The organism is Mycobacterium sp. E183, from assembly GCF_001667735.1.
In the GTDB taxonomy this organism is placed as follows: domain Bacteria; phylum Actinomycetota; class Actinomycetes; order Mycobacteriales; family Mycobacteriaceae; genus Mycobacterium.
In genome coordinates, this window is sequence record NZ_LZJN01000072.1 from 1 (window position 1) to 55,609 (window position 55,609).

Annotated in this window: 58 protein-coding genes (1 of these 58 cut by a window edge); 25 read left to right on the top strand and 33 right to left on the bottom strand. The window is 69.9% G+C overall.

What is annotated here, in order from left to right:
- On the top strand, positions 1-1,090 hold a 1,090-nt coding region (locus A5691_RS06640), incomplete at its 5' end, for a DUF1800 domain-containing protein (protein WP_068266495.1).
- 10 nt (positions 1,091-1,100) lie between these two features.
- Positions 1,101-2,282 (top strand): DUF1501 domain-containing protein, encoded by a 1,182-nt coding sequence (locus A5691_RS06645; protein ID WP_068016126.1) that lies wholly within the window; start codon positions 1,101-1,103, stop codon positions 2,280-2,282.
- On the opposite strand, the gene A5691_RS06650 is transcribed toward A5691_RS06645, so the two are convergent.
- From A5691_RS06650 to fgd, 3 genes are read right to left on the bottom strand one after another with little or no spacing between them, the layout of a single operon-like run.
- Positions 2,271-3,407 (bottom strand): acetate kinase, encoded by a 1,137-nt coding sequence (locus tag A5691_RS06650; RefSeq protein WP_067749957.1) that lies wholly within the window; start codon positions 3,405-3,407, stop codon positions 2,271-2,273. The two genes, A5691_RS06645 and A5691_RS06650, sit on opposite strands and share 12 nt — an antisense overlap.
- Before the next feature lie 13 nt (positions 3,408-3,420).
- Positions 3,421-5,499: a phosphate acetyltransferase gene (gene pta / locus A5691_RS06655; protein ID WP_068016132.1), complete on the bottom strand. Its 2,079-nt coding sequence runs from the start codon at positions 5,497-5,499 to the stop codon at positions 3,421-3,423.
- Positions 5,492-6,502: a glucose-6-phosphate dehydrogenase (coenzyme-F420) gene (gene fgd / locus A5691_RS06660; RefSeq protein WP_068016135.1), complete on the bottom strand. Its 1,011-nt coding sequence runs from the start codon at positions 6,500-6,502 to the stop codon at positions 5,492-5,494. Before fgd ends, pta begins: the two co-directional genes overlap by 8 nt.
- A 35-nt stretch (positions 6,503-6,537) precedes the next feature.
- Here fgd and A5691_RS06665 point away from each other — a divergent pair, with 35 nt between their 5' ends.
- Entirely contained in the window at positions 6,538-7,278 is a 741-nt protein-coding gene (locus tag A5691_RS06665; RefSeq protein WP_068016138.1) for an MBL fold metallo-hydrolase, read from the top strand.
- A gap of 78 nt (positions 7,279-7,356) precedes the next feature.
- Here A5691_RS06665 and A5691_RS06670 read toward each other — a convergent pair whose 3' ends face one another.
- Genes A5691_RS06670 through A5691_RS06680 form a run of 3 tightly spaced genes read right to left on the bottom strand, consistent with a single transcriptional unit; the run spans position 7,357 to position 9,098 of the window.
- Positions 7,357-7,863 (bottom strand): GNAT family N-acetyltransferase, encoded by a 507-nt coding sequence (locus A5691_RS06670; protein ID WP_067749944.1) that lies wholly within the window; start codon positions 7,861-7,863, stop codon positions 7,357-7,359.
- A gap of 6 nt (positions 7,864-7,869) precedes the next feature.
- Positions 7,870-8,733, bottom strand: coding sequence for a class I SAM-dependent methyltransferase (locus tag A5691_RS06675; RefSeq protein WP_068266499.1), 864 nt, complete (start codon positions 8,731-8,733; stop codon positions 7,870-7,872).
- A 2-nt stretch (positions 8,734-8,735) separates the two neighbouring features.
- The gene (locus A5691_RS06680; RefSeq protein WP_067749939.1) at positions 8,736-9,098 is read right to left on the bottom strand and encodes a DUF3054 domain-containing protein; all 363 of its coding nucleotides are present in this window, start codon (positions 9,096-9,098) and stop codon (positions 8,736-8,738) included.
- A gap of 56 nt (positions 9,099-9,154) precedes the next feature.
- Here A5691_RS06680 and A5691_RS06685 point away from each other — a divergent pair, with 56 nt between their 5' ends.
- Genes A5691_RS06685 through A5691_RS06695 form a run of 3 tightly spaced genes read left to right on the top strand, consistent with a single transcriptional unit; the run spans position 9,155 to position 12,401 of the window.
- Positions 9,155-10,339 carry an acyl-CoA dehydrogenase family protein gene (locus A5691_RS06685; protein WP_068019455.1) on the top strand — a complete coding sequence of 395 codons (1,185 nt, stop codon included), beginning with the start codon at positions 9,155-9,157 and terminating at the stop codon, positions 10,337-10,339.
- 33 nt (positions 10,340-10,372) lie between these two features.
- Complete coding sequence (locus A5691_RS06690) at positions 10,373-10,984, top strand: hypothetical protein (protein ID WP_068019462.1); 612 nt, start codon at positions 10,373-10,375, stop codon at positions 10,982-10,984.
- A 37-nt stretch (positions 10,985-11,021) separates the two neighbouring features.
- Positions 11,022-12,401 (top strand): NAD(P)/FAD-dependent oxidoreductase, encoded by a 1,380-nt coding sequence (locus A5691_RS06695; protein ID WP_067759422.1) that lies wholly within the window; start codon positions 11,022-11,024, stop codon positions 12,399-12,401.
- Positions 12,402-12,409: 8 nt separating this feature from the next.
- Here A5691_RS06695 and A5691_RS06700 read toward each other — a convergent pair whose 3' ends face one another.
- The 6 genes from A5691_RS06700 to A5691_RS06725 all read right to left on the bottom strand — a co-directional run bounded on the left by A5691_RS06700 (position 12,410) and on the right by A5691_RS06725 (position 18,410).
- Positions 12,410-13,636, bottom strand: a complete 1,227-nt coding sequence (locus A5691_RS06700) for an O-succinylhomoserine sulfhydrylase (RefSeq protein WP_067759420.1) — start codon at positions 13,634-13,636, stop codon at positions 12,410-12,412.
- Positions 13,633-14,067, bottom strand: coding sequence for a rhodanese-like domain-containing protein (locus tag A5691_RS06705; RefSeq protein ID WP_067759418.1), 435 nt, complete (start codon positions 14,065-14,067; stop codon positions 13,633-13,635). The genes A5691_RS06700 and A5691_RS06705 overlap by 4 nt, the downstream gene beginning before the upstream one ends.
- Before the next feature lie 20 nt (positions 14,068-14,087).
- Positions 14,088-15,314, bottom strand: a complete 1,227-nt coding sequence (gene purT, locus A5691_RS06710; protein WP_068019468.1) for a formate-dependent phosphoribosylglycinamide formyltransferase — start codon at positions 15,312-15,314, stop codon at positions 14,088-14,090.
- 29 nt (positions 15,315-15,343) lie between these two features.
- Positions 15,344-15,982, bottom strand: a complete 639-nt coding sequence (locus A5691_RS06715; RefSeq protein WP_067759412.1) for a PaaI family thioesterase — start codon at positions 15,980-15,982, stop codon at positions 15,344-15,346.
- Entirely contained in the window at positions 15,979-17,277 is a 1,299-nt protein-coding gene (locus tag A5691_RS06720) for an adenylosuccinate synthase (RefSeq protein WP_067785860.1), read from the bottom strand. The genes A5691_RS06715 and A5691_RS06720 overlap by 4 nt, the downstream gene beginning before the upstream one ends.
- A 254-nt stretch (positions 17,278-17,531) precedes the next feature.
- Complete coding sequence (locus A5691_RS06725) at positions 17,532-18,410, bottom strand: histidine phosphatase family protein (RefSeq protein WP_067785857.1); 879 nt, start codon at positions 18,408-18,410, stop codon at positions 17,532-17,534.
- Positions 18,411-18,716: 306 nt separating this feature from the next.
- Here A5691_RS06725 and A5691_RS06730 point away from each other — a divergent pair, with 306 nt between their 5' ends.
- Entirely contained in the window at positions 18,717-19,343 is a 627-nt protein-coding gene (locus tag A5691_RS06730; protein ID WP_067759395.1) for a peptidase M50, read from the top strand.
- A gap of 479 nt (positions 19,344-19,822) precedes the next feature.
- On the opposite strand, the gene A5691_RS28550 is transcribed toward A5691_RS06730, so the two are convergent.
- A complete protein-coding gene (locus tag A5691_RS28550) occupies positions 19,823-20,266 on the bottom strand; it encodes a hypothetical protein (RefSeq protein ID WP_231968956.1) in 444 nt (147 codons plus the stop codon).
- Between the two features lie 247 nt (positions 20,267-20,513).
- Between A5691_RS28550 and A5691_RS06735 the strand changes: the two genes are divergently transcribed.
- Genes A5691_RS06735 through A5691_RS06745 form a run of 3 tightly spaced genes read left to right on the top strand, consistent with a single transcriptional unit; the run spans position 20,514 to position 22,683 of the window.
- Positions 20,514-20,930, top strand: a complete 417-nt coding sequence (locus A5691_RS06735) for a DUF1772 domain-containing protein (protein ID WP_197498952.1) — start codon at positions 20,514-20,516, stop codon at positions 20,928-20,930.
- Positions 20,931-20,972: 42 nt separating this feature from the next.
- Entirely contained in the window at positions 20,973-21,746 is a 774-nt protein-coding gene (locus A5691_RS06740) for a site-2 protease family protein (protein WP_067780092.1), read from the top strand.
- Between the two features lie 40 nt (positions 21,747-21,786).
- Positions 21,787-22,683, top strand: coding sequence for a cation diffusion facilitator family transporter (locus tag A5691_RS06745; RefSeq protein ID WP_067759389.1), 897 nt, complete (start codon positions 21,787-21,789; stop codon positions 22,681-22,683).
- Here A5691_RS06745 and A5691_RS06750 read toward each other — a convergent pair.
- Entirely contained in the window at positions 22,680-23,093 is a 414-nt protein-coding gene (locus tag A5691_RS06750) for a DUF3151 domain-containing protein (protein ID WP_067759425.1), read from the bottom strand. The two genes, A5691_RS06745 and A5691_RS06750, sit on opposite strands and share 4 nt — an antisense overlap.
- 123 nt (positions 23,094-23,216) lie before the next feature.
- On the opposite strand from A5691_RS06750, the gene A5691_RS06755 reads away from it, so the two are divergent.
- Positions 23,217-24,047, top strand: coding sequence for a hypothetical protein (locus A5691_RS06755; RefSeq protein WP_067759386.1), 831 nt, complete (start codon positions 23,217-23,219; stop codon positions 24,045-24,047).
- Between the two features lie 47 nt (positions 24,048-24,094).
- Here A5691_RS06755 and fbaA read toward each other — a convergent pair whose 3' ends face one another.
- The gene (fbaA, locus tag A5691_RS06760) at positions 24,095-25,126 is read right to left on the bottom strand and encodes a class II fructose-bisphosphate aldolase (RefSeq protein ID WP_067780090.1); all 1,032 of its coding nucleotides are present in this window, start codon (positions 25,124-25,126) and stop codon (positions 24,095-24,097) included.
- Positions 25,127-25,184: 58 nt separating this feature from the next.
- Between fbaA and A5691_RS06765 the strand changes: the two genes are divergently transcribed.
- Positions 25,185-25,892 (top strand): DedA family protein, encoded by a 708-nt coding sequence (locus tag A5691_RS06765; RefSeq protein WP_067780088.1) that lies wholly within the window; start codon positions 25,185-25,187, stop codon positions 25,890-25,892.
- Here the strand turns inward: A5691_RS06765 and A5691_RS06770 are convergent.
- Positions 25,851-27,800, bottom strand: coding sequence for an acetoacetate--CoA ligase (locus A5691_RS06770; RefSeq protein WP_067780085.1), 1,950 nt, complete (start codon positions 27,798-27,800; stop codon positions 25,851-25,853). The two genes, A5691_RS06765 and A5691_RS06770, sit on opposite strands and share 42 nt — an antisense overlap.
- Entirely contained in the window at positions 27,797-28,918 is a 1,122-nt protein-coding gene (locus tag A5691_RS06775) for a glycoside hydrolase family 76 protein (protein ID WP_067780083.1), read from the bottom strand. Before A5691_RS06775 ends, A5691_RS06770 begins: the two co-directional genes overlap by 4 nt.
- Positions 28,919-28,946: 28 nt before the next feature.
- Here A5691_RS06775 and A5691_RS06780 point away from each other — a divergent pair, with 28 nt between their 5' ends.
- Both A5691_RS06780 and eutC read left to right on the top strand, forming a co-directional pair.
- Positions 28,947-30,353: an ethanolamine ammonia-lyase subunit EutB gene (locus A5691_RS06780; protein WP_067780080.1), complete on the top strand. Its 1,407-nt coding sequence runs from the start codon at positions 28,947-28,949 to the stop codon at positions 30,351-30,353.
- Entirely contained in the window at positions 30,353-31,171 is an 819-nt protein-coding gene (eutC, locus tag A5691_RS06785) for an ethanolamine ammonia-lyase subunit EutC (protein WP_068019471.1), read from the top strand. The genes A5691_RS06780 and eutC overlap by 1 nt, the downstream gene beginning before the upstream one ends.
- On the opposite strand, the gene A5691_RS06790 is transcribed toward eutC, so the two are convergent.
- The 8 genes from A5691_RS06790 to clpB all read right to left on the bottom strand — a co-directional run bounded on the left by A5691_RS06790 (position 31,095) and on the right by clpB (position 39,618).
- Complete coding sequence (locus A5691_RS06790) at positions 31,095-31,733, bottom strand: SRPBCC family protein (protein ID WP_068019473.1); 639 nt, start codon at positions 31,731-31,733, stop codon at positions 31,095-31,097. The two genes, eutC and A5691_RS06790, sit on opposite strands and share 77 nt — an antisense overlap.
- Positions 31,734-31,789: 56 nt before the next feature.
- On the bottom strand, positions 31,790-32,932 hold the full coding sequence (locus A5691_RS06795; RefSeq protein ID WP_197694476.1) for an XdhC family protein: 1,143 nt from the start codon (positions 32,930-32,932) through the stop codon (positions 31,790-31,792).
- Positions 32,933-33,121: 189 nt separating this feature from the next.
- Entirely contained in the window at positions 33,122-33,772 is a 651-nt protein-coding gene (locus A5691_RS06800; protein WP_067760084.1) for an RNA methyltransferase, read from the bottom strand.
- Complete coding sequence (locus A5691_RS06805; protein ID WP_067781299.1) at positions 33,769-34,650, bottom strand: hypothetical protein; 882 nt, start codon at positions 34,648-34,650, stop codon at positions 33,769-33,771. The genes A5691_RS06800 and A5691_RS06805 overlap by 4 nt, the downstream gene beginning before the upstream one ends.
- Positions 34,651-34,680: 30 nt before the next feature.
- A complete protein-coding gene (pyrE, locus tag A5691_RS06810; protein ID WP_067760078.1) occupies positions 34,681-35,235 on the bottom strand; it encodes an orotate phosphoribosyltransferase in 555 nt (184 codons plus the stop codon).
- Positions 35,222-35,995 (bottom strand): SDR family oxidoreductase, encoded by a 774-nt coding sequence (locus tag A5691_RS06815; RefSeq protein WP_067760076.1) that lies wholly within the window; start codon positions 35,993-35,995, stop codon positions 35,222-35,224. Before A5691_RS06815 ends, pyrE begins: the two co-directional genes overlap by 14 nt.
- Before the next feature lie 54 nt (positions 35,996-36,049).
- Positions 36,050-36,919, bottom strand: coding sequence for a trehalose monomycolate transport factor TtfA (gene ttfA / locus A5691_RS06820; RefSeq protein ID WP_067760058.1), 870 nt, complete (start codon positions 36,917-36,919; stop codon positions 36,050-36,052).
- Positions 36,920-37,071: 152 nt separating this feature from the next.
- Positions 37,072-39,618, bottom strand: coding sequence for an ATP-dependent chaperone ClpB (gene clpB, locus A5691_RS06825; RefSeq protein ID WP_067760055.1), 2,547 nt, complete (start codon positions 39,616-39,618; stop codon positions 37,072-37,074).
- 124 nt (positions 39,619-39,742) lie between these two features.
- Here clpB and A5691_RS06830 point away from each other — a divergent pair, with 124 nt between their 5' ends.
- Entirely contained in the window at positions 39,743-40,159 is a 417-nt protein-coding gene (locus tag A5691_RS06830; RefSeq protein ID WP_082950173.1) for a DUF3060 domain-containing protein, read from the top strand.
- 7 nt (positions 40,160-40,166) lie between these two features.
- Here the strand turns inward: A5691_RS06830 and A5691_RS06835 are convergent, their stop codons facing one another.
- Positions 40,167-40,847 carry a TetR family transcriptional regulator gene (locus tag A5691_RS06835; RefSeq protein ID WP_082950174.1) on the bottom strand — a complete coding sequence of 227 codons (681 nt, stop codon included), beginning with the start codon at positions 40,845-40,847 and terminating at the stop codon, positions 40,167-40,169.
- Positions 40,848-40,945: 98 nt separating this feature from the next.
- On the opposite strand from A5691_RS06835, the gene A5691_RS06840 reads away from it, so the two are divergent.
- The 4 genes from A5691_RS06840 to A5691_RS06855 are packed head-to-tail and all read left to right on the top strand — an operon-like array spanning position 40,946 to position 44,384.
- Positions 40,946-41,938, top strand: coding sequence for a hypothetical protein (locus tag A5691_RS06840; RefSeq protein WP_068019479.1), 993 nt, complete (start codon positions 40,946-40,948; stop codon positions 41,936-41,938).
- Positions 41,939-41,949: 11 nt separating this feature from the next.
- Positions 41,950-43,122, top strand: coding sequence for an FAD-binding oxidoreductase (locus A5691_RS06845; RefSeq protein WP_068019482.1), 1,173 nt, complete (start codon positions 41,950-41,952; stop codon positions 43,120-43,122).
- Positions 43,123-43,124: 2 nt separating this feature from the next.
- Positions 43,125-44,027 (top strand): aldose 1-epimerase, encoded by a 903-nt coding sequence (locus tag A5691_RS06850; RefSeq protein WP_068019485.1) that lies wholly within the window; start codon positions 43,125-43,127, stop codon positions 44,025-44,027.
- Between the two features lie 9 nt (positions 44,028-44,036).
- Positions 44,037-44,384, top strand: coding sequence for a YbaB/EbfC family nucleoid-associated protein (locus A5691_RS06855; RefSeq protein WP_065495090.1), 348 nt, complete (start codon positions 44,037-44,039; stop codon positions 44,382-44,384).
- Between the two features lie 3 nt (positions 44,385-44,387).
- Here A5691_RS06855 and A5691_RS06860 read toward each other — a convergent pair whose 3' ends face one another.
- On the bottom strand, positions 44,388-44,822 hold the full coding sequence (locus tag A5691_RS06860; RefSeq protein ID WP_067888643.1) for a hypothetical protein: 435 nt from the start codon (positions 44,820-44,822) through the stop codon (positions 44,388-44,390).
- Positions 44,823-44,845: 23 nt separating this feature from the next.
- Between A5691_RS06860 and A5691_RS06865 the strand changes: the two genes are divergently transcribed.
- Positions 44,846-45,160: a WXG100 family type VII secretion target gene (locus A5691_RS06865; protein ID WP_067888645.1), complete on the top strand. Its 315-nt coding sequence runs from the start codon at positions 44,846-44,848 to the stop codon at positions 45,158-45,160.
- Between the two features lie 2 nt (positions 45,161-45,162).
- Positions 45,163-45,453 (top strand): WXG100 family type VII secretion target, encoded by a 291-nt coding sequence (locus A5691_RS06870; protein WP_068019487.1) that lies wholly within the window; start codon positions 45,163-45,165, stop codon positions 45,451-45,453.
- On the opposite strand, the gene A5691_RS06875 is transcribed toward A5691_RS06870, so the two are convergent.
- A complete protein-coding gene (locus A5691_RS06875; RefSeq protein WP_068019496.1) occupies positions 45,428-46,549 on the bottom strand; it encodes a hypothetical protein in 1,122 nt (373 codons plus the stop codon). The genes A5691_RS06870 and A5691_RS06875 overlap by 26 nt on opposite strands.
- An 81-nt stretch (positions 46,550-46,630) precedes the next feature.
- On the opposite strand from A5691_RS06875, the gene A5691_RS06880 reads away from it, so the two are divergent.
- Together A5691_RS06880 and A5691_RS06885 are read left to right on the top strand one after the other, a co-directional pair.
- Positions 46,631-47,944 (top strand): putative toxin, encoded by a 1,314-nt coding sequence (locus A5691_RS06880; protein WP_068019498.1) that lies wholly within the window; start codon positions 46,631-46,633, stop codon positions 47,942-47,944.
- Between the two features lie 44 nt (positions 47,945-47,988).
- On the top strand, positions 47,989-48,576 hold the full coding sequence (locus tag A5691_RS06885) for a hypothetical protein (protein WP_067760014.1): 588 nt from the start codon (positions 47,989-47,991) through the stop codon (positions 48,574-48,576).
- Positions 48,577-48,579: 3 nt separating this feature from the next.
- On the opposite strand, the gene A5691_RS06890 is transcribed toward A5691_RS06885, so the two are convergent.
- Genes A5691_RS06890 through dnaK form a run of 4 tightly spaced genes read right to left on the bottom strand, consistent with a single transcriptional unit; the run spans position 48,580 to position 52,686 of the window.
- On the bottom strand, positions 48,580-48,963 hold the full coding sequence (locus tag A5691_RS06890) for a heat shock protein transcriptional repressor HspR (RefSeq protein WP_067268708.1): 384 nt from the start codon (positions 48,961-48,963) through the stop codon (positions 48,580-48,582).
- Positions 48,963-50,141: a molecular chaperone DnaJ gene (gene dnaJ / locus A5691_RS06895; RefSeq protein ID WP_067760011.1), complete on the bottom strand. Its 1,179-nt coding sequence runs from the start codon at positions 50,139-50,141 to the stop codon at positions 48,963-48,965. The genes A5691_RS06890 and dnaJ overlap by 1 nt, the downstream gene beginning before the upstream one ends.
- A 53-nt stretch (positions 50,142-50,194) precedes the next feature.
- Positions 50,195-50,827 carry a nucleotide exchange factor GrpE gene (grpE, locus tag A5691_RS06900; RefSeq protein ID WP_068019500.1) on the bottom strand — a complete coding sequence of 211 codons (633 nt, stop codon included), beginning with the start codon at positions 50,825-50,827 and terminating at the stop codon, positions 50,195-50,197.
- Positions 50,824-52,686: a molecular chaperone DnaK gene (dnaK, locus tag A5691_RS06905; RefSeq protein ID WP_068019502.1), complete on the bottom strand. Its 1,863-nt coding sequence runs from the start codon at positions 52,684-52,686 to the stop codon at positions 50,824-50,826. Before dnaK ends, grpE begins: the two co-directional genes overlap by 4 nt.
- Before the next feature lie 298 nt (positions 52,687-52,984).
- On the opposite strand from dnaK, the gene A5691_RS06910 reads away from it, so the two are divergent.
- Positions 52,985-54,433 carry an amino acid permease gene (locus A5691_RS06910; protein WP_067780477.1) on the top strand — a complete coding sequence of 483 codons (1,449 nt, stop codon included), beginning with the start codon at positions 52,985-52,987 and terminating at the stop codon, positions 54,431-54,433.
- On the opposite strand, the gene A5691_RS06915 is transcribed toward A5691_RS06910, so the two are convergent.
- Entirely contained in the window at positions 54,430-54,993 is a 564-nt protein-coding gene (locus A5691_RS06915) for an NTP transferase domain-containing protein (RefSeq protein WP_067760001.1), read from the bottom strand. The two genes, A5691_RS06910 and A5691_RS06915, sit on opposite strands and share 4 nt — an antisense overlap.
- Positions 54,994-55,044: 51 nt before the next feature.
- Here A5691_RS06915 and A5691_RS06920 point away from each other — a divergent pair, with 51 nt between their 5' ends.
- Positions 55,045-55,609, top strand: the beginning of a protein-coding gene (locus A5691_RS06920; RefSeq protein WP_068019516.1) for a xanthine dehydrogenase family protein molybdopterin-binding subunit. Its footprint extends 1,772 nt past the window's final position; only the first 565 of its 2,337 coding nucleotides appear in the window; it begins with the start codon at positions 55,045-55,047; the stop codon falls past the right edge of the window.

Here is a 55,609-nt window from a genome sequence, read left to right on the forward strand (position 1 = left end):
CCGCAAGCAGTACAACCAGCAGCTCTCCGAGCAGCAGCGCGCGTTGTCCGACTGGTGGCTGCACCGCATGGTCAGCGTGCGGCAGCCGCTTGGTGAGAAGCTGACCCTGTTGTGGCACAACCACTTCGCCACCTCCGCGCAGAAGGTCCGGGTCGCGGCGTACATGGCCGCACAGAACCAGAAGCTGCGCACCCTGTCGCTGGGCGACTTCCGCACCCTGGCCTACGCGATGCTGACCGACGCCGCGATGCTGCGCTGGCTGGACGGGCAGAGCAGCACCGCCAAGGCACCGAACGAGAACCTCGCTCGCGAGTTCATGGAGCTGTTCACGCTGGGACACGGCAACGGCTACACCGAGGACGACGTGCGCAACGGCGCCCGCGCGCTGACGGGCTGGCTGATCGGCGCCGACGGCAACACGACGCTGGCCCCGAAACGCCATGACGGCGCGGCCAAGACTCTGTTCGGGCAGACCCGTGACTTCGACGCCGCCGGGTTCTGCGACGCCGTGCTGGCCCGGCCGAAGTCGGCGGAGTACGTCGCGGGACGGTTGTGGCGACAGCTGGCCTCCGATGATCCGCCGTCGCGCCCCACGCTCGACAGGCTGGTCGCCGCGTACGGCCCGGGCCGGGACCTGCGTGCGCTGACCCGGGCGATCCTCACCGACGACGAGTTCGTCCACGGCCGGGCCACTGTCGTCAACCCGCCCGTCGAATGGCTCGTCGGCGTCATGCGCGCCCTGCGGGTGCCCCTCGACTCATCCACTCGAAAAGTCACCGACGCGACGTTGCACGCCCTCGGGCAGCGGCCGTTCTATCCGCCGAGCGTCGGCGGCTGGCCGCAGGGCCAGGTGTGGCTGTCCACCGCAAGCGCCGAGGCGCGGCTGCGGGCCGCCAACCGGCTCGCGCACGCCGGCGACCTGTCCGGCGTCGAAAGCGCCGCGCCCGGTGACCGCATCGACGCGGTCGGCTACCTGATCGGCGTCGGCGACTGGTCGGACCGGACCGCCGACGCGCTGCAACCCCTGGTGCGCAACCCGCCACAACTGGTCGCCGCCGCGGTCAACACCCCCGAATACCTGACGTCCTAGCGAGAACACGATGCCCGAGATGAACCGCCGCAGATTCCTGGCCGCCAGCGCCGGTGTGGGCGCGGCCGGCCTGTTGTCGACGGCGGTGGCGGTCCGCTGGCAAGACCTGATGCGCGCCGCCGGGGACCGGCCGCTGGCCGACGGCGCGGGCGTGCTGGTGCTGGTCACGCTCTACGGCGGCAACGACGGGATCAACACCCTGATCCCCTACGCGGACAACGCGTATCACGACGCCCGGCCGGAACTGGCCTACGCCCCGGGCGACGTCCTGCACCTCGACGAGGCGCTTGGTCTCAACCCCGCCCTGAAGGGTCTGGCGCAGTTGTGGGGCCGGCGGCAGCTCGCCATCGTGCGGGGAGTGGGTTATCCGCGGCCCGACCACAGCCACTTCCGGTCCATGGATATCTGGCAGACGGCGTCTCCCGCCGAGCCCGTGTCGACGGGCTGGATCGGCCGCTGGCTCGACGCCACCGGCGACGACCCGCTGCGGGCGGTCAACATCGGTCCCGTGCTTCCGCCACTCGCGGTGGGCGAAAAGCACACCGCCGCAGCGCTTTCCACGGCCCCGGAGCAGACCGGACAGGGCCTCGACACGCTGATGGGTGCGCTCGGCGCCGAGGACCGCGACGACACCCCGGCGATGGCCGCGGTGTGCAAGGCCTACCGGGCCGCCCGCACCACCGCCAACGCCTTCGAATCGGTGAAAGCCGCAGGAAACCAAGGTAACTCCCTGTCCGCACAACTGAGCCTGGTGGCCGAGGCGGTCCAGGCCCGCGTGCCGACACGGGTCTACACGGTGCAATTGGGCGGCTTCGACACGCACGCCGGGGAACGGGCCACGCAGCAGCGGCTGCTCGCGACGTTCGACGAGGCGGTGACCTCGTTCCTGCAGCGGGTCGCCGGCCGCAACGTCGTCGTGGTGGCGTATTCGGAGTTCGGCCGCCGGGTGCGCGCCAACGCGTCCCAGGGCACCGATCACGGCACCGCCGGTCCCGTCTTCGTCGCGGGCGCGCCCGTTCGGGGCGGCTTCTACGGCGACGAACCCAGCCTCACCGACCTCGATAACGGGGACCTGAAGTACACCACCGACTTTCGCGACGTGTACCACGAGCTGCTCGCGCGGACCGTGGGGACGGATCCCGCGCCGTCGGTGGGCGCCGGGCGGAAGAGCCTCGGCTTCCTAACCGCTTAGCGCGCTCACGCAGTCGCGGGCGATGGCCAGTTCCTCGTTGGTCGGGATCACCAGCACGGCGATCGGAGATTCGTCGGCGGAGATCTGCCGGGCACCCTTGCCGCCGCCGAGGTTGCGGCGCTCGTCGAGCACGATGCCCAGCTCCTCCAGGCCCGCCACCGCGTCGCGGCGGACCGCCGCGTCGTTCTCCCCGATGCCGGCGGTGAAGCTGATGACGTCGGTGTGTCCCAGCACCGCCAGGTAGGCGCCGATGTATTTGCGCAGCCGATGGGTGAACACGCCGTAGGCCAATTGCGCTGCGGCGTCGCCGGATTCGATCATGGTGCGCAGCCGCCGGAAGTCGCGCTCGCCCGACAGCCCGACCACCCCGGACCGCTGGTTGAGCATGGATTCCACCTCGTCGACGCCCATTTTGGCGACGTGGCAGAGGTAGCTGACGATGCTGGGGTCGATGTCGCCGCTGCGGGTGCCCATCACCAGACCCTCCAGCGGCGTCAGGCCCATCGACGTGTCCAGCGGCCTGCTACCGGCGATCGCCGACGCCGAGCAGCCGTTACCCAGGTGCAGCACAATCTGTTTCAGGCCGCCCAGCGGCCGGTCCAGGAAGGCGGCGGCCTGCTGGCTCACATAGCGGTGCGACGTGCCGTGAAACCCGTAACGGCGGATCTTCCAGCGTTCGGCCAAGCCGCGGTCGATCGCATAGGTCGCGGCGGCGGGCGGCATGTCGTGGAAGAACGCCGTGTCGAAGACCGCGATGTGCGGGACATCGGGCAGCAGCTTGCGGGCCACCTCGATTCCCTTGACCGCGGGCGGGTTGTGCAGCGGCGCCAGTTCGGACAATTCGTCGAGCTTGCGGATCACCGCGTCGTCCACCGGCGTCGGCTTGTAGAAGGTGTTGCCGCCGTGTACGACTCGGTGGCCCACCGCCACCAGTCCGCAATTCCCGAGGTCGATCCCCTTCTCGGACAGCGCGTCGAAGGCCTGGCGCAGCGCCGCGTCGTGGTCGTGAACCGGTGACGACTCCTCCCCGATCCGTTCGACGTTGCCGGTCGCGCGGGCGACACCCGAATCCGGTTCGACCAACTGGTATTTCAGCGACGACGAGCCGGAGTTGATCACCAGCACGGCCCGGTTCGCGCTAGTCACGGACGTCCTGGGCCTGGATCGCGGTGATGGCAACGGTATTCACGATGTCTTCGACCAGCGCGCCGCGGGACAGGTCGTTCACCGGCTTGCGCAGGCCCTGCAGCACCGGCCCGATGGCGATCGCCCCGGCGCTGCGCTGCACGGCCTTGTAGGTGTTGTTGCCGGTGTTGAGGTCGGGGAACACCAGCACGGTGGCACGGCCGGCCACCGGCGAGCCACGCAGCTTGGTGGCCGCGACGGACGGTTCGATCGCGGCGTCGTACTGGATGGGCCCCTCGACCGGCAGCTCCGGCGCCCGCCGCCGCACCAATTCGGTTGCGGTTCTGACCTTGTCGACGTCGGCACCGGTGCCCGACTCGCCGGTCGAGTACGACAGCATCGCCACCCGCGGTTCGATGCCGAATTGCGATGCGGTGCGGGCGGAGGAGATCGCGATGTCGGCCAGTTGCTCCGGCGTCGGGTTCGGGATGATGGCGCAGTCGCCATAGGCCAGCACCCGGTCGGGCAGGCACATCAGGAAGATGCTGGACACCGTCGAGACGTCGGGCACGGTCTTGATGATCTCGAAGGCCGGCCGAACCGTGTGCGCCGTGGTATGGGCGGCGCCCGACACCATGCCGTCGACCATGCCGTTGTAGACCATCATCGTGCCGAAATACGTGGCGTCGCGCATGATCTCGCGGGCGTGCTCGGCGGTGACCCCCTTGGCCTTGCGCAGCTCGGCGTACTGATCGGCGAACCGGGAGCGGAGGTCGCTGGTGCGCGGGTCGATCACCTGCGCGCCGTCGAGGTCCACCCCGAGCTCCCCCGAGCGCTGCCGGATCTGCGCCTCGTCGCCCAGCACGGTGAGGTCGGCGACGCGGCGCTGCAGCACCCGGCCGGCCGACTTGAGGATGCGGTCGTCGTCCCCCTCGGGCAGGACGATGTGCTTGCGATCCGCCCGCGCCTGCAGCGTCAGGCGGTGGATGAACATCTGCGGCGTGGTCACGGTGGGAATCGGAATGGCAAGCTGTTCAAGCAGATCCGGGACGTCGACGTAGCGGTCCATCAGCTCCAGCGCGGTGTCGATCTTGCGCAGCGAGTTCGCCGTGACGCGGCCGCGCGCCGCGGCGGCGGCGCTGGCCGCGTCGTAGGTGCCCAGCGTGGTGGCGATGATCGGCAGCCGCAGCCGCAGCCCGGCGACCAGCGCCGCGATGGAAGGGTGCAGCTGGAAGCCGCCGTTGAGGACGATGCAGGACAGCGACGGAAAGCCTTCGGCCCCATGGGCGCTCGCCACGGCCAACACCACGTCCGACCGGTCGCCGGGGGTGATCACCGCCATGCCGTCGCTCAGCCGTTCCAGCACGTGGTCGGCGGTCATGCCGGCGACCAGCACGCCGGTGACCTCCCGATCGCGCAGCGACGCCTCACCGCTGACCGGCGTTCCGCCGACGGCCTTTTCGAGTTCGGCCACCGTCGGAGCCGACAGCAGCGGCTCCTCGGGCAGCACGTAGCTGCGCTGGGTGAAGGCCTCCAGCGCCTCGGCGACCTCGTCCAGCTGAGCCGGTTCACAGCGGTTGGCGACCACCGCGGCGGCGTGGGCGCGCTGGTTGGACAGCTCGGCCAGGCACGCCGCGACGACGCCGGCCACCTCGTCGGGGGTCCGGCCCCGGCCGCTGACCGTGAGCAGCACGGGCGCACCGAGGTTGACGGCGATCCGGGCGTTGACGGAGAGCTCGGCCGGCCGCGCGACGTCGGTGTAGTCGCTGCCCACGATCACCACCGCGTCGCAGTCGTCGGCCATCGCGTGATAGGCGTCGACGATGGTGGCGATCGCGGCGTCGGTGTCGGCGTGCAGTTGCTGATACGTGACGCCGACGCACTGCTCGTAGGGCACGCCCGCGGTGGTGTGCTGCAGCAGCAGATCCAGGATGTAGTCGTGGTCCTTGCCGTCGGGCACGCGCGTGATGGGCCGGAACACACCCACTTTGGCGACGGTCGCGGTCAGGCGGTGCAGCAGCCCGAGCGCGAGCGTCGACTTGCCGGTCTCCGGTTCCGGAGCGGCGATGTAGATGGCCGAGGGTTCAGGCAAGTCGCCGCAGCCTGGGGGCCAGGTCCTTTTCGAAGAGCTCGAGGAACCGGCGCTGGTCGTGGCCGGGCGCGTGGAACACCAGGTGGTTGAGCCCCCAGTCGACGTAGTCCTTGACCATTTCGACGGCCTCGTCGGGGTCCGACGCGACGATCCAGCGCTTGGTGATCTGCTCGATCGGGAGCGCGTCGGCGGCCTTCTCCATCTCGATCGGGTCGTCGATGCTGTGCTTCTGCTCGGCGGTCAGCGACAGCGGCGCCCAGAACCGGGTGTTCTCGCGGGCCAGCTCCGGGTCGGTGTCGTAGGAGATCTTGATCTCGATCATCCGGTCGATCTCATCCGCGTTCTTGCCCGCCGCTTCGGCGCCCTCGCGCATCGCGGGGATGAGCTTGTCCTTGTAGAGCTCTTCGCCCTTGCCGGAGGTGCAGATGAATCCGTCGCCTGCGCGCCCGGCGTACTTGGCCACCTGCGGTCCGCCCGCGGCGATGTAGATCGGGATGCCGCCCTCGGGCACGTCGTAGATCGAGGCGCCCTTGGTCTTGTAGTACTCGCCGTCGAAGTCGACGCGGTCGCCGAGCCACAGTTCGCGCATCAGCCGCACCGACTCGCGCAGCCGCGCGTAGCGTTCCTTGAACTCGGGCCACTCGCCCTCGTATCCGGTGGCGATCTCGTTCAGCGCCTCGCCGGTTCCCACACCGAGGAAAATGCGGTCCGGGTACAGGCAGCCCATGGTGGCGAAGGCCTGGGCGATGACGGCGGGGTTGTACCGGAAGGTCGGCGTCAACACCGAGGTGCCCAGCACGATCCGCTTGGTGCGTTCGCCGACGGCGGTCATCCAGGCCAGCGAGAAGGGGGCGTGCCCGCCCTTGTGCCGCCAGGGCTGGAAGTGATCGCTGACGGTTGCGCTGTCCATGCCGTGACCTTCGGCGGCGACGGCGAGTTCGACGAGCTCGCGCGGTGCGAATTGTTCGGCGGATGCCTTGTATCCAAGTTTCAGTTCAGCCACGGGTCATTTCTACTCCTCCGCCTACACTCGCGGGCATGGCGGAGCTCGTTCAAGTCACCGACCGGGTTCACCTCGCCCAGGGCGAGGCGGTCAACTGGACTCTGGTCACCGACGACACCGGCGTGATGCTGATCGACGCCGGCTATCCCGGCGACCGCCAGGACGTGCTGGCCTCGCTGTCCGCGCTGGGCTTCGGCCCCGACGACGTGCGCGCCATCGTGTTGACGCACGCACACATCGACCACCTGGGCACCGCGATCTGGTTCGCCGACGCGCACGGCATCCCGGTTTACTGCCACGCGGACGAGGTGGGGCACGCGAAGCGGGAGTACCTCGAGCAGGTGTCCATTGTCGATGTGGCGCTGCGCATTTGGCGGCCCCGGTGGGCCAAGTGGACGGCCCACGTGGTCCGCAGCGGCGGCCTGATCCGCGACGGCATCCCGACCGCTCGGGCGTTGACCGCGGAGCTGGCCGCGAGCCTGCCGGGCCAACCGAGCCCGGTCTTCAGCCCCGGCCACACCAACGGGCACTGCTCGTATCTGGTCGACGGTGTGCTGGTCAGTGGCGACGCCCTCATCACCGGGCACCCACTACTGCGCCGCAGCGGGCCGCAACTGCTGCCGGCGATCTTCAGCTACAACCAACAGGACTGCATCCGCACCCTGTCCGCGCTCGCGCTGCTGGAGACCGAGGTCCTGCTGCCGGGCCACGGCGACGTGTGGCGGGGGCCGATTCGGGAGGCGACCGCGGCGGCCCTCGCGCTCGCCGAAAGCTGAAGCCTGGTAGCGCCGAGTGTGGGCCCTGGGTACACCAACGGCCCGAAATTCGTCCGTAGACCCCACACTCGGTGAAACTCACTGACCGTCGAGAACCAGCCATTTCTCGAAGGCGATCGGGACGAACGGTCCCCAGGACGGCAGCGGATCGGCGGGCACCCGGGTATACCCGGTCGCGTCGTACAGCGCCTCGGCCTCGGGTTGCCGGTTGCCGGTGATCAGGTACAGCCGCCGATACCCGCGCGCGGCGGCCTCGGCCTCCAGCGCCGCGAGCAGGATTCGGGCGTAACCGCGCCGCCGGTGCGCGCGGTCGGTCCAAATGCGTTTGAGTTCGGCGGTCTCGGCGTCGTACCGCCGAAAGGCGCCGCCGGTGACGGGCACGCCGTCGAGCACCCCGATCAGCAGCCCACCGTCCGGCGCGGCCAGCTCCGCCTCCGGCACCGGCAGCCAGGACAAGTGCGTGCTCGGCGTGCCGCCGTAGCGCTGCGCGTACTCGTCGGCCAGCTCGGCCAGCAGGGGCTGCGCCAGCGGATCGTTGTGCGTGGCCGACACGAACCGCAGCGCTGATTGGTCAGAACCCGGCATGAACGTCTAAACCCTTGTGGCGGTGAGGTATTCCGGGACGAAGTCCGTCCCCCCACGCGGGGGCGCCGGCAGCCCCATCGCGCCCGACAGGTCGCCGACGCTGCGCTGCGCCGTCACCCAGCCGTTGGCGCCCAGATACTCGGGGACGTAGTGGTATCGGCCCGGATGCGTCAGGCTGGCCAGGTCGATCTCCACGCCGTGGCGGCGCCAGCCGTCGACGAAGGACCGCTCCGCCTCCAGGAGCAGGGGGGTCCAGGTGGGCATGTGATCGCAGGCGAGCCGGCTGCCGGCGGCGCTCATCACGGTGACGCCCTGCAGCACCCGGTCCTGCAGTGCCGGCGTCAGGTAGCCGATGAGCAACTGCTCGGCGACCCACACCGTGGGCGCGGCGGCGTCGAAGCCGACGCGCCGCAGCGCGGCCGGCCAATCCTGGTGCAGGTCGACGCCGACCGCGCGCCGGCTCGCGGTCAGTTCGGCGCCCTGGTCGCGCAGCACTTCGGCTTTGAAGTCGAGCACCTCGGGCCGGTCGATCTCGTAAACCGTTGTCCCGGGCGGCCACCACAACCGGTACGGCCGGGTGTCCATGCCGGACACCAACAGCACCACCTGACGAAAGCCCGCCCCGACGGCATCGGCGACGAACTCGTCGACGAACCGGGTGTGCGCCGCGCAGAGGTCCAGGAACCGCGGGCCGCCCGCGTCGTCCGCGGCGAACCGGTCGTCGTCGATCACGCGGGCGAGCGGGTCCACCCCGGCGGCGCGCACCAACGGTTCGGCGAACGGATCGCTCAGCAGCCCCCTGTTGGTGGCGACCGCGCGCGCGGCGGCGCCGAATGCCGCGGTCACCGCCACGCCCGCCGCCGTTGCCATGGTCAGACGCCGGACCGGCGCCGCACGGTCAGCCCGACGACCGCCCGCCAGCCGAGCAACAACAGCGCGGTGACCGACGCCGCCACCACCACGAAACTGGCCGCGACGCCCGCGGAACTCAGCTTGCGCAACACCATGCCGACCACCACCGTGCACAGCCACACGACCACCCCCGTGGGCATCAACGCGGTCGGGCGCCGCCAGGCGCGGGACGCCAGCCACCCGACGGCGGTTCCGGTGAGGAACGGCCACGCGGTGGTGGCCACCCCGGCGATGTCGAGTCCTTCGTCGTGGCTACGACGCCCGGCCGCGCAGAAGACCAGCACACAGGCGACGTCCACGACGAGCCACACTGGCCGTCGCATGCAGCGAGACTACCGGCCGGGCCTGCCGAGGGCGGCCTAGTGGCAGGCTGAAGGCCATGAGCACCAAAAAGCCTCCCGCCTTCGACCGGTATGACCCCTTGGGCCTGGACGCCTCCCTGTCCAGCGACGAGCTCGCGGTGCGCGACACCGTCAGAGAGTTCTGCGCCGAACACGTCCTGCCCTACGTCGCGGAGTGGTTCGAGATCGGCGACCTGCCGGTGCGGGAACTCGCCAAGGGATTCGGCCAGCTCGGCCTGCTGGGCATGCACCTGGAGGGCTACGGCTGCGGCGGCGCCTCGTCGGTGCACTACGGCCTGGCCTGTACCGAGCTCGAGGCCGCAGACTCCGGAATTCGGTCGATGGTCTCGGTGCAGGGGTCGTTGGCGATGTTCGCGATCTGGAAATTCGGGTCCGAGCAGCAGAAGCAGGAGTGGTTGCCGGGCATGGCCACCGGCGAACTGCTGGGGTGCTTCGGGCTGACCGAACCCGACGTGGGGTCCGACCCGGCCGCGATGAAAACCCGCGCCCGCCGCGACGGTTCGGATTGGGTGCTGAACGGCCGCAAACTGTGGATCACCAACGGCTCGGTCGCCGATGTCGCGGTGGTGTGGGCGGCCACCGACGACGGCGTCCGCGGTTTCATCGTCCCCACCAAGACGCCGGGCTTCTCGGCGAACACCATCCACCACAAGCTGTCGCTGCGCGCCTCTATCACCAGCGAGCTGGTGCTCGACGACGTGCGGGTGCCCGATTCGGCGATGCTGCCCGAGGCGAAGGGCCTGCGGGGGCCGCTGTCGTGCTTGTCCGAGGCGCGCTACGGCATCATCTGGGGTTCGATGGGCGCGGCGCGGTCGGCATGGCAGGCCGCGCTCGACTACGCCACGCAGCGCACCCAATTCGGGCGCCCGATCGCCGGATTTCAATTGACCCAGGCGAAACTCGTCGACATGGCGGTCGAGCTGCACAAGGGTCAGCTGCTGTCGCTGCACCTGGGCCGCCTCAAGGACGGCGTCGGCCTGCGACCCGAGCAGGTCAGCTTCGGCAAGCTGAACAACACCCGGGAGGCCATCAAGATCTGCCGCACCGCGCGAACCATCCTGGGCGGCAACGGGATATCGCTGGAATACCCGGTGATCCGGCACATGGTCAACCTGGAGTCGGTGCTCACCTACGAGGGCACACCCGAGATGCACCAGCTGGTGCTCGGCCAGGCGTTCACCGGCAGCGACGCCTTCCGCTGACACGGGCCGCGCACACGTGCTGGAATGAGGGGCATGAGACTCACCGCGCTCCGCCGGGCGCTGGCGGCGCTGGCGCTGGGCGCCGTCGCCGGTGTCGCGCCGGCGGGCGCCGATCCCGGTTCCGCGCTGCCCCCGATGACGTCGAGCGGCGGCGGCCCGATCATCGGCGGCGGCAGCAACCCCGGGATCGCGCAGCAGTTGTTCAGCTTCGGCACGCCCAACGTGCAGGAGGTCGACGGCCCGGACGCCGCACAATTCATCACGGCCGCCGCCGCGAGCCCCAATTCCCAACTGGCGGCGCCCTTCTCGCTGATGCGGCGCGCGCTGGCGTGCCAGACGAACAACGCCGGATTCGGGGCGCGCGCCTTCCGGCGCAGCGACGGCCAATGGGGAGGCGCGATGGTGGTCGCCGCCAAGAGCGCGACGCCCAACGTCGACGCCCTGGCCGGCTGCGCCAAGACCAACTGGCGGCGCGCCACGGCCGGCACGCAGACCTCGCTGTGCAACAGCGGCTGGAGCACCCCCAACACCTACGAGAGCCGCCGCGGCGAGACCTACTACGTGTTGCTGGCCGGCACCGCGGACGACTTCTGCACCGCGGTCAACGGCAAATTCAAGGACAACTCCAACGGGTGGCCGTTCTAGCGGCGGTCCGGCGGCGTCGTACGGTAAGGGGGTGAGCATGTCGCGTCATCGCGTCGTCATCATCGGAAGCGGATTCGGTGGCCTGAACGCGGCCAAGGCACTCAAGCGGGCCGACGTCGACGTCACCCTGATCTCCAAGACCACGACCCACCTCTTCCAGCCGTTGCTGTACCAGGTGGCCACCGGCATCCTGTCCGAGGGCGACGTCGCCCCGACCACCCGGCTGATCCTGCGCAGGCAGAAGAACGTCCGGGTGCTGTGGGGCGACGTCAACGCCATCGACCTGACGGCCAAGACCGTGACGTCGCACCTGATGGGCATGGAGACCGTGACGCCCTTCGACAGCCTCATCGTCGCCGCCGGCGCGCAGCAGTCCTATTTCGGCCACGACGAGTACGCCGCCTTCGCGCCCGGCATGAAGAGCGTCGACGATGCCCTCGAGCTGCGGGCCCGCATCCTCGGCGCGTTCGAGGCGGCCGAAGTCGCCACCGACCCGGCCGAGCGGCAGCGCCGCCTGACGTTCGTGGTGGTGGGCGCGGGCCCGACCGGGGTCGAGCTGGCCGGCGAGATCGTCCAGCTCGCCGAGCGCACCCTGGCCGGGGCGTTCCGGACGATCACGCCCAGCGAGTGCCGGGTCATCCTGCTCGACGCCGCGCCCGCGGTGTTGCCGCCGATGGGCGAGAACCTGGGCTTGAAGGCGAAACGGCGGCTGCAGAAGATGGACGTCGAGGTGCAGCTGAACGCCATGGTGACCTCGGTGGACTACATGGGCATCACCGTCAAGGAGAAGGACGGCGGCGAGCGGCGCATCGAATGCGCGTGCAAGGTGTGGGCCGCCGGCGTGCAGGCCAGCGAGCTGGGCAAGATGGTCGCCGAGCAGTCCGACGGGACCGAGACCGACCGCGCCGGGCGGGTGATCGTCGAGCCCGACCTCACCGTCAAGGGGCATCCCTACGTGTTCGTCATCGGCGACCTGATGTCGGTGCCCGGCGTCCCCGGGATGGCCCAGGGCGCGATCCAGGGGGCGCACTACGTCACCAAGTTGATCAAGCAGGCGGTGAAGGGCCAGGACGACCCGGCCAACCGGAAGCCGTTCAACTACTTCGACAAGGGCAGCATGGCCCTCATTTCGCGGTACAGCGCCGTCGCCAAGGTCGGAAAGCTGGAGTTCGGCGGCTTCATCGCCTGGTTGGCGTGGCTGCTGTTGCACCTGTTGTACCTGGTCGGGTTCCGCAACCGCATCGCCGCCATGTTCTCCTGGGGCATTTCCTTCCTGGGCCGCACCCGCGGCCAGATGGCCATCACCAGCCAGATGATGTACGCCCGGCCGGTGGTGGACTGGGTGGAGCGCCAGGCGCAGGAGGGCTCACTGGCGGCGGCCGAACGCATCGAAGCCGCCGAGAAGCAGGCCGGTTAGCCCTTCGACTAGCTCAAAGCCTGGTCGATGTCGGCGATCAGGTCGTCGGCGCCCTCGAGCCCGACGGAGATTCGCACCACGCCGTCGCCCAGGCCGATCGCTGCGCGCCCCTCCGGGCCCATCGCCCGGTGGGTGGTCGTGGCCGGATGTGTGACAAGGGATTTCGCGTCGCCCAGGTTGTTGGAGATGTCGATCAGCCGCAGCTTGTCCAGCACCTCGAACGCCCGCGGCTTGGCTTTGTCGTCGGGGCAGTCGAGCGCGAAGGTGATCACCGTCCCCCCACCCGACATCTGGCGCTTGGCCAGGTCGTACTGCGGGTGCGACGGCAGGAACGGGTAGCGGACCCAACTCACCGCAGGATGGGTCTCCAAAAATTCCGCGATCCGGTGCGCCGAGGAATTGCTGTGTTCCACCCGGACCGCCAGTGTCTCAAGGCCTTTCACCAGCACCCAGGCGTTGAAGGCGCTGAGCGCCGGCCCGGTGTGCCGCATCAGCTTCTGCACCGGGCCGTCGATGTACTCCTTGTCGCCCAGGATCGCGCCGCCCAGCACCCGGCCCTGACCGTCGATGTGCTTGGTGCCCGAGTACACCACCACGTCGACGCCCAGCGGAATGCCCTGCTGCAGCAGCGGAGTTGCGAAGACGTTGTCCAACACCACTTTTGCGCCCGCGGCGTGCGCGAGCTCGACCACCGCGGCGATGTCCACCAGCGACTGCATCGGGTTCGACGGCGTCTCGAAGAACACTGCCTGCGTCGGCTTCGACAGCGCCTCCTCCCACTGCGCCAGGTCGTCGCCGTCGACGAACACGGTCTCGACGCCCCAGCGCGGCAGGATCTCGTTGCACACCACGAAGCACGAGCCGAACAGGCTGCGCGACGCGACCAGCCGGTCCCCGGCGGCCAGCAGCGCGCCCAGCGACGTGAACACCGCCGCCATGCCGCTCGCGGTGGCGAACGCGGCCGGCGCGCCCTCGATCAGGCGCAACCGCTCCTCGAACATCGTCACGGTCGGGTTGCCGTACCGCGAGTAGACGAAGTGGTCCAGCTCGCCGGTGAAGGACTTCTCCGCGACGGCCGCCGAATCGTAGACATACCCGGACGTCAGGAACATCGCCTCTGCGGTCTCGTCGAACCCCGAGCGCAGCAGTCCCCCGCGTACGCCGATGGTGGCCTGGCTGACGCCGTCGGGCAGCGCCTTGGGCTCGCGGACGGAATCCCCCGACGGTGAACTCATAGCTGCTTCCAGGGCAATCCGATTGCGCGCCAACCTGATTCACCGCGAATCCCCTGGGCGTTCGGGTGGCCTTCGAACCCGTCAAGCACGTTGTAGGCCGGGGTGATGCCGGCCCGGGTGGCGACCTCGGCGGCACCGATCGAGCGGTTGCCCGAGCGACACAGGAAGACCACCGGCCGTTCGGATTCGGTCTCGGGCACCCGGTCGCGCAGTTCGTCGGCGAAGTTGGCGTTGAAGGTGCCGTCGGACGTGTTCCACTCGATGAACACCACCTCGCGGCCCAGGCTGGACAGGTCGGGCACGCCGACGAGCCGCCATTCGGCGTCGGTGCGCACGTCGACCAGCACCGCGTCGGGGTTGTCGCTCAGCAGCTTCCATGCCTGCTCTGGCGTGATGTCTCCGGCGTAGGAGCCTGTGCGCTCTGTGCTCATGACCTCGGATGGTAGCGAGGTTACAACCGCGCCTCTCGCGTGACCGAGCTGTGCGGGCCCTGGTGCCGCACCGCCAGCCGGTCCGCGACGTCGCGCGCGCGGTCGCGCGCGGCCGTCACGTCCGGCGCCGTCGCCAGCGCCTGGAATGCCCGCCCGGCCAGGCGAAGGTCGCTTTCCGGCACGCCCAGCGCCCCGGCGATCGCGACGGGCGGCGCGTCGGCGCGCTCCACCCGGTGGGCCGCGCCCGGCGAAATCATGATGGTGTCAACCGGCAGCCCGAGCACGGTGCGGGCCTGCAGTTCGAACGCCGACAGCCGCTGGCTGGGCACCGTCGCCCAGGCGCTGTCGGTGGGGCGGGGCGTGACGTCGACGAAGTACACCTCGTCGCCGTTGATCATCAGCTCGACGGCGAAGACGCCGCGCCCGCCGAGCGCCTTGACGATCCGCGCGGCGATCGATTTGGCGGCGTCCATCGCGGCCGCGGTCATGCTCTGCGGTTGCCAGGACTCGAGCACGTCGGGAGTGGGCTCGGGGTGGCCGACCGGTGAGCAGAAGTCGATCCGGGGCCCCTGCGGACCGTCGCTGCGCACCGCCAGCAGGGTGACGTAGAACTCGACCTCCACGACGGTCTCGGCCAGCACCCGGTGCTGCTCGCCGTGGCCTCTCGTCGCGCGCTGCCAGGCCGGCCCGATGTCGTCGGGACCCGACGCGACCGACTGGCCCCGCCCGGCGCCCGCGAGCACCGGCTGCACCAGCAGCGGGTAACCGGCGTGCGCGCCCACCGCCTCGAGTTCGCCGGCCGAGCCGACGAACCAGAACGGCGCGGTGGGCAGCCCCAGCTCGTCGGCGGCCAGCCGACGCAGGCCCTCGCGGTCGGCGGCGAGCCGCACGGCATGCGCGCTGGGCACCAGGTGCGGGCCCTCGAGCCCCTCCAGAGCTTGGGCCGCGACGGCGTCGGTGGTCGTGACCACGAAGTCCGGCTGCAGCCCGCGAATCGCCTTGGTCAGCTCGTCTGCATCGGTCATCGCCACCACCAGCGACTGATCGGCCACCGCGTGCGCGGGGGCGTCGGCGCGCTCGTCGAGGGCGATCACCCGCGCGCCGAGGCGGCCCAGGGCGATCGCCAGTTCGCGGGCGAGCTCACCGGCGCCCACCAACGCCACCCGCGGCCGGGTGTCGGCCTTCCCCGCCGGCGGTTGCGGCGGGACGGTGAGCGCGGTCGTCTTGTCGTCGGGTCCGTCGGTCACCGCTCAAGGATAGGTGCGCGGCGGGCAACTCAAGGTTGACCGGGAAGCAGCCGCACCATCAGCCCGTTGGCCTCGGCCAGCACCGCGTCGTCACCGTCGACGAGTTCGGCGGCGACGAACGCCTTGCGGCCCTCGGTGCTCGTGACGCGGCCGCGCACAGCCAGGGGCGCATCGATCGGGGTGACCTTGCGGTAGTCGACGTGCAGGAACGCGGTGCGGCTGATCGGCCGTCCCGCGGCGTGCGACACCATGCCGAACATGTGGTCGAACAGCAGCGGCAACACACCGCCGTGCACGGCGTGGTTTCCGCCGACATGGAACCGGCTGAAGTAGCCGGTCATCTCGACGCCGTCCGGCGCGTACCTGGTCAACGTCCAGGGCGGCAACAGCAGGCTGCCCATGCCGGGCAGGTCGGGCGTGCGCCCGGCCGGTGCCTTGCCCTCGTCGGCCTGGAACGGGCCGAGCAGCTGCACCAGCGCCGCGGCGCGGTCGGCCGCGTCGTCCCACACGTCGTCACCCGGGTCGGCGGACACCGCCAGGTCCTGCAGCGCGCGCATGGCCGCGACGAACCGGCCGAAGCCCGGGCCCGGGCTGGCCGGGCCGTATTCGGGAAAGCCGCCGTGGTGTTCGTAGTCGGGGTCGAGTTCTTTCGGGTCCGGTTCCGTCACGGGCGCGCCGCCAGCACGTCGCGGCGCACGATCGTCTGTTCCCGCCCCGGCCCGACGCCGATGCACGAAACATGCGCCCCGGCAAGCTCTTCCAGCCGCAGCACGTAGTCACGCGCCTTGGCGGGCAGGTCGTCGAATTCGCGCGCGCCGGAGATGTCCTCCCACCAGCCGGGCAGTTCCTCGTAGATCGGCTCGGCGCGCGCCAGGTCGCTCTGCGTCATCGGCATGTCGTTGGTGCGATCGCCGTCGATGCGGTAACCGACGCAGATGGGGACCGTCTCCAGGCTGGAGAGCACGTCGAGCTTGGTCAGGAAGAAGTCGGTGATGCCGTTGACCCGGGTGGCGTAGCGCGCGATCACGGCGTCGAACCAGCCGCAGCGGCGGCGCCGCCCGGTGGTGACGCCGAACTCGCCGCCCGTCTTCGACAGGTATTCGCCGTTGGCGTCGAACAGCTCGGTGGGGAACGGCCCGGAACCCACCCGGGTGGTGTAGGCCTTGAGGATCCCGAGCACGGTGGTGATGCGGGTGGGACCGATGCCGGACCCGACGGCCGCGCCGCCTGCGGTCGGATTCGACGACGTCACATAGGGATACGTGCCGTGGTCGACGTCGAGCAGGGTGCCCTGGGAGCCCTCCAGCAGCACCGTCTCGCCGGTCTCGAGCGCGGTGTTGAGCAGCCGGCGGGTGTCGCGGATCCGGTGCCGGAAGCCCTCGGCCTGATGCAGCAGGGCGTCGACGACCTGGTGCGGGTCCAGCGCCTTGCGGTTGTAGATCTTGACCAGGATCTGGTTCTTCAGTTCCAGCGCGGCCTCGATCTTGTGCGTCAACTGGTCGGGGTCGAGCACGTCCGCGACGCGGATGCCCTGGCGCGCGATCTTGTCCTGGTAGCACGGCCCGATGCCGCGGCCCGTGGTGCCGATCTTCTTGTTGCCCATGTAGCGCTCGGTGACCTTGTCGATCGCGACGTGGTAGGGCAACAGCAGGTGCGCGTCGGCGGAGATCAGCAGCTTGGTGGTGTCCACCCCGCGGTCCTCGAGGCCCTTGAGCTCGTCGAGCAGTACGCCGGGGTCGACCACCACACCGTTGCCGATCACGTTGGTGACGCCGGGGGTCAGCACGCCCGAGGGGATCAGGTGCAGCGCGAAGTTCTCGCCGCTGGGCAGGACGACGGTGTGGCCGGCGTTGTTGCCCCCCTGATAGCGCACCACCCACTGCACGCGCCCACCGAGCAGGTCAGTGGCCTTACCTTTGCCCTCGTCGCCCCATTGGGCGCCGATGAGGACGATTGCCGGCATGACTTGCTCCCGCCTGCTTACTGTGGTTCTACTGGCAACGCACCGTATCTCGCAGCGCTGCAACGGCTTGCGGCATCGCCCGGTGGCTCGAGCTGCCTGCCCGCACCAGGGTCTCGGTTGAGCGCTCCGGGACCGTGCGCGTAGCTGGAGGCATCTTTGCTTGACGCTCTCACGTGGCGATCCTAAACGTCGGGCAGCGACGTACCCGCGACAAGGGCCGTTTGGTCGCGGCTCGTGTCCTCCACGGCCGGGACTTACGGCGTCGTGGGCGGTTTAGCAGCGCATACGCCGCCGGCGGTCGGTGCCTCCAGCATCAGGCACAGGGGCTGCTTGGGGTCGCGCTCGGTCCTCTTGGCCGCCCAGCCCGGCCACACCGGTTTGCCGTTCCAGCTGACCAGCGTCCAGCCATCGTGCGGGTTGCCCTGGACCACGACGACACCGGCGTTGGGCAGCGGGTCGAACAGCAGGAGCAGTGGATCGGGGTTTCTGACGCTCATCATCGTCCCGACGCCGATGGCGAACTCGCTGGAGAACGCCACCTCGGTGATCTTGCCGCCCGCGGCCCGGACCGGGTTGGCCATGGCGTTGCCGTAGATCGTTTGCAGGGAGTCGTTGAAGCGACCCGCGTCGGTCGCCGCGTTGCCGTACATCGTCTGCAGCGCGCCGTTGAAGCGTTTGTGGAACTCGAATCCGTTGGCGTCGGTGGAGCCCGGAGCCAGCATCGGCACGATGCGCAGCCCAAGCAACCACGCCACCGGCCCCAGCAGGTACGCCAGCCCGGCGAGGCTGAACTGCGGTTGCCCGTTGAACGCGCCGGCGTCGATCTCGTTGAGGCCGGGCAGTGCCTGAACATTCATCCCCAACGCGGCCGCCAACGGGGCGGCCGTCTGCTGGGTCCTGGTCAGCTGCGACGCGAAGATCCCGGCGAGCGGACCCTGCGCGGCCAGCGTGGTGGCGATGTTCTGCGCCTGTTGCTGCCCGAGCGCGGTGAGCACCGTTCCGGGCACCGCCGTGTCGATCACCCGCGCCGCGTTGCCCTCCGACTGGCCATGCCGCACCAGGTCGATCACGATCGATTCGTCGGCCGAGGCCGTCGCAGGCTCGACGCACAACAGGACAGCCGAAACCGCCACGGCGCCGGCACGGCGGAGTCGCCTCGTCAGCAACGGACGCGCGTCGGGCCGGTACCAGACACGGGCGGCGCGATTCGCGCGGTTGAGAGGAAGGCGGTGAGTCGGCGAATGGCAGTTCTCCGTTCTCTGGCCACCCATTCGTTGACCCCGTGGCAGGAGTAAAGTATCCGGTTGCCATCGGGCGGTGGCGCAACAACTTTCGCAGTCCGAGATCATGTTGTGACTACGTCGTGATGACGAGATTATCCGGCCCCCAAATGGTCTGGCTGATGAGTGCGCGAGAGGCATTGAAAGACAAGGCTATTGGTGAACACAGAAGACGGCGCCGTAGCGGTGCTGCTGTTCGGTGATCGCCGGGTGCCGCGACCGCTGGTCGGCCTGCCGGTCCACGGCGCCGATCCCGATTCCGCGATCGGGCCGTACCGGCGGCTGGTGGTGGTCGGCGCCGACGCCGACCTGGCCGCCGTGCTGACCGGGCTGCTGCGCGCCGGGCGGCTCGACGTCGAGGTGGCCTACGTGCCGCGCCGCCGTACCCGCGCGAGCCGGGCCTACCGCCTGCCCGCCGGGCGGCGCGCGGCGCGGCGAGCCCGGCGTGGCACCGCGCGGCGGGTGACCCTGGTCCGCGACGAGACCGGATCGGTGGTCGTCGGGCGGGCGAGCTGGCTGCCGTCCGAGGGGCGATCGCTGCGTGGCGAGGCCGTCGTCGACGACACCGTGTTGTTCGACGGGGACGTCCCCGGCGTGCACGTCGAGCCGACGCTGGCCGTGCCCGGCCTGCGCGCCCGCGTTGGCCGGCGCCGCTGGGTCGCCGGGCGCGCGGTCCAGCTGGGCAGCACCGGCGTCGACGTGGTGCGCGACGGCGTACCCGCGCCGCGGCCGGCGCGCCGCTCGACGTTCTACCGCAACGTCGAGGGCTGGCTGGCGGTCCGATAGTTGGGCTGAGTCCGCAGGATTCGCGAGCGCGGTCCGCATTACGGCGCTGGCGACTTTGCTGACAGTTCGTTCTGCAAAAGCGAGACGTCCCCAGCCCGCTCGAATAGCCTCAATCTAGGTTTGGGCGCACCACCCATTTGCCTGGAATCTCCGGCTTCCGCCCTGAACGGTCCCCGAAAGAAAGAGTTGTCAGATTCTCCGATTGGCGGGCTGGTCCTACCTACCTATCAGCCCGGCCCACCGGGGCTGCGACGAAACGAGGAGACATCATCATGATCACGCCGCATCACCTCGACCGCACCACTGGGCCCACGCTGAAAAAATCGGCCGCCATAACCGTTCTCGCCGGTGGGTTGGCGATGGCTGTCATAGGGCTGACCCCTGCCATGGCCAACGCAGACCCCGCACCGCTGGACCCCCCAAGCCCAACCATAACCGCAACCCTGCTCCCCACAGCGCCCCCACCGGGAAGGGCAGGATCAGACCTCTGTATCGCTGTCAACAATGCGCCGCGTGACCACCAGCCGAACAGCTTGAGCGGCTGCTAGGGCGCGCCGCACCACGCTACAGAGGCGGCGTTTCGACTCGGGGATTGGCGAGGCACCTCTGCCATCGCCACTGGTGATCAGGTTGAAGCCCTTGGGTTTTACTCCTTGTTCTACCGCAACGTCGAGGGCTGGCCGGCGGTCCGGCAGGTCGCGGGCTAGGCGCCGTCGCCCTGCTGCTTCGACGCCAGGTGCTTGACGATTAGGCAAAAGTTGACGACGGCGGCGCTCAGCTTGTGGATGGTGGCGTCCCGGGCCCGCCACGCACATCTGCCAGTCGCCGAACTCCTCAGGGGGTCTTTGGTTGTCCGCGTTGAGATGGATCTTCTGCTCGATCTGGTCGCACAGATCCGCCGGGGTCAAGTTGTCCCGGCGCATCGACGTCGAAGAACCATTTATCCGTCATGCCTAGTCGGTACCCCCTGCGCCGCGAATTCACCTGACCCGCGCGCCGGTCGACGTGACGAATGGAGCGCATCGTGTCACATTTCGCGGCTGCGGAACGTCGATATTCTCGAGAACTCCACGCATGAGGGGGACGCCATTGGCAGCGAATAGGCTTGCGTGCCGGCCGAATGTTGTCGTCCGGCTGCTGGACCTGACCCAGCTGGGACAGGCGCAGTGGTTGTTCGGCAACATCTACGAAGCGGTCGTCCATATCCCGGAGCGGCTTGCCGCCCAGCCGAGGCCGTCATCGGTGTTGGCACCGGGCAGCCCGGTGCGCTATTACGCTGCCGCCGCACCGATCACCGTGGCGGCCACGGCCGCAGCCGTAAGCAAGGGCTGGGAAATCGACGACGCCAGGGGTTGGTTGGCCGTTACGGCGGGATGCTCGGTCACCGGATTGGCCCTCACCGGCTATCTGATCCGGACGGTGAACCTCCCGGTGATGTTTGCCGACACGGCGCCGCCGCCAGACGTACGGGCCGCCCGACTCCGAACCTGGTACCGGCTCAATCTGGTTCGGATCGCCGCCGCGTGTGGCGCGTTGATCGCCGCGAACCGCGCGAGCCAGGTCATCGCGCGGCGGGGCGCACGGTAGCGCGCCAAACCCCGTCGACGGGCGGTCCGATAGTTTCGACCGGTGAACCTGCCCGCCCGGCGCGAATCGTTGCGACCCAGCCCCATCTTCCTGGCCCTGGTGGCCGTGACGGCGGCCGGCGGCGCGCTGGCCTGGCTGGCCGGCAGCACCGTGCGGCCACTGGCGTACGTCGGGGTGTTCACCTTCGTCATCGCCGGCTGGTTGGTGTCGCTGTGCCTGCACGAATTCGGGCACGCGGTGACCGCCTGGCGATTCGGCGACCACGACGCCGCCGTGCGCGGGTACCTGACGCTGGATCCCCGGCGTTACAGCCATCCCGCGCTGTCGCTGCTGCTGCCGATGGTGGTGATCGCGCTGGGCGGAATCGGCCTGCCGGGCGCCGCCGTGTACCTGCGGACCTGGTTCATGACGCCGAACCAGCGCACCCTGGTCAGCCTCGCGGGCCCCGCGGCCAACCTGGCGCTGGCGGTGCTGCTGCTCACCCTCACGCGGGTGTTCTACGACCCGTTCCACCAGGTGCTCTGGGCGGGCGTGGCCTTCCTGGGATTCCTGCAGCTGACCGCGGTGGTGCTGAACGTGCTGCCCATCCCGGGCCTGGACGGCTACGACGCGCTGGAGCCGCACCTAAGCCCCGAGACCCAGCGCGCGGTGGCGCCGGCCAAGCAATGGGGCTTCTTCATTCTGCTGTTTTTGCTCCTGGCGGGCGGTAACTGGTTCTTCGGGGCCGTGCTGTGGCTGTTCGACTTCTCGGGGGTGCCGACGTGGCTGGTGTCGGCGGGCAACGTGCTGACCCGCTTCTGGAGCCGCTGGTTCTGACCCTTGCCATATATGCGCGAATGTGCATATATTGCTCGCCATGGGCGCAGGCCACAGTCACAGTCCCGCCGAGACCGACGGGTCCCGGCTGATCCCTCGCATGATCGTCGCCGCCGCCATCCTGGCGGCGTTCTTCGTGATCGAGCTGACCACCTCGTTGCTGATCAACTCGATCGCGCTGCTGGCCGACGCGGGCCACATGCTGACCGACGTCGTCGCCGTCTTCATGGGCCTGGCCGCCGTGACGCTGGCCCGCCGCGGCAGCTCGTCGCCGTCGCGGACCTACGGCTGGCACCGCGCCGAGGTGTTCACGGCGGTCGCCAACGCGGGCCTGCTGATGGGGGTGGCCCTGTTCATTCTCTGGGAAGCGATCCAGCGGCTGAGGGAAACGCCGTCGGTCCCCGGCGTGCCGATGATCGTGGTCGCGCTCGCCGGCCTGCTGGCCAACCTCGTGGTCGCGCTGCTGCTGCGGTCGCACTCCGGGCAGAGCCTGGCGGTCAAGGGCGCCTACATGGAGGTGGTCGCCGACAGTGTGGGCAGCCTCGGGGTGCTGATCGCCGGCATCGTCACCGTCACGACCCGCTGGCCCTACGCCGACGTGGTGGTGGCGGTCCTGGTCGCGTTGTGGGTGCTGCCGCGGGCGATCTCGCTGGCCCGCGAAGCGTTGCGGATCCTGTCCGAATCGTCGCCGACCCACATCGACGTGGAGGAGCTGCGCTCGGCGCTGGGCGCCGTCGACGGCGTGACCGAGGTGCACGACCTACACGTGTGGACGCTGTCGCCGGGCAAGGACATGTGCACCGCGCACCTGCGCAGCACCGGCGACTCCGCCCGGGTGCTGCAGGACGCCCGGACCGTGCTCTCGGCGCGCGGGCTGGAGCACGCCACCGTGCAGATCGACGGGCCCGGCGAAGCGGAGTGTTCGGAGAGCTTCTAGAGGCCCAGCGCCGGCCGCGCCTCCGGGTCGCAATCGTCAAGCAGGTCCAGGCAGCGCAGGTGTTCCTCGGATTCGCCGATCGTGTCGGCGGCCCGGGCCAGCGCCGCCACACAGCGCAGGAACCCGCGGTTGGGCTCATGCGAATACGGCACCGGGCCGAAGCCCTTCCAGCCGTTCCGGCGCAGCTGGTCCAGGCCGCGGTGATAGCCGGTGCGGGCGTACGCGTACGCCGTGACGGCCTGCTCGTCGGCCAGCGCCTGTTCGGCCAGCGCCGCCCAGGCCACCGACGCCGACGGATGCGCGGCGGCGACGATCGCGGGCTTCTCGCCGGCGAGCAGTTCCGCCTCGGCGTCGGGATCGCCCGGCAACAGGGTCGGGTCGGGTCCGAGCAGGTCTCGTGGCGGCGTCATGGCTCCCATTCTGCAGCTGCCCCATTTCGCCGGGGCGGCGGACCTCGACCATCACCCCATCGAGGGGGACGGGTCGCTAAGCTCTCCAACTACCCCACCCGATAGCGGAGGACAGCCGTACTCATGCCCCAGCCACCCGAGCCCGACCGCGGCGGCACGCCGAACGCGCCTGGGCACGAATGGGCCGCGCAGTCAGGCGAAGACGCGACCGAGGGCGTCCCGCTCATCCCGAGCGACTCCGAGACGGAGACCGTCGTGATCCGGCCCGATTCGGGCGGCGGCCCGGGGGTTCCCGGGGACGACGCGGACGCCCAGCAGCGCGAACGCCGCTTCACCGCGCCCGGTTTCGACGCCAAAGAGACCACGGTGATCGCCACCACCCCGGAGCCCGCCACCGAGGCCTTCTCGACACCTCCGGAGGGCCAGACCGCGCAGCTTGGGGTGCCCCCCAAATCCGCTGTGCCACAGTCGATTCCGCCTCGACTCGGCGGAAAGCTGCGCACCTCCCGGCAGATCAACTGGGGCTGGGTGCTGGCGCTGGTGGTGATCGTGCTGGCGCTGGCCGCGATCGCGATCCTGGGCACGGTGCTGCTCACCCGCGGCAAGCACACGAAGGTGTCGCAGGAGGACATGGTCCGCACAACCATCCAGAGCTTCGACACCGCGATCCAAAAGGGCGACCTGACCACGCTGCGCACCATCACCTGCGGCACCACCCGCGACGGGTACGTGGACTACGACGAGCACTCGTGGGATGAGACGTACCGCCGGGTCTCGGCGGCCAGGCAGTATCCGGTGATCGCGAGCATCGACCAGGTGGTGGTCAACGGCCAGCACGCCGAGGCCAACGTCACCACGTTCATGGCCTACGACCCGCAGGTCCGTTCCACCCGCAGCCTGGACCTGCAGTATCGCGATGACCAGTGGAAGATCTGCCAGTCCCCGAGCGGCTAGGTTGAGCCTTCGGCGTCGAGTGTGCGGCCAGCCGCACGTTCGAGCGGCTAGCCGACGGACTTCCCGGCGCAGTGCAGGTCCTCGCAGGCCTCCACCACGCGCTCGCTCATCGACGCCTCGCCCTTCTTGAGGTAACTGCGCGGGTCGTAGACCTTTTTGTTGCCCACCTCGCCGTCGACCTTGAGCACGCCGTCGTAGTTGCTGAACATGTGGCCGGCGATCGGGCGGGTGAACGCGTACTGGGTGTCGGTGTCGACGTTCATCTTCACCACGCCGTAGCGCAACGCCTCCTCGATCTCCGACTTCAGCGAGCCCGACCCGCCGTGGAAGACGAAGTCGAACGGCTTGGCGCCGTCGGGCAGGCCCAGCTTGGCCGCGGCGACCTGCTGGCCCTGGGCCAGGATGTCGGGCCGCAGCTTGACGTTGCCCGGCTTGTAGACGCCGTGCACATTGCCGAACGTCGCGGCCAGCAGGTACTTGCCGTGCTCGCCGTGCCCGAGCGCCTCGATGGTCTTCTCGAAGTCCTCCGGCGTGGTGTACAGCTTGTCGTTGATCTCGTGGGCGACGCCGTCCTCCTCGCCGCCGACGACGCCGATCTCGATCTCGAGAATGATCTTGGCGGCCGCGGCCTCCTTGAGCAGTTCCTGCGCGATGGTCAGGTTCTCGTCGATCGGCACGGCCGAGCCGTCCCACATGTGCGACCCGAACAACGGGTCCTGCCCCGCGGCCACCCGCTCAGCGGAGATCCGCAGCAGCGGCCGCACGTAGCTGTCCAGCTTGTCCTTGGGGCAGTGGTCGGTGTGCAACGCGACATTGATCGGGTATCTGGCCGCGATCACGCGGGTGAACTCGGCCAGCGCCACCGCGCCGGTCACCATGTCCTTCACCCCCAGGCCGGAGGCGAACTCCGCACCGCCGGTGGAGAACTGGATGATGCCGTCGCTGCCGGCGTCGGCGAAGCCCTTGATCGCCGCGTTGACCGTCTCCGAGGAGGTGCAGTTGATGGCCGGGAAGGCGTACGAGTTTTCCTTGGCGCGGCCCAGCATCTCGGCGTATACCTCGGGCGTGGCGATGGGCATGGGCTCCTCCTGGCGACTAGGCCCATCCAGTATCGCAACACCGGTATGTTGAAGCATCGTGAGCACCACCGTGACGGCCCTGCCCCACATCTTCGACCCGATGTACTGGTTGGGCGCCGACGGCGTCTTCGGCTCCGCGGTGCTGCCGGGGATCCTGGTCATCGTCTTCATCGAGACCGGCCTGCTGTTCCCGCTGCTGCCCGGCGAATCGCTGTTGTTCACCGGCGGCCTGCTCGCCGCGCACCCGAATCCGCCGGCGAGCATCTGGGTGCTGGCCCCCGCCGTCGCGCTGGTGGCGATACTGGGCGATCAGACCGGTTACTTCATCGGGCGGCGGATCGGCCCGGCCCTGTTCAAGAAGGAAGACTCCCGGTTTTTCAAGAAGCACTACGTGACCGAGTCGCACGCGTTCTTCGAGAAATACGGGCCCTGGGCGATCATCCTGGCCCGGTTCGCGCCGTTCGTGCGGACGTTCGTCCCGCCGGTCGCGGGGGTGTCCTACATGCGCTACCCCGTGTTTCTGGGCTTCGACATCGTCGGCGGCATCCTGTGGGGCGGCGGCGTGACGCTGGCGGGCTACTTCCTGGGCAACGTGCCGTTCGTGCACCACAACCTGCAGAAGATCCTGCTGGTGATCCTCGTCGTGTCGCTGATGCCGGCGTTCATCGCGGCCGTGCGGAGCTACCGGGCGCGCCGACGGGGGCCGGCCGCCCCGGAGCCGGAGTCAGGACACCCGACTTCTGCGGTACGCAACGAAAGCGTCTAGCAGTTCCGGCCGGTCGATCGAGCTCTGCTGCACCGCCTCGCCCGGCGCGGCGCCCAGCAAGATCCGCTTGATCGGGATCTCCAGCCGCTTGCCGGTCAGCGTGCGCGGGATCCCGGGAACCGCCAGGATGTCGTCGGGCACGTGGCGCGGGGAGGCGTGCTGACGGATGGCCGCGACGATCCTGGACCGCAACCCCTCGTCGAGTTCGGCGCCGTCGGCCAGGGCCACGAACAGCGGCATCCAGTAGCCGCCGTCGTCCTGCTCGACGCCGACCACCAGGCAGTCGCCCACCTCGGGCATGCCCTCCACCGCGGTGTAGATCTCGGCGCTGCCCATCCGCACGCCCATCCGGTTCAGGGTTGCGTCCGAACGGCCGTGCACCACAACGGATCCCCGGTCGGTGATGGTGATCCAGTCGCCGTGACACCACACGCCCGGATACTTCTCGAAATAGGCTGCGCGGTAGCGGCTGCCATCGTCGTCGTTCCAGAAGAAGACCGGCATCGAGGGCATCGGCTCGGTGATCACCAGCTCGCCCTCCTCGCCGATCACCGGATGGTTTGCGCCGGACCAGGCTTCGATGGCCGCGCCCAGGCAGATGCACGACAGCTCGCCGGCGACCACGGGCAGGATCGCGCAGCCGCCGATGAAGGCGGTGCAGACGTCGGTGCCGCCGCTCATCGAGATCACCGGCACCGACCGGCCGAGTCCCTCGTGCACCCAACGGAATCCGGACGCGGGCAGGGGCGAGCCGGTGGAGCCCACGGCGCGCAGCCCGTCCAGCGGGTACGTCGCCCCCGGCTTGAGCCCCTTCTTGGCGCAGGCCAGCAGGTAGCCCGCGCCGGCGCCGAGCACGTTGACACCGCTCTCGGCGGCGACCCGCCACAGCCCGTCGGTGCCCAAATGCGTTGGGCTGCCGTCGTAGAGCACGATCGTGGTGTCGACCAGCAGCCCCGACAGCAGCAGGTTCCACATCATCCAGCTGGTCGACGAGTACCACAGGAAGCGCTCGCCGGCGTGCAGGTCCAGTTGCAGGCTCAGGTATTTCAGGTGCTCGATCACCGTGCCGCCGTGACCGTGCACGATGCCCTTGGGCTTACCGGTGGTGCCGGACGAGAACATCACCCACAGCGGATGCGCGAACGGCACGGCCGCGATCTCCAGCTCGGCGTCGGATGCCACCGCCATCGCCCACGCGACGGTGTCGCCGTCGCTCGCCAGCCCGAGCCGCGGCACCACCACGGTGGCGCGCAGGCTGGGCATCGCCCGCCGGATCGTGTCCAGCTCCGCGCGCCGGTCGATGCGCTTGCCGTCGTACACCGACCCGTCGGTGGCCACCAGCACGACCGGCTCCACCTGGCCCAGCCGGGCGATCACGCCGTCGACGGCCACGTCCTGGTTGCACACCGCCCAGATGGCGCCGACGCTGGCGGCGGCCAGGGCGGCGACGGCCGCCTCGCCGACGTTGGGCAGGTAGCCGACGACGGCGTCCCCGGGCCGCACGCCGAGGCCACGCAGGTACGCCGCGAACGCGCCGGTCTCGCGGCGCAGCCGCGCCCACGACCACTCGCACGCGCCGTCCTCGCCCACGACGATCATCGCCGGGCGCTCGTCGGTGGCGTGCCGGAAGATCTCGGTGGCGTAGTTGAGCGTGGCGCCGGGGAACCACTCGGCGCCCGGCATGGAACGGTTGCCCAGCACCGCGCGCGGCGGGCTGCTCGCCTGGATGCCGAAGTAGTGCCACACGGCATCCCAGAACCACTCGATGTCGTCCACGGACTTGCGCAGCAGCGCGGGGTAGTCGCCGAAGCGGCCGCGGCCCGTCTCCGCGAGCCACGCCATGAAGTGGGTGAGGTTTGCTTGGGCCAGCGTCGCCTCGTCGGGAATCCAGCTGCCGGGCTCGGTCATGTCGCGCTCCCTGCCGTCACGGCGGTGACGTTACAGGCGGCCTCCATCAGCATCCAGCCCGACAGCTGCACCGACAGATCCCGCTCGGCGACCTCGGAACTGTTCACCGCACCCTCGACGAACTGCGCCTCCCCGCCCTCCGCGCCGGGCAGCTGGGCGTCGCGGTCCCAGAACGGGCCGAACAGCGGCAGCCCGTCGACCGTTTGCCGGTAGTCCCAGGCCGACTTCGCGCTGGCCAGCACGATCCGCCGGGCGGTGTCGCGGGCCGCGGCGTCGTCCGCCGAGTCCCCCGGCAGCGTGGTGGCGACCAGCGCCAGGTATCGGGCGGTGATGCCGGAGAACAGTCCCCCGTCCCCGCCGCCGGCCCCGGTCAGCACGCCCGTCGGGGCCATGTGGTCGGCGACGGCCGCGACCAGCCGATGCACCCGCGGGGCGTGCCGGTCGTCATGGGTGCGCGCCGCGAGTTCCGTTTCCAGGCCGAGCACCACGCCCTGGCAATAGGTGTACTGGGCGCGGACCAGGGAGCCGGCCTTGATGCCGTCGAACACCAGGTGCGTCTCCGGGTCGATCAGGGTCTCGTTGATCCAGTCGGCCATCTGCTGGGCGCGCCGCATCTTCTCGCCGTAGCGGGCCAGGAAGATTCCCGCCGGGCCGTTGGCGGGGGCGTTGAAGAACTGGTCCTGCTTGCGCCACGGGATGCCGCCGCCGTCCTCGGGCACCCACGCGTTCAGGAACTGGTCGGCGAGCTTGGGCAGCGCGCGGTGGCGCTCGACCCCGGCTATCCGGGCGGCGCGTTCCAAAGCCAGCGCCAGCCAGGCCATGTCGTCGTAGTAGCTGTTGGTCCAGCGAAAGTTGTTGCGCAGCCGGTGGGAACGGACCTGCCGGTTGATCCTGGTGTGCCGCTCGGGCCGCGGGTCGCGCAGCTGCGCGTCGACCAGACAATCCAGCAGGTGCGCCTGCCACCAGTAGTGCCAGGTGCCGAATATCCGGTCACGGCGCGTCGACGGCCAGGCCACCACGCCCAGCTGCGTTGCGGGCAGGCCCCAGAGGCGCTTGAGGTGCCGTTGCGTGACGGCGGCCTCGGAGCTGGCCGCGCGGTTGACCCACAGCTGATCCATACTCCCCGATCCTGCCTCATACTGATATATGCGCTACCGGCAAACCATTTCGGGGACCACGCACACCTTCGACGGGCTGGTCGACGTGATGGCCAAGGCGACGCCGCTGCGCTCCGGCGACCAGCTGGCGGGGTGCGCCGCCGGCTCCGACGCCGAACGGGCCGCGGCCGCGTGGGTGCTGGCCGACATTCCGCTGGCGACGTTCCTCACCGACGTGCTGGTGCCGTACGAGACCGACGAGGTCACCCGCCTCATCATCGACGGCCACGACCGCGACGCATTCGGCCCGATCGCCGGCTTGACCGTGGGCGGCTTCCGCGACTGGCTGCTGGACGCCGCGTCCCGCGGCGACGGCGCGGCGCGCATCGCCGCCGTCTCCCCGGGGCTGACGCCGGAAATGGTTGCCGCGGTGTCGAAGATCATGCGCAATCAGGATTTGATCCTGGTGGCCGCCGCGGCGACGGCGACCGCGGCATTCCGCACCACCATCGGGCTGCCGGGCACGCTGGCCACCCGGCTGCAACCGAACCATCCCACCGACGACCCGCGCGGGATCGCCGCGGCGCTGCTCGACGGGCTGCTGATGGGCTGCGGCGACGCGGTGATCGGCGTCAACCCGGCGACCGACTCGCCGCGCGCGGCGTCCGACCTGCTGCACCTGCTCGACGACATCCGGCAGCGGTTCGCGATCCCGGTGCAGTCGTGCGTGCTGTGCCACGTCACGACCACGATTGAGCTGATCGAGCGGGGCGCGCCCGTCGACCTGGTGTTCCAGTCGATCGCCGGCACCGAGGGCGCCAACGCCTCGTTCGGCACCTCGATTCCGATGCTGCTGGAGGCCAACGAGGCCGCCCGGTCGCTGAACCGCGGGACCGTCGGCGACAACGTCATGTACCTCGAGACCGGGCAGGGCGCGGCGCTGTCGGCGGGGGCCCACCTCGGCGTGGGGAACAAACCGGTCGATCAGCAGACGCTCGAGGCGCGGGCCTACGCGGTGGCCCGGGCGCTGCAGCCGCTGCTGATCGACACCGTGGTCGGCTTCATCGGGCCGGAGTACCTCTACGACGGCAAGCAGATCATCCGCGCCGGCCTGGAGGACAACTTCTGCGGGAAACTGCTCGGCCTGCCGATGGGCGTCGACGTCTGCTACACCAACCACGCCGAGGCCGATCAGGACGACATGGACACGCTGCTCACCCTGCTCGGCGTGGCGGGCACCGCGTTCGTCATCACCGTTCCCGGCGCCGACGACATCATGCTGGGTTACCAGAGCCTGTCCTTTCACGACGCGCTGTACGTGCGAAAAGCGTTGGGGCTGCGGCCCGCTCCCGAATTCGAGGCGTGGCTGGCCGGCCTCGGCATGGCCGACGCCGACGGCCGGATCCTGCCCGTCGACCCCGCGACGTCGCCGCTGCGCGCGCTGGCAGCCGGCTGATGACCGACCCGGAACCCCCGGACGTCTGGGCCCCGCTGCGGGCGACCACGCAGGCGCGGATCGGCCTCGGGCGGGCGGGAGATTCGCTGCCGACCCGGCGCGTCCTGGAGTTTCGGGCAGCGCACGCCGCGGCACGCGACGCCGTGCACGACCCGCTCGACGTCGACCGCCTCGTCCAGCGGCTCCGCGGCGTCGGCATCGGCGAGCCGCTACAGGTGCACAGCCGGGCCACCTCCCGCGGCGAATACCTGCGCCGGCCCGACCTCGGCCGCAGCCCGGCGGACCTGTCGGATCTGCCGAACACCAAGGCGGACATCGGATTTGTGCTCGCCGACGGCCTCTCGCCCCGGGCGCTGACCGACCACGCCGCGGGCATGGTCGAGGCGCTGGTGCGCGCGTTCGACGGCCGGTACACGATCGCCCCGCCGGTGGTCGCCACCCAGGCCCGCGTCGCGCTCGGTGACCACATCGGTGCAGCCCTCGGTGTCACAACGGTTCTCGTCCTCATCGGAGAACGGCCGGGGCTGTCGGTCGCCGACAGCCTGGGCATCTATCTGACGCACCGGCCGGCGCCGGGGCGCACCGACGCCGACCGCAACTGCGTGTCCAACATCCATCCGCCCGACGGCCTGGACTACCCGGCGGCCGCGGCGGTCACCGCCGCGCTGGTCGCAGGCGCCCGCGAACTCGGCCGCTCGGGGGTCGCCCTCAAAGACACGACGCGAGCGGCGATCGGCAGTTCTAGCGCCTCCGGCCGAGCACCCAACCCAGCACCAGCGCGGCCAGCACGGCCAGCAGCACCGGGGCGTACCTCTTGAGCTGGTCGCCGCCGGCGAGGTCGAGCAGGTCGATGGGCTCGGGCTCGGCGGCGTGGCTTGGCTCCGGGGCGCGCCCGACCTGCGGGGGGCCCTCGGGTGTGGCCGGCGCGGCCACCGATTCCGCGACGAGCTTGGCTTCGAGCGACTCCACGAACTGGCCCAGCAGCTTTTCCGACACCTGCTGCAGCATGCCGCTGCCGAACTGGGCCAGCTTGCCGGCGATCTTCAGGTCGGTGTCGACGGTGACGCCGGTGCGATCGCCGTCCTCGTGGAGCTGGGCGGTGACCGTCGCCGCCGCGTTGCCGGTCCCGCGGGTCTCCTTGCCCTTGGCGTCGATCACCGCGCGGTATTGGCCGCGATCGTGCTCGACGAAGCGCACCTTGCCGCTGAACTCGCTGGTGACGGGGCCTACCTTCACCTTGACCTTACCGAGGTAGTCGTCGCCCTCGTGGCCGGTCAGCGCGGCCCCGGGCATCAGCGGGATCACCTGCTCCAGGTCGCTCAGCACGTCCCAGGCCTCTTCGATGGGGGCACTGACGGTGAACTGGTTGGCGATCTTCATCCCGGGGTCCTCTCGTGTGCGGCGACGACGGCGTCGTGCACAGCCTACGGGCGGCACTACGGAAGTAGAGTGGGGTCCCCCGCGTCATGGTGGATCCGCCCGCCGATCTCGGCCAGCGGGCGGCCCCCGCCGCCCCAGCGCTTGGCGATGATGTCGGCGGCGATCGAGACCGCGGTCTCCTCGGGGGTGCGCGCACCGAGGTCCAGCCCGATCGGGCTGGACAGCCGGCTCAGTTCGGCGCCGGTCAGCCCGGCGGCCTGGAGCCGGGTCATCCGGTCGTCATGCGTGCGGCGCGACCCCATCGCCCCGACGTAGCCGACCTCGGGCAGGCGCAGCGCCACCTCGAGCACCGGCACATCGAACTTCGGGTCGTGGGTCAGCACGCAGATCACCGTGTGCCGATCGACGGCGCCCGCCTCCGCCTGGGCCGTGAGGTAGCGGTGGGGCCAGTCGACGACGACCTCGTCGGCCGTCGGGAAGCGGGCCCGGGTGGCGAACACCGGGCGGGCATCGCACACGGTGACGCGGTAGCCGAGGAACGAGCCCTGCCGCGCCAGCGCGGCGGCGAAGTCGATCGCGCCGAAGATCAGCATCTGCGGCGGCGGCGCGAAGCTGGACACGAAGACCTCCATGCCGTCGCCGAGCCGCTGCCCGTCGGGCCCGTACACGAGGACGTCGCTGCGGCCCAGCGCGAGCAGCCCGCGCGCGTCGTCGGCGACCGCGGCGTCGGTGCGCGCCGAGCCCAGCGAACCCGCCACGCCGTCGGGCCGGATGACGATCCGCCGGCCCACCCAGTCCGGGTCGGGGTGGGCGACGACGGTGGCGGTCGCCACCGCGCGACGCTCGGCGATGTCGTCGGCCACTGCGCCGAGCTCGGGAAACGACGCGCGCGAGACCGGTTCGACGAACACGTCGATGACGCCGCCGCACGTCAGGCCGATCGTGAACGCGTCGTCGTCGCTGACTCCGTAGCGCTCCAGCCGCGGCGCCCCGGTCTTCGCAGCCTCGGCGGCGAGGTCGTACACTGCGCCCTCCACGCAGCCGCCCGACACCGACCCGGTGACCGAGCCGTCCGGCGCGACCACCATCGCCGCCCCCGGCGGGCGCGGCGCGGACCGGAAGGTACGCACCACCGTGCCCAGCCCCGCAATATCGCCGGCACGCCAGATCGACATCAGCTCGGCAATCACGTCACGCACCCTCTCAACGTATGCGGACGGCCGCGAGCCCGGCTCAACTTGGGGTCTATTAGCCTCGGCTCGGCCGGGCGAGGTATCCCACGCCGTCGCGGGTGAACCCTTGGCTTCGAGTGTGCGCTGAGGGCGGCGACACGCCGAAAATCCCCGCCCTGAGCGCACATTCGATGCGCGAGCGGGAAAGCGACGCCGCTACCACGCGTCGGACAGGTCAGCGTGCTGCCGGACCCAGGCGTGCATCGCGATCCCGGCGGCCACCCCGGCATTGATGCTCCGCGTCGAGCCGAATTGGGCGATCGACACCGCCATCGCGGCGCCCGCGCGGATGTCGTCGGTGATGCCCGGGCCCTCCTGACCGAACACCAGCAGGCAGTCCCGCGGCAGCGCGGTCTCCTCGAGCCGCGTCGCGCCCGGGACGTTGTCCACCGCAACCACCGTCAGCCCGGCACCGGCGGCGAAGCCCAGCAGGTCGGCGGTGCTGTCGTGATGGCACAGCCGCTGATAGCGGTCGGTCACCATGGCGCCGCGGCGATTCCACCGCCGCCGGCCGACGATGTGCACGGTGTGCACCGCGAAGGCGTTGGCGGTGCGCACCACCGAGCCGATGTTGGCGTCGTGCCCGAAGTTCTCGATCGCCACGTGCAGGGGATGGCGGCGGCGGTCGATGTCGGCGATGATCGCCTCGCGCGTCCAGTACCGATAGGCGTCGACGACGTTGCGAGTGTCGCCCTCGCGCAACAGGACCGGGTCGTATCGCGGGTCGTCGGGCGGGTCGCCGGGCCACGGTCCCACCCCGGCGGCCGGTGCGGCCCATTCGGTCGGCCCGGGCCCCGGTTCGCTCATCGCGGCGTCCACACCGCGGCGTGCGTGCCGTCGACCGCCACCGTCGCGTAGAGCAGCGCCTCGTTGATCTCGCCCTGCGTGCACAACGACGCGCTGACGTGCACCGCGTCCAGCGAGGCGTCGGGCAGGATCAGCACCGACGACCCGTACGCCGAGCAGGCCGGGTTCAGCCCGGCGCCGGGCAGCGTCGGGGACGCGAGCAGCATCAGCGGGCCGCCGCGGTTGGCCGACTCGTCGCGATACCGGGCGGCCAGCCCGTCGGCTTCCAGCCCCAGCAGCATGTAGCCGGTGCCGTTGAACGCAGCCGGATCGCCGAGCTGCGCCTTCGTCATCGGGGCGCCGTCGGCGCGCCAGGCCGACAGACTGACGGTCTTCACCGACAGGCCGGTGTCGTTGGCGTTGGTGGGCATCAGCCCCACCGGGAACGCGGCCGGGTAGGCCGCCGAGCTGTTCGGGATCCGGTCGCGCGGCGAGTAGGTGTACACGCCGCGGACCTGACTGCGATCCTTGAGCGGCCCAAGGCAAACCGTCCCGGCGAGCCGGTCGCCGGAGGCCGACAGCGGCGAGTGGACGTCGGGCGCCTGGCCCGCCGGGCGGTCGCAACTGCCCAGCCCGTTGGACTCCATCGGGTGCGACAGCGCCCCGTAGAGCCCGAACCGGATGTCCTCGGGTTTGGCGTGCGGCGCCTGCGGGTTGGCCGCCGAGGCGTCGACGTCGATCAGCACGTAGTCGCCGTCCCACCGCAGGTTCGACACCGCCATGTTCCAGCCCAGCAGCGAAAGCGATTCCCCGAAGCGGGCGCCCTGCGCGCCGTAGGGGCGGACGGGCTGGCTGGCGCCCGAGCAACCCGTCAGGCAAGCCAGCAGGCAAGCCGCCATCGCGAGGAAGGTGCGCACAGCGATGACGGCCTAGCCCAGCCCCAGATCGGCGAGGCCCAGCACGCTGCGGTACGGCAGGCCCTCGGCCTCGATGGCCTCGGCCGCGCCGGTGGAACGGTCCACGACCGTGGCCACGCCGACCACGTGCCCGCCTGCCTCTTGGACGGCGCGCACCGCGGTCAGCGCCGACGCCCCCGTCGTGCTGGTGTCCTCGACGACCAGCACGCGCTTGCCCGCGACCTCGGAGCCCTCGATAAGGCGTTGCAGCCCATGGGTTTTCGCGGACTTGCGCACGACGAACGCGTCGATCGGGCGGCCCGGCGCGTGCATGACGGCCGTGGCGACCGGGTCGGCGCCCAGGGTGAGGCCGCCGACCACCGCGTAGTCCCAGTCGTGGGTGAGGTCGCGCATCAGCGTGCCGATCAGGGCGGAGGCGCGGTGGTGCAGGGTCGCGCGGCGCAGGTCGACGTAGTAGTCGGCCTCCTTGCCCGACGACAGTGTCACCTTGCCGTGCACCACCGACAGCCGGCGCACCAGGTCGGCCAGCTCCTCGCGGGAGTCGGTGTGCGCGTCAGGTCCGGCCACGGCCACCGCCGATCCGCTTGGTCACGGCCCGCATCAGGGTCCGCGGAATCATCCGCTCCACGGCGATGATCGCCTTGTATTGCAGGCCGGGGATGCTGATCACCTTGCCGCGCGCGATGTCGGCCAGGCTCTGGTTCACCACGTCGTCGACCTCGAGCCACATGAACGACGGTGACTTGGCCATGTCGATCCCGGCGCGGGCGTGAAACTCGGTGTGCACGTAGCCCGGACACACGGCGTGCACCCCGACGCCGGTGCCCTGCAGGCCGACGGACAGGCCCTCGCTGAACGAGATGACCCACGCCTTGGATGCCGAGTAGGTCGAGCCGCGGCCCGGCACCAGCCCCGCGACGCTCGCGATGTTGATCACGGTGCCGGCGCCGGCGTCCAGCATGGCGGGCAGGGCCGCCCGGGTGAGGTGCATGACCGCGGTGACGTTGACGTCGAGCTGCGACTGCAGCAGCGCGGGATCGGTCGCCCAGAAGTCGCCGGAGGTGCCGAAGCCGGCGTTGTTCACCAGGACGCGCACCCCGCGGGACAGCCGTTCGCAGACCTGGTCGCGGCCGGCGGCGTCGGCCAGGTCGGCGGGCAGCACCTCGATGTTGCCGGCGCGGCCCTGCAGTTCGCCGGCGAGGTCGGTCAGCCGGTCGACGTCGCGGGCGACCAGGACCAGGTCGTATCCGTCGTTGGCATAGCGTCGCGCGTAGCCGGCGCCGATCCCCGAGGTGGGCCCGGTGATCAGGGCTACGGGACGAGGCATGAGCGACATCCTAATGACGGCGGCCGCGCCGCCCACCCGGCGCCCGGCGCGCCGTCAGTGCTGATAGTTGGTGGCCTGGTGGCCGTTGCGCCCCGCCGGCGGCGGGCGGCGAACGGCGTCCGGGCCGCGCTGCTCCCGCCGGATCGGCTCGGCCGGCCGGCGCGCGGACGCCTGAACGTCGGAGCCCAGTAGCCCGGCCACGTCCTGCTGCGGACGCCGGGGCGGCAGCTCGGCGCGGCCGGCGGGCGCCAGCGGGCGGCTGGGCGCCGCGCCGCGCAGCCCCGCGGGCGCGCCCGCCTCCTGCTGGGTCTCCTCCGGCAGCGGCGGCAGCACCCGCAACAGGTCGTTGAACTGACGCACGGTGCGCAGGCCCTCGTCCCACTGGGTGCGGGTGCTGGTGATGGGCATGGCGACCAGCGTCCAGTTCTGCTCGTTCCACATGATCTCGGCGGAGTCCGGGGCGGTGTGCGCGAAGGTGACCATGCGGCGGTCGCAGGCCCGCCGGGCGGCGTCCAGGTTGGTGGAGTACACCATCCGCGGGCCGATCGCGCCCAGCAGCCAAATGTCGCTCTCCCGTGGCTCTTTGAGCCCCTTGAGCCGCAGGTCCACCACGACGTTGGTGCCCACCTTGCGGTGCAGCGCGATCACGGTGGCGACTTCCTCGAGGTCGAAGATGTACACCGCCTCGCCGCGGATCTGACCCAGCACGACGTTCTCGGCGGCGATGTCGCCGACCGTCGAGATGACACCGCGCTTCCAGCGCTTGAGGATGTCGGCCGATTCCCGCTCATAGTCGAACCCGTGCGACCGCGCCCAGGATTTGCGGCGCCTGCTGCGTCCGCGGCGTCGATCGAGGTCGACGTACAGCAACACGCCCGCGCCGACGAAGCACAGCGCGGAGAGCGTGAACCAAAGGGGGACCATCCCACACAGGGTATCCGCATTTGCTCCGGAATAAATAAGTCCGGTCGGTCACAACCCAGTCACAGGACCAAACACTCCACTGATGCGCCGAACGTCGACTTGTTGGGCTCTTTCGGATGAAATGCCCACAACAAGTCGACGTTCGAGCAGCATCAGCCCAGGATCAGCGAATCGCCGTCCGGGCTGACGTTCACCGGCACGGTGTCGCCGTCGTGAATGTCACCGGCCAGCAGCAGCTTGGCCAACTGGTCGCCGATGGCCTGCTGCACCAGCCGGCGCAACGGCCGCGCGCCGTACACCGGGTCGAACCCGCGCTGCGCCAGCCACTGCTTGGCCGGCAGCGACACCTCCAGCGTCAGCCGACGCTGCGCCAGCCGCTTCTGCAGCTGGGCCAGCTGGATGTCGACGATCGACACCAGCTCGCCGGGCTCGAGGCCGTGGAAGATGATCACGTCGTCGAGCCGGTTGATGAACTCCGGCTTGAACGCCGAGCGCACCGCGGCCATCACCTGCTCCTCGCTGCCGCCCGACCCGAGGTTGGACGTCAGGATCAGGATGGTGTTGCGGAAGTCGACCGTGCGGCCCTGACCATCCGTCAACCGGCCCTCGTCGAGCACCTGCAGCAGCACGTCGAACACGTCCGGGTGCGCCTTTTCGATCTCGTCGAACAGGATCACCGTGTACGGGCGCCGCCGCACCGCCTCGGTCAGCTGGCCGCCTTGGTCGTAACCGATGTAGCCGGGCGGGGCGCCGACGAGCCGGGCGACCGAGTGCTTCTCGCCGTACTCGCTCATGTCGATGCGGACCATCGCGCGCTCATCGTCGAACAGGAACTCCGCCAGCGCCTTGGCCAGCTCGGTCTTACCGACACCGGTCGGCCCGAGGAACATGAACGACCCGGTCGGCCGGTTGGGGTCGGCCACCCCGGCCCGGCTGCGACGCACCGCGTCGGACACGGCCGTCACCGCACGCTTCTGGCCGATGACGCGCTTGCCCAGCTCGTCTTCCATGCGCAGCAGCTTGGCGGTCTCGCCCTCGAGCATCCGCCCGGCGGGGATGCCGGTCCACGCCGACACCACCTCCGCGATGTCGTCGGGCCCGACCTCCTCCTTCAGCATCACGTTCTCGCGCGCCTCGGCCTGGGGCAGCGCCGCGTCGAGCTTCTTCTCGACCTCGGGGATGCGCCCGTAGCGCAGTTCGGCGGCCTTGGCCAGATCGCCGTCGCGCTCGGCGCGCTCGGACTCCCCGCGCAACGCCTCCAGCTGCTCCTTGAGCTCGCGGACCACGTCGATCGCGCTCTTCTCGTTCTGCCAGCGGGTGGTGAGCTCGGCCAGCTTCTCCTTCTGGTCGGCCAGCTCGGAGCGCAGCTTCTCCAGCCGCTCCTTGGACGCCTCGTCCTCCTCCTTGGCCAGCGCCATCTCCTCGATCTCGAGGCGGCGCACCAGGCGCTCGACCTCGTCGATTTCGACGGGCCGCGAGTCGATCTCCATCTTCAAGCGCGAGGCGGCCTCGTCGACCAGGTCGATGGCCTTGTCGGGCAGGAAGCGCGCGGTGATGTAGCGGTCGGACAGCGTCGCCGCGGCCACCAGGGCCGAGTCGGTGATGCGCACCCCGTGGTGCACCTCGTAGCGGTCCTTCAGGCCGCGCAGGATGCCGACGGTGTCCTCCACCGACGGCTCGCCGACCAGCACCTGCTGGAACCGCCGCTCCAGCGCGGCGTCCTTTTCGATGTACTTGCGGTACTCGTCGAGCGTGGTGGCGCCGACCAGCCGCAGCTCGCCGCGGGCCAGCATCGGCTTGATCATGTTGCCGGCGTCCATCGCGCCCTCGCCGGTCGCGCCCGCGCCGACGATCGTGTGCAGCTCGTCGATGAAGGTGATGATCTGGCCGGCGGAGTTCTTGATGTCGTCGAGGACGGCCTTGAGCCGCTCCTCGAATTCGCCGCGGTACTTGGCGCCGGCCACCATCGAGCCCAGGTCCAGGCTGATGACGGTCTTGTCGCGCAGGCTCTCCGGTACGTCGCCGGCCACGATGCGCTGGGCCAGGCCCTCCACGATCGCGGTCTTGCCGACGCCGGGCTCGCCGATCAGCACGGGGTTGTTCTTGGTGCGCCGGCTCAGCACCTGCACGACGCGGCGGATCTCGTTGTCGCGCCCGATGACCGGGTCGAGCTTGCCCTCGCGGGCGCGCGCGGTCAGGTCGGTCGAGTACTTCTCCAGCGCCTGGTAGGTGGCCTCCGGCTCGGGGCTGGTGACGCGGGCGCTACCGCGCACCTTGACGAAGCCGTCGCGCAGCGCCTGCGGCGACGCGCCGTGGCCGGTCAGCAGCTTGGCCACGTCGGAATCTCCCGTGGCCAGGCCGACCAGCAGGTGCTCGGTGGAGACGTACTCGTCGTCCATCTCGGTCGCCAGCTGCTGCGCGGTGGTGATGGCGGCCAGCGATTCGCGCGACAGCTGGGGCTGCGAGCTGGCGCCGCTGGCCTGCGGCAGCCGCTCGACCAGGCGCTCGGCCTCGGCGCGGATGGTCGCGGGCTGGACGCCGACAGCCTCCAGCAGCGGCCCCGCGATCCCGTCGGCCTGCGTCAGCAGGGCCATCAGCAGGTGCGCGGGCCGGATCTCGGGGTTACCGGCGGCCGAGGCCGCCTGGAGCGCCGAGGTCAGCGCCGCTTGCGTCTTGGTTGTCGGGTTGAAAGAGTCCACGACGCCTCCGTTCGGTACGTAGGGAAAATGCTTGTCGCGATGTTCAACGTCGTCAAGGTTGAGTGTGTTCCGCTCAACTCTAACGAGTTTTGAGCACTACGGTGCACCGGGTACCCGGGTAACGATGACGCAGACAGAACCACACCAGGAGCGGACCGATGGGCGCCGCGCCTTCAGGCTTGCCATCGTGGTCGGCGGACTCGCGCTGGCGGGGCTGGCCGTCGCCGGATTCCGCACCGACCTGGGTGCCGACGGCCCGTCGGCCACCGTCCCCGAGGCCGGAACGTTGCAGGTCAACGGGACGGGCACGACGAAGACCGTCCGCTGCCAGGGCGGCTACCTCTCGGTCAGCGGTCAGACCAACACTGTCACCGTCACCGGCCACTGCACCAGCGTCAGCGTGTCCGGCCACGGCAACCGCGTCGCGGTCGACAGCACGGACGCGGTGAGCACCTCCGGAACCGGCAACGCGGTGACGTACCACTGGGGTTCACCCAACGTCGCCAACGCCGGGGCGGCCAACACCGTCAAGCAGGGCTGAGCCCGGGTCACGGGCGATAGGCCGCCGGCAGGTCGAGTTCGTCCGCGTCGCCGGTGAGATAGCGCTGCACGCTCGGCGCGATCAGCGCGACGACCTCTTCGGTGCGCAGCTCGGCAAGCGGCCCCACCCGCATCACGTAGCGGAACAACGCGGTGCCCACCAGGTTGGTCCCCGCCAGGTTGGCCCGCAGCACGGTGTCGGGCCCCTCGCCCAGGACGCCGGAGATGGCCGCCATCACGTAGCCGCGCATGAACTCGCGGAAGGCCTCGTACGCATCGGAGTTCAGCATCGCCGAGTGCAGCATGGCGACCATGGTCGGGCCGGTTTCCGGCTCTTCCCAGATCCGCAGGTAGGCCCGCACCAACCGCACGCCGACGTCCTCGCGTGGGCCGTCGGTCATCGCGGCGACCAGCACGTCGCCGTCCAGGATGAGCCGCATCGACTCACGGAACAGCTCGGCCTTGGAACCGAACAGGTACAGCACCATCGCGGCGTCCACGTGTGCGTCGTCCGCGATCTGACGCAGCGTCGTCTTCTCGAAGCCCTGCGCGGCGAACCGCCGCTTGGCCGCTCGGAGCACCACGTCCTTCGACACGGGCTCGCCCTGGCGGCGGCCCCTGCGCTTTTGCGCGCCTCCGGCGCCGGGCGCTCTTTTCGCGCCCGCGGGGGAAGCGGCAGGTGGCGGCATAGGACGACCGTATCATTTCACTAGTCGTTGAAAATATTGAACACGGCCGTTACGCTGCGAACGTCATATTTCATCTGCTGATGAAAAGGAGGTAGCGCATGATCACGCAGTCGCTTCCCCAGCACGGCCGGCCGGCACACTCCCGTCCGGCGCTGCCACTCTTGCGTGCTACGGGAATCGTCGCGGCGATGACCGTCGCGGTGGCCATCATCTGCGTCGCCTTCGCGCTGCCGGCGGCACGCTCGAAGCCACACCACATTCCGATCGGCCTGGTGGGGCCCGGCCTGGTAACCGGGCTGATCAACAGCCAGCTCGATACCGCCGCTCCGGGCGGCTTCACCGTGACCACCTACCCGGACGAGGCCGCGCTGCGGTCGGCGATCCGCAACCGCGACGGCTACGGCGGCCTCGTGGTCACCCCCAAGGGCCCCACCCTGCTGCTCGCATCCGGGGCGAGCCCGACCGTGGCACAACTGCTGACGCAGATCGGCGACCGCGTCGCGCAACGCACGGGCGCGCCCTTGCGCACCGAAGACCTGGCCCCGCTGCCGGCCGACGACCCGCGCGGCGCAGGCCTGGCCGCATCCGCGCTGCCGATCACCCTGGCCGGAATCCTGCCCGCCATCGTGCTGTTGCTGGCATTTCCGCGCCGATCCTGGCTGAATTTCGCTGTCGCAAGCGCATTTTCGGTCGCGGCCGCCGCGACCGTCGCGGTGTTGCTGCGCTACGTGCTCGGGTCGGTCGATCAAAATTTCTGGGGCGTGGCCGCCGGGCTCACGCTGGGCACATTGGCGATGACGTTGCCGACGCTGGCGCTGGGCACGCTGTTCGGCCGGGTCGGCCTGAGTGGCGCGGTCGCGGTCGCCATGCTGCTGGGCAACCCGCTGTCGGGACTGATGAGCGCCCCGGAGATGTTGCCGTCCGGGTGGGGCGCGCTGGGCCAGCTGCTGCCGCAAGGGGCCAACGCCACGTTGCTGCGATCGACGGCGTTCTTCTCCGGTGCCGGGGCGACCACGGCCGGCGTCGTGCTGTGCTGCTGGGTGGCCGCCGGGGCCGTGCTGATCGGGATTGCCGGCGCGCGGCGCGCCTAGAATCGGGCCCCGTGGGGCTCGAGGACACCGACGCGTTGCGGGTGCTGCGCGACGCCTTCGCCCAGGGCGAGGCCGGGCCCGACAACGAGCTGGTCCGGCGGTTCTACACCCAGTGGTTCGGCCTCGACGTCTCGGTGCGCGACCTGTTCCCGCCCGAAATGGGTGATCAGCGCACCGCTTTCGCCCACGCCCTGCGCTGGGTGTACGGCGAACTCGTCGACCAGCGAGCCCAGGAACCGGTGGCCTTCCTCGCCCAGCTCGGCCGGGATCACCGCAAATACGGTGTGCTGCCGCAGCATTACGACACGCTGCGGCAGGCTTTGTTCTCGTCGCTTCGGACTCACCTCGGCGACGCCTGGACCGACGCCGTCGCCGAGGCCGCGACCCAGTCGCTCAACCTGATCACCGGGGTGATGCGGGGCGCGGCCGACGCCGAGGAGGGCCCCGCCTGGTGGGACGGCACGGTGATCGAGCACATACGGGTGTCCCGCGACCTCGCCGTGGTCCGGCTGCAGCTCGACCGCCCGATGGACTATCACGCCGGCCAGTACGTCAACGCCCACGTCCCGCAGTGCCCGCGGCGCTGGCGCTACCTGTCCCCCGCCATCCCGGCGGACCCGGGCGGCGGCATCGAATTCCACGTCCGCGTGGTGCCCGGCGGCCTGGTCAGCACCGCCATCGTCAACGAGACGCGGCCCGGCGACCGGTGGCGGCTGTCCAGCCCGCACGGCGGCCTGCGGGTGGACCGGGACGGCGGCGACGTGCTGATGGTCGCCGGCAGCACCGGCCTGGCGCCCCTGCGCGCGCTGATCATGGACCTCAGCCGATACGCCGTGAACCCGCGCGTGCACCTGTTCTTCGGCGCCCGCTACCGCTGCGAGCTCTACGACCTGCCGACCCTGTGGCAGGTGGCATCGCACAACCCGTGGCTGTCGGTCTCGCCGGTATCCGAATACAGCGCCGACCCGGCGTGGGCCGCCGACTATCCCGACTGCACGCCGCCACGCGGACTGCACGTGCGCCAAACCGGCCGGCTCCCCGACGTGGTGACCAAGTACGGCGGGTGGGGCGACCGGCAGATCCTGATCTGCGGCGGGCCGGCGATGGTGCGGGCCACCAAAGCCGCGCTGATCGCCAAAGGCGCTCCGCCTGAACACATTCAGCACGACCCACTGTGGAGGTAGGCATGCGCGTCGTCACCCTGCGCGACCAGGCATCGGCGCTGACCGCGGAGTTCGTGCCCGGGGCGGGCATGATCGGAACCTCGCTCAGCGACGCCGGCGTGGAGCTGTTGGGGCAACGGCGCGGGCTGGACGCCTATGTGGCCAATGGCAAGACGATGGGGATCCCGATCCTGTATCCCTGGGCAAACCGCCTGGGCGCCAACAGCTATACCGCGCAAGGCGTGACGACGACGCTGACACCGGGCGACAACGGGGTTCGCGCCGATCCCAACGGCCTGCCGATCCACGGCGTGCTCGCCGCCTACCCGGGCTGGCGGGTGACGGCGGAGTCGGCCGACGAATTGGTGGCCGAGTTGGACTTCGCCGCCGATCCGCGACTGCTGGCCAGCTTTCCCTACCCGCATGTGCTGACGGTGGCGGTGCGGCTGGCCGAGCGGACACTGACGGTGCGCACCACGGTGACCGCCACCGGCGACCGCGCCGTCCCGCTGTGCTTCGGCTTTCACCCCTACCTGCAGCTGCCCGACATCCCGCGCGCCGAGTGGGTGATCGAGGCCCCGCCGCTGCGACACCTGCTCCTCGACGACGTTGGGCTGCCCACCGGCGAATCCGAACCTCAGCCGGCCCTGTCGGAATCCCTGGGAGACAAGGCTTTCGACGATGCCTACGACGAGGTGCCCGACGGCGCGGTGTTCGCGGTCTCCGGCGGCGGCCGCCGCATCGAGGTGCGCTTCGAAAGCGGGTATCCGGCCACGCAGATCTTCGCGCCCACCGGCGACGACCCCGCGACGCGGATCGTCTGCTTCGAGCCGATGACCGCGCCAACCGACGCGCTGCGCCGCGGCGGCTACCGCTGCGCGCGACCGGGAGAGCCCGCGGTCGCCCAATTCTCGATCCGCGCATAGGGATTCGCCATGTCCGACCCGGCCCACCCGCAGATCGGGCGAATGATCGAGCAGTTCCAGGCGGTCATAGCGCTTCTCGACGAGCAGGTCCGGCGGATGCAACGAGTGGCGATCGTGGTCAGCGACCAGACCGGCACGGTCGAGGTGACCATGAACGGCCATCTGCGCCTGACCGGCCTGGTCATCGATCCGGGGATACTGGCCCTGGGCGCCCAGGAGGTGACGAGGCGGATCAACGAAGCAATAAGCGAGGCAACCGAATTCGCCGACGAGTGGGCGGACGAGGACATTGTCGACCTGGAGACCCGGGTCGCCGACGCGCTGGCGAAGCTCAGGGACCTGCCGCCGCCGACGTAGCGCTCACGCGACCCAGACGCGGCGCTCCGCCCGGTGAGCCGACGGCGACTCCAGCGCCAGCCGGCCGTCCGCGTCCAGCGTGTAGGGGAAGATCAATCCGATCGCCACGCCCTCGCGGTGCTCGGCGGTCAGCTCGATGCCGTCCCGGTGCTGTTCGGTCAGCGTCACGTTAACCGCCACCACTGCGGCGCGCAGCGAGTCCTTCACCTCGATGAGCGCGCGCCACTGGGCGGCGAGCTGCTCGGCCACCTGCAGATCCCGGCCGCGCGGGTAGTTCGGCTGGACGGCCTGGCGCTGACCCTGAGCGGACACGGCCAGCGCGAACGGCAGGAACTCGCCCGCCGCGGCGATGCGCTCGGCCGCGAAGGTGACCGCGGCGTCGACCAAGCCGTCCAGGTCCGCCTGCGCCTGCTCCGTCACTGTGTCGCGCCAACCCATGCGCCGAGGGTAGCCTGCTCACCATGGGGGCCAACGAGCTGCGCGTCTACTGTGCCGAGCTGACGCACGCGTCGAAAGAGACGACGAACGCGGCGGACGAGATCGAGGGCCTGCGGCGAAAATTGGGGACGCAGATGGGCGACCTTCGCCGCACCTGGACGGGGCAGGCGGCCACGGCATACCTCAACGTCTGGTCGGAGATCGACGAAGAATGCGAAGCCATGCTCGCCGACCTGCGCTGGATCGGGGAATCGCTGTCGGCGGCCGCCAATGCCTACGCGCACATGGAAACCAACGGGGCCAACGCCTTTCGAGCCCTAGAACCCCCGGGGGTGTAATCATGGCCCGACGCACCGTCAACGAGGACGAACTGGTGGACGCGGCCGACGCGATGCGCCAGTTCTGCCTCGTGATGAAGGACCGACTGTGCGAGGTGGCCAAGGATCTGCAAGGCCTGCAGGGCACGTGGGAGGGCGTGGGGTTCGACGTCTTTCTCGAGCGGGTGCAGCACTGGCAGCGCTGGGCGGACGAGGCGAGCGAGCAGGTGTTCGACATGCACCTCAACGCGCACATCGCGCACCGCAACTACACCCACAACGCCGAGGTCAACACCTCGATGTGGGGCGGATAGCGGCCGGCGTATTGGTCGGGCTGTTCGGCGGCCCGTATTCCGGCGGAATCTCGCCGACCCGCAGGCTTTTCGGAAACGGATCGGGCAGCGCCGCGAGCTGGCCGCGGTCCGTGGGCTCGTCGGTGGCGGCGAAAAGCGCCCCCTCGTCGTAGAACGTGGTGCCCTCGGACGGCAGATATTCGCGGACGATCGGCAGGTACTCGGTGCCGAACCAGATCCACCAGATCGGGTGGGACGGTAGACCGAGCATCCCGTCCGCCCCGCGCAACAGGCCGCTGACGTCCTTGTTGACGTCGGTCGGCCCGGAGAGCTTGTGGTTGCGCAGCACCTCGCCGGTAGCCAGCACGCTGCCGCGCCGGCGGGCGAACTCGACGAAGAACCGGCGCACGGAGTTTCGCCAGCGCGGGTCGTCCAGCGGCTCGGCCACAATCCACAGAGTGTCGACGCAGACACCGGCCCACTCTTTCGGGAAGAGCCCGCCCTCGAGGCAGGGGAACGTCGCCTTGAACCGCGCCACATCGGAATAGACGTCCACGAACCGGGCGTCACCGTCGCGGTCTAGTCGGTAACGCAGCGGGTCCGATTGGCCGAAGCGGCGCGGAAGGGCCTCGGGGAGGAGCTTTCTCGCGAGTTCGAGCCAGAGCGTCGGGGCGTTGGGCGCCGACACCGGCGAGTACCAATCAAGCTTGAGGACTCGGATCAACTCGCTGTTGGGTCGGCTGGCCTTGCGAGCCCCTCGGGCACCGAGGATGTCCTCGGTCTGTTCGTCGACCGCCACTCCCCCCGCGGCGACGGCCAACGCCTTGGCGAACCGCCGCGCCGGCCGGACCTCGGCCGGGTCGCGGCCCTCCACGCTGATCTGCCAGCTGATGGCCGGCTCGAGAAGGTAGGGCACGACGTCGTCGGGCACGTCCTCGGGCTCGATCACGTGTGGCCCGAACACGGTGAATGCGTAGGTGTCGTGCTTGCCGCGCACCACGGTGACCTCGCCGTCCCCGCTGTCCCCGATCGACAGCCCGGGGACGGATTCGACGATCGCCTCCAACTCCTCGTCGTCGACGCTGCCGGCCGCGTAGACCGTCAGGTCATACGACATGAGGTGGCCCCTTTCCGGGTGTAAACGCGAAATCCCAGGCTGCCATAGAATCGGTTCGCCGGTGGGAGAGCGGGGCGGGGAGTGACGGACGTCGATCCGGAATTGTTCTACGACGCGGCCGCTGCCTACAAGGAGAACAGCGACCACGCCGCCGCCGCGTTGCGCAAACTCGCCGGCGTCCAGGCAGCCAACGCCGCCGGGACGCACGGGGTCGGCCCGCAGTGGGCGGCGGCCTTCGACACCGCCGCCGACGAGGCCGGCCAGGTCTCCTTCCGGCTGGTCAACGTCTTCGACAACCTCGGTACGCTGCTGCGCCAGGACGGCATCAACCACGACGAGACCGAAGAGGCCTCCACCCTCAACCAGCGCGACGCGTTTGGGGGGCCGATCACCCCGCCGGGCCAGTCCGCCGGGACCTACATCGACGCGGCGGTCGATGTCGGCTCGGTCGCCGGGGGCGGCGACCCGGAACCGCCGCACTGGGACCTGGTGCGTGGCCAGATCACCGACGGCTGGCCCGACGGGCACCCCGACCGGGTGCAGGCGGTCGGTTCGGCGTGGGAGACGTTCGGGCACGACCTGGTGCACATCGACGACGAGCCCGGGCCGGAGGAACAGCGGCTCATTGTCGATGTCGAGGCGGCGGAGATCGCCTTCGTCGTCGACCGGCTCAACGAGGCGCGCGTCGTCAGCACCGACATCGCCGGCGCGTGCGGGGATCTGTCGCGCGCGGCCAAGGACTATGGAGAGAAGCTCAAGTCGGTCAAGGACGACATGGCCTTCGTCGTCCGCAGCCTCGATCTGATCGTCAAGATCCTGGACGGTTATCCGCCGCAACTGCACCTCATCACCGAGGCCATCAAGCGGACGTTCATCGCGACGGCGGTCACCCAGATCAACGGGCTGAACACGGCGCTGCGGACCACGGCCACCACCTCGATGACGGACCTGACGTCGGCCACCACCGCCACGAACGCCGCGTTGCCTACGGTGAAGACGCTGCTCACCCTGGTGCCACGACGGGTGGATCCGACTCCGACGCAACGGGTCAACGACAACCGCCTCAAGGGCCGCCGCGCCGAACAACTCGCCGGCATCGACCAAGACGCCAAGCGACCGATTCGTGTGACCGACCCGCAGACAGGCGCGATCAGAACACGAATTCCGGATGAGATCGATGACCGCAATCACGTGGTGCGCGAGGTGAAGAACGTGCAGAAGCTGGACGCCACGCGGCAGATCCGGGACATGGCACAGTGGGCACGGGACAACGGCTACAAGTTGGTCATCGTGGTGGACAAAGGCCGCACCAACGTCGGCAGCGTGGAGGACACCTTGCGAACGGACTACCCGGGGTTGAACGTGGAGATCGATCAAAGCATCAACCTCTCATGAGATCACCAGGCGACCCCGCTACTTGGCCGGAATCCGAGCAGGCGATGAAACGGGAACTCGACGCCGCAGGCATCCCCGAAGACACAGTCTGGGAATTGGTGAACTCACCCAACGACTATCCGCAGGCGGTGCCAATCGTCGTGGACTGGCTGCAACACCTCGATGAACGCGTTCCTCGTAATGAGGACCGCCGGGCGTGGCGTGCCGGACTGATCCGTAACCTGATCACTAAGCACGCCAAAGGAAACCGCGCCGCCGTAGACGTCCTGTTTGATCAGTTCAACATCGAGCCTCCGCTCAGCAACCTGGAACTCGAAGCCGCCGGCTTCGCGCTGGCCAAAATTTGCGAGCGCTCCGACTTCCCGCGTATCGCCGCCCTGATTCGCTCCGAGCGCGACTTTCCCACCAAATCGCTGCTGGTGGAATGGATCGGCCAAATCAAGACCGAGGAGGCGAAAGAGCTAGCGGTGAGCCAGCTTCCGTATCCGGCCTCCCGAATCCCGGCCATGAAGGCGCTGGTGCGTCAACGCGCTACGGGTGTGCGCGACGCCGTCGCGAAATACCTCGACGACGAACATGAGATCTTCCGCAAGGAAGCCCGCAAAACCCTCGACAAACTGCCCGAGGACTGAAGGCTAACGGCCCCTGCGCGGCTGCCAGACCACCACGGCGGTGCTCTTGGGCACCACCGCCAGGTCGCGGCGCTGGCCGGCGCGCACCTGCGCCAGCTCCTCGGTCAACTCCTTCACCCGCGCCTGCAAGGCCTCGACCTGGTTGGTCAGCTCGATGATGCGTTTGATGCCGGCCAGGTTGACGCCCTCGTCCTGGGACAGCCGCTGCACCTCGCGCAGGAGGTCGACGTCGTGCTCCGAATACCGCCGTCCCCCACCGGAAGTCCGGCGCGGGCTGACCAGGCCGAGGCGATCGTAGGTGCGCAGGGTCTGGGCGTGCATGCCGGCCAGCTCGGCGGCCACCGAGATCAGGAACGTCCGGGATTCCTCCCGTGAATTCTTGGCCATCAGCGGTTACCCGCCCATCCCGCTCGCGGGTCGAACCCACTGGCCCGCTCGGCGGCCGCGTACGCCTCCAGCGCCTCCGCCGCGGCGCCCTCGACGTTGGGCGGCACGGCGACCTTGACGGTGACCAGCAGGTCCCCGTTGCCGCCGCTGCGCTTGGGAACGCCCCGACCACGCACCCGCAGGATGCGTCCGTCGGACGTGCCCTTGGGCACCCGCACGCCGACCTTGCCGTCCAGCGTGGGCACCGAAATCGTTGAGCCCAAAGCCAACTCGGCGAAGCTGACGGGGACGGTCACGGTGAGGTCATCACCGTCGCGGCCAAACACGTTGTCCGGCCGCACATGTACCGTCACGTACAGGTCGCCCGACGGGGCCCCGCGCAGGCCCGCCTCGCCCTGCCCGGGCAGCCGGATGCGTTGCCCGTCCTCGACGCCCGGCGGGATCCGCACGTTGATGGTGCGGGTCCGGGTGGTGACCCCGGTGCCCTTGCACTCGTCGCAGGGGTGCTCGATGATCGAGCCGCTGCCCCGGCAATCGGTGCACGGTTCGGAGAAGCCGAACGCGCCCTGGTTGCGGCTGATCACGCCGGAGCCGTTGCAGGTGGGGCACACCTTGGGGCTGGTGCCCGGCCGCGCGCCGCTGCCGTGGCAGTTGGTGCACGGCGCCGGGCTGGTCAGCCGCAACGGCATGGCCACACCCTTGGCGGCCTCGACGAAGTCCAGCTGCGTCTCGGTCTCCAGGTCGTTGCCGCGTCGTGGCCGGCTGGGACGGGCCCCGGCGCCGCGCCCGAACAGGCCGCCGAACAGGTCACCGATGTTGGTTCCGCCGCTGCGGCCGGCGGCATCGAACAAATCGTTGAGGTTGAACTCGGCGCCGTCGCCACCGACGTTGAAGCCACCGAAGCCGCCGGTGTCGAACCGGCGACCGCCGAAACCGCCGCCCGCGAACAGGCGGCGGGTCTCGTCGTACTCCTTGCGCTTCGCCGGATCCGACAACACGTTGTGCGCTTCCGAGACCGCCTTGAATCGCTCGCCGGCGGCCGGATTGTCGGGATTGGCGTCCGGATGCAGGTCGCGCGCCAGCTTCCGGTATGCGCGTTTGATCTCTTCGGGACTGGCGTCAGAGGAGACGCCCAGCTCCTTGTAGAAGTCCTTTTCGACCCATTCACGCTGGGCCATGTCGCGTCACCCCCTTCACCTTTGGAGTTCTGTTGTTGTGCTGATTGTGTGGTCTATTCACCGGATGCGCCGGGGTTATCGCCCGATTCGACCGGCTCGGCCGCCGGAGCGCCCTCGTCGGCCACCGTGTCGATGACCCCGACCAGGGCGTGCCGCAGGACCTGGTCGCCCAGTTTGTAACCCTGCCGCATGACCGTGCCGATCACCGGTTTGGAGCCGTCGCCGCCGTCGCCCTCGTGCTGCACCGCTTCGTGCAACACCGGGTCGAAGTCCTCGCCTTCCTCGCCGAACGCGACCAGGCCCAGCCCGGTCAACGCGCCGGTCAGCTTGTCGGCCACCGACTTCAGCGGGCCGGACTCCAGGTCGCCGTGCTTGCGCGCCCGCTCGAGATCGTCGAGCACGCCCAGCAATTGGCTGACGACGCCGGCCTTGGCCCGGTCCGCCGCGGCCTGCTGGTCGCGCAGCGCGCGCTTGCGGTAGTTGGCGAAGTCCGCCTGGACCCGTTGCAGGTCGCCCAAAAGTTCGGCGGCCTTGCCGGCCTCCTCGGGTGATTCACCCGCGAAGTCGCCCGGCGCGGCCTCTCCCGGCTCGGAGCCGGGAGAGGACCGCCGGACTTCACCGGTTTCGGGGTCGATGCGCCGCTTGTCGGTGACGGTCACCTGCTCGTGTGGATTCCCTTCGGTCACTTGGCCTCCCGGTCGTCGTCGACCACCTCCGCGTCCACCACGTCGTCAGCGGAACCGGCCTGCGGGCCTCCGGCACCGTCGCCACCGGCACCACCGGCCGCTTGGGTCGCCTCGTAGATGGCCTGGCCGAGCGCCTGGGACTCCTGGCCCAGCTTCTCCATCGCCGACTTGATCGCGGAGATGTCGGTGCCTTCCAGCGCGGACTTGGCCTCGGCTACGGCCGCGTCCACCTTGTTCAGGGTGTCCTCGGGGACCTTCGAACCGCCCTCGGCGCCACGCTGTTCGGCGACGAACTTCTCCGTCTGGTAGACCAGCGTCTCGGCCTGGTTGCGGATGTCGGCCTCTTCGCGGCGCTGACGGTCCTCCTCGGCGTGCGCCTCGGCGTCCTTGATCATCCGGTCGATCTCCTCCTTGGACAGGCCGGAGCCCTCCTGGATCTTGATCGTGTTCTCCTTGCCGGTGCCCTTGTCCTTGGCCGTGACGTGCACGATGCCGTTGGCGTCGATGTCGAAGGTGACCTCGATCTGCGGGACACCACGGGGCGCCGGCGGGATGCCGGTCAGCTCGAAGGAGCCGAGCAGCTTGTTGTGCGAAGCGATCTCGCGCTCACCCTGATAGACCTGGATCTGCACCGACGGCTGGTTGTCGTCGGCCGTGGTGAAGGTCTCCGACCGCTTGGTGGGGATCGTGGTGTTGCGCTCGATGAGCTTGGTCATCACGCCACCCTTGGTCTCGATACCGAGACTCAGCGGCGTGACGTCAAGCAGCAGAACGTCTTTCACCTCGCCTTTGAGGACGCCCGCCTGCAGCGCGGCGCCAACGGCCACCACCTCGTCGGGGTTCACGCCCTTGTTGGGCTCCTTGCCACCGGTCATCTCCTTGACCAGGTCGGACACCGCGGGCATGCGGGTGGAACCACCCACCAGCACCACGTGGTCGATCTCGGACACCGAGATGCCGGCGTCCTTGATCACGGACTGGAACGGCTGACGCGTGCGGTCCAGCAGATCCTGGGTGATGCGCTGGAATTCGGCGCGGGTCAGCTGCTCGTCGAGGAACAGCGGGTTCTTGTCGGCGTCGACGGTGATGTAGGGCAGGTTGATCGAGGTGCTCTGCGAACTCGAGAGCTCGATCTTGGCCTTCTCGGCGGCCTCACGCAGCCGCTGCATCGCCATCTTGTCCTTGGTCAGGTCGATGCCGCTGGTGCCCTTGAACTTGTCGACCAGCCACTCGACGACCCGGTCGTCCCAGTCGTCGCCACCGAGGTGGTTGTCACCGCTGGTGGCGCGGACCTCGACCACGCCCTCACCGATCTCCAGCAGCGACACGTCGAACGTGCCACCGCCGAGGTCGAAGACCAGAATGGTCTGTTCCTTCTCGCCCTTGTCCAGGCCGTACGCCAGCGCCGCCGCGGTGGGCTCGTTGACGATGCGCAGCACGTTGAGGCCGGCGATCTGGCCGGCTTCCTTGGTCGCCTGCCGCTGGGCGTCGTTGAAGTACGCCGGCACGGTGATCACGGCGTCGGTGATGTCCTCACCGAGGTACGCCTCCGCGTCGCGCTTCAGCTTCATCAGCACCCGGGCGCTGATCTCCTGCGCGGTGTATTTCTTGTCATCGATCTCGATGGACCAATCCGTGCCCATGTGCCGCTTCACCGAACGGATGGTGCGGTCGACGTTGGTCACCGCCTGGTTCTTGGCGGGCTGACCGACGAGCACCTCGCCGTTGCGCGCGAACGCGACGATGGACGGGGTCGTCCGTGAGCCCTCGGAGTTGGCGACGACGACGGGGTCCCCGCCCTCGAGAACTGCGACGACGGAGTTGGTGGTCCCGAGGTCGATACCGACCGCACGAGCCATAGTGATTCCTCCTGATTGAGTAGAGCTTCTTTGGTGCCACTATGCTGAGTGAACCCCGCTCAAGCCTGCTCTTGCCGACACCGTGGTGTCAACCCAGCATTGAGTGTAGTTCGCTCAACTTGTCGATCATGCTAACGGCCAGGGTCGCGGTCTTGTTCCCGGGGGCTCTGCGACGGCGTCGCGGGGCACTGCGGCCTGGTCGGGAACACACCGGCCCGGGCCGCGGCCACTGACCGAGCGCGCCGGCGGACCGGTGGGTTAGCCTGAGCCTTTCCCGGAGCCGACACGGCAGGACCCAATGTCATCGCAAGACAGCGCCGCCGCGCGGCTCGCCCGTGAAGACTCGGGCTATCACAAGGGCCTGAACAATCGCCAGATCCAGATGATCGGCCTCGGCGGCGCCATCGGGACCGGCCTGTTCCTCGGCGCGGGCGGAAGGCTCGCGTCGGCCGGACCGGGGCTGTTCCTCGTCTACGGGGTCTGCGGCATCTTCGTCTTCTTGATCCTGCGCGCCCTCGGCGAGCTGGTGCTGTACCGCCCGTCGTCGGGATCCTTCGTGTCCTACGCCCGGGAGTTCTTCGGCGAGAAGGCCGCCTTCGCGGCGGGCTGGCTGTACTTCGTCAACTGGGCGATGACCGGGATCGTGGACACCACCGCGATCGCGCACTACTGCCACTACTGGACGACGTTCCAGACCGTCCCGCAGTGGATGCTGGCGCTGATCGCGCTGGTCGCCGTGCTCGCGATGAACCTGATCTCGGTCAGGCTGTTCGGCGAGCTCGAATTCTGGGCCTCGCTGATCAAGGTGCTGGCCCTGGTGACGTTCCTCGTCGTCGGCATCGTCTTTCTGGTCGGCCGCTTCAAGGTCGACGGTCACGACCCCGGTGTGGCGCTCTGGGACAGCCACGGCGGACTCCTGCCGGCCGGCTTGCTGCCCCTGGTGCTGGTCACCTCGGGCGTGGTCTTCGCCTACGCCGCGGTCGAACTCGTCGGCATCGCGGCCGGCGAGACCCCAAATCCGCACAAGATCATGCCGCGGGCCATCAATTCGGTGGTCTTTCGCATCGCCATCTTCTACATCGGGTCGACGGTCCTGCTGGCGCTGCTGCTGCCACACACCGCCTACCGCGACCACGTGAGCCCGTTCGTCACCTTCTTCTCCAAGGTCGGCTTCGGCGGGGCCGGCAGTGTGATGAACCTGGTCGTGCTCACCGCCGCGCTCTCCAGCCTGAATGCCGGGCTGTACTCCACGGGCCGGATATTGCGGTCCATGGCGATCAACGGCAGCGGCCCGAAATTCACCGCGCCGATGACCAAGACCGGCGTGCCCTACGGCGGAATCCTGCTCACCGCCGTGGTCGGCCTGTTGGGCATCGTGCTCAACGCCGTCAAACCCAGCCAGGCGTTCGAAATCGTGCTCCACATCGCCGCCGTGGGCGTGGTGGTCGCCTGGGGGACGATCGTGGCGAGCCAGCTGCGGTTCTACCGGCTGTCCCGCGCCGGTGAGGTGCAGCGGCCGCACTTCCGGATGCCGCTGGCGCCCTACAGCGGCTACCTGACGCTGGCCTTCCTGGCCGGCGTCCTGGTCCTGATGTTGCTGGACAAGGTTCAGGGCCCCTGGCTGCTCGGCGCGTTGGCCCTCGGCATCCCCGGGCTGATCGGCGGCTGGTACCTCGTCCGCCATCGCGTGCACGCGGCCGCCCAAGACGCCGCGCTGCCCGCCGCCGACCCGCCCGCGGCGGCCTAGGGCTCGTCGATGTCCTGACCGCCGGCGAGATCCGCGCAGTCGACGATCTCGACGTCGCGCCGGGTCCGCAGGTACGCGCCGGCGCCGCTGTCGCCGGAGATGCTCGACAGGACCTCGGGCCAATGGCGGCGGGCGACGACCACCGGATGCCCCGGGCGGTCGCCGAACGCGGCGCGCGCCAGCCCGGCGGGTGATGCGATCGCCCGGCCGAGAACGCGCGCGACCACCGCGGGCCCCACATCGGGGGCGTCGACGACGTGCAGCACCGCGTAGTCCGCGCGCAGCCGGTCGGCCCGCTCGAGGCCGGCGCGGACCGAGGCGCTCAGCCCGTCCCGCCACCGCCGGACCGTCACCGCGGTGGATCCGGCCGGAACCGCCACCTGGGCGGCGCCCAGCACGACGACCACGTCCGCGCAGCCCCCGGCCCGCAGGGCGTCGACCGCGGCCTGAAGCCACCCGTCGACCAGCACCTTCGGCTTGCCGTAGCGCCGCCCGGCTCCCGCGGCCAGCAGCACCCCGACGCTGCGCGGCGCCGGGCCGCTCGACTGCGATAACGCCACTCTCCTATGATGACATTCAGCTTCTCGCCTAGCGACAACCAATGGAGCACGATGACTCAGGACGTGCAGGCTCCCTCCACTCCGGCGCCCCGATACGCGGGCACCCGAGTCCAGCGGGTTGAGGACGGCCGGCTGCTGACCGGCCGCGGCAGCTTCGTAGACGACATCTCGCGGCCCGGCATGCTGCACGCCTGCTTCGTGCGCAGCCCGTTCGCACGGGCGCGGATCAACGGCATCGACGCCTCGGCCGCGCTGGCGCTGCCCGGCGTGCGCGCGGTGTTCACCGCCGCCGACCTCAACCCCGACGTGCGGGAGGCCTGGCACGCCGTCGCCGGCAAGGACGTCCAAGACACCCCGCGCCCGCCGCTGGCCGAGGGCGAGGCGAAGTTCGTCGGCGACCCCGTCGCCCTCGTCGTCGCCGAGAGCCGGTATGTCGCCGAGGACGCGCTGGAACTCATCGACGTGGACTACGAGCCGCTGCCCGCCGTCACCGACTTCACCCGGGCGCAGGCCTGCGACGTGCTGGTGCACGACGCCTACCCGAACAACGTCGCCGGCGGGATGGGCGGGGCCCCGCCGGACGAAGAACTGTTCGCCGGCGCGCCGTGCGTCGTCA

Coding starts and splice junctions, on each gene's coding strand:
- A5691_RS06645 (WP_068016126.1), top strand. CDS start 1,101: ATGCCCGAGATGAACCGCCGCAGATTCCTGGCCGCCAGCGCCGGTGTG.
- A5691_RS06665 (WP_068016138.1), top strand. CDS start 6,538: ATGGCGGAGCTCGTTCAAGTCACCGACCGGGTTCACCTCGCCCAGGGC.
- A5691_RS06670 (WP_067749944.1), bottom strand. CDS start 7,863: ATGCCGGGTTCTGACCAATCAGCGCTGCGGTTCGTGTCGGCCACGCAC.
- A5691_RS06675 (WP_068266499.1), bottom strand. CDS start 8,733: ATGGCAACGGCGGCGGGCGTGGCGGTGACCGCGGCATTCGGCGCCGCC.
- A5691_RS06680 (WP_067749939.1), bottom strand. CDS start 9,098: ATGCGACGGCCAGTGTGGCTCGTCGTGGACGTCGCCTGTGTGCTGGTC.
- A5691_RS06685 (WP_068019455.1), top strand. CDS start 9,155: ATGAGCACCAAAAAGCCTCCCGCCTTCGACCGGTATGACCCCTTGGGC.
- A5691_RS06690 (WP_068019462.1), top strand. CDS start 10,373: ATGAGACTCACCGCGCTCCGCCGGGCGCTGGCGGCGCTGGCGCTGGGC.
- A5691_RS06695 (WP_067759422.1), top strand. CDS start 11,022: ATGTCGCGTCATCGCGTCGTCATCATCGGAAGCGGATTCGGTGGCCTG.
- A5691_RS06700 (WP_067759420.1), bottom strand. CDS start 13,636: ATGAGTTCACCGTCGGGGGATTCCGTCCGCGAGCCCAAGGCGCTGCCC.
- A5691_RS06705 (WP_067759418.1), bottom strand. CDS start 14,067: ATGAGCACAGAGCGCACAGGCTCCTACGCCGGAGACATCACGCCAGAG.
- A5691_RS06720 (WP_067785860.1), bottom strand. CDS start 17,277: ATGCCGGCAATCGTCCTCATCGGCGCCCAATGGGGCGACGAGGGCAAA.
- A5691_RS28550 (WP_231968956.1), bottom strand. CDS start 20,266: ATGCGCCGGGACAACTTGACCCCGGCGGATCTGTGCGACCAGATCGAG.
- A5691_RS06745 (WP_067759389.1), top strand. CDS start 21,787: ATGGGCGCAGGCCACAGTCACAGTCCCGCCGAGACCGACGGGTCCCGG.
- A5691_RS06750 (WP_067759425.1), bottom strand. CDS start 23,093: ATGACGCCGCCACGAGACCTGCTCGGACCCGACCCGACCCTGTTGCCG.
- A5691_RS06755 (WP_067759386.1), top strand. CDS start 23,217: ATGCCCCAGCCACCCGAGCCCGACCGCGGCGGCACGCCGAACGCGCCT.
- fbaA (WP_067780090.1), bottom strand. CDS start 25,126: ATGCCCATCGCCACGCCCGAGGTATACGCCGAGATGCTGGGCCGCGCC.
- A5691_RS06770 (WP_067780085.1), bottom strand. CDS start 27,800: ATGACCGAGCCCGGCAGCTGGATTCCCGACGAGGCGACGCTGGCCCAA.
- A5691_RS06775 (WP_067780083.1), bottom strand. CDS start 28,918: ATGGATCAGCTGTGGGTCAACCGCGCGGCCAGCTCCGAGGCCGCCGTC.
- A5691_RS06780 (WP_067780080.1), top strand. CDS start 28,947: ATGCGCTACCGGCAAACCATTTCGGGGACCACGCACACCTTCGACGGG.
- eutC (WP_068019471.1), top strand. CDS start 30,353: ATGACCGACCCGGAACCCCCGGACGTCTGGGCCCCGCTGCGGGCGACC.
- A5691_RS06790 (WP_068019473.1), bottom strand. CDS start 31,733: ATGAAGATCGCCAACCAGTTCACCGTCAGTGCCCCCATCGAAGAGGCC.
- A5691_RS06800 (WP_067760084.1), bottom strand. CDS start 33,772: ATGAGCGAACCGGGGCCCGGGCCGACCGAATGGGCCGCACCGGCCGCC.
- A5691_RS06805 (WP_067781299.1), bottom strand. CDS start 34,650: ATGGCGGCTTGCCTGCTGGCTTGCCTGACGGGTTGCTCGGGCGCCAGC.
- A5691_RS06815 (WP_067760076.1), bottom strand. CDS start 35,995: ATGCCTCGTCCCGTAGCCCTGATCACCGGGCCCACCTCGGGGATCGGC.
- ttfA (WP_067760058.1), bottom strand. CDS start 36,919: ATGGTCCCCCTTTGGTTCACGCTCTCCGCGCTGTGCTTCGTCGGCGCG.
- A5691_RS06830 (WP_082950173.1), top strand. CDS start 39,743: ATGACGCAGACAGAACCACACCAGGAGCGGACCGATGGGCGCCGCGCC.
- A5691_RS06835 (WP_082950174.1), bottom strand. CDS start 40,847: ATGCCGCCACCTGCCGCTTCCCCCGCGGGCGCGAAAAGAGCGCCCGGC.
- A5691_RS06840 (WP_068019479.1), top strand. CDS start 40,946: ATGATCACGCAGTCGCTTCCCCAGCACGGCCGGCCGGCACACTCCCGT.
- A5691_RS06850 (WP_068019485.1), top strand. CDS start 43,125: ATGCGCGTCGTCACCCTGCGCGACCAGGCATCGGCGCTGACCGCGGAG.
- A5691_RS06855 (WP_065495090.1), top strand. CDS start 44,037: ATGTCCGACCCGGCCCACCCGCAGATCGGGCGAATGATCGAGCAGTTC.
- A5691_RS06860 (WP_067888643.1), bottom strand. CDS start 44,822: ATGGGTTGGCGCGACACAGTGACGGAGCAGGCGCAGGCGGACCTGGAC.
- A5691_RS06865 (WP_067888645.1), top strand. CDS start 44,846: ATGGGGGCCAACGAGCTGCGCGTCTACTGTGCCGAGCTGACGCACGCG.
- A5691_RS06870 (WP_068019487.1), top strand. CDS start 45,163: ATGGCCCGACGCACCGTCAACGAGGACGAACTGGTGGACGCGGCCGAC.
- A5691_RS06875 (WP_068019496.1), bottom strand. CDS start 46,549: ATGTCGTATGACCTGACGGTCTACGCGGCCGGCAGCGTCGACGACGAG.
- A5691_RS06885 (WP_067760014.1), top strand. CDS start 47,989: ATGAAACGGGAACTCGACGCCGCAGGCATCCCCGAAGACACAGTCTGG.
- A5691_RS06890 (WP_067268708.1), bottom strand. CDS start 48,963: ATGGCCAAGAATTCACGGGAGGAATCCCGGACGTTCCTGATCTCGGTG.
- dnaJ (WP_067760011.1), bottom strand. CDS start 50,141: ATGGCCCAGCGTGAATGGGTCGAAAAGGACTTCTACAAGGAGCTGGGC.
- dnaK (WP_068019502.1), bottom strand. CDS start 52,686: ATGGCTCGTGCGGTCGGTATCGACCTCGGGACCACCAACTCCGTCGTC.
- A5691_RS06910 (WP_067780477.1), top strand. CDS start 52,985: ATGTCATCGCAAGACAGCGCCGCCGCGCGGCTCGCCCGTGAAGACTCG.